This window comes from Pseudomonas sp. RIT-PI-a (genome assembly GCF_001187875.1).
Classification (GTDB): Bacteria; Pseudomonadota; Gammaproteobacteria; order Pseudomonadales; family Pseudomonadaceae; genus Aquipseudomonas; species Aquipseudomonas coleopterorum.
This window is the reverse complement of the sequence record NZ_LGIR01000028.1, coordinates 1-57,671: the sequence shown is the minus strand read 5'-3', so window position 1 is coordinate 57,671 and position 57,671 is coordinate 1. Positions and strand designations below refer to the sequence as shown.

Sequence of the window (57,671 nt, the reverse complement as noted above, 5' to 3'; positions counted from 1 at the left end):
AGGAATTGCTCGATGCGGCGTTGCAGCTGTTTTCCCTGGAAGGCTACAGCGGTGCATCGATCGCCCGGATCGCCGACCGGGTGGGGATCTCGGTGGCCGGCGTGCTGCACCACTTTCCCAACAAGGTTGCATTGCTGATGGGTGTGCTGGCGCGCCGGGACGAGGTCAATCAGAAGATCAGCGACGCCTTGCAGAGCGAGCTGACGCTGAGCAGTTTTCTGGGGGGTCTGCAGCAGATCAACCGTTCCAACGCGACTGCGCCGGGTGTGATCCGCGCCTTCAGCATGCTCAATGCCGAAAGCCTGGTGGACAGTCATCCGGGCTGGGAGTGGTTCCAGTCACGCTATGCGGCCATTCACGGACGCATGCGCACACGCCTCGATCATCTGGTGGCCATTGGCGAAGTGCGTGGGGATGTGGACCTGGATGCGCTGATTCACCAGTTGCTGGCGATGATGGATGGCTTGCAGTTGCAGTGGCTGCGGTTTCCGGAGGCTGTCGATCTGGTGGAACGGTTCGACAGTTATATAGCTCAGGTAGAACGTGATATCCGAGCCCGCCCGGCCTGACCCTGTAGCAGCGGCGCGAGCCGCGTCCAGATGTGTTGCGTTGAGTCAGGGATACTGCACGGAACGCTGACGCGGCTTGCGCCGCTGCTACAGGGGGGTTGCGATCCTCTGTGGCAGGGGTGCAAGCCGCGTCGGTTTCACTTAGTAAGCGGCGTTTTCGTACTCGCTGTTTCCGCTCGATTCGTTCTCGCTCTCGGTTTGCTCGAACACACCGCCGGTATTGTCGTGCGACTGGGATACCTTGGTCGACTTCAACGCCGAACGTGGCAGTGGGTTGCTGGTGGTGGTCGACAGTTCCTGACGGAACGGATTGACCAAGCGGCCCTTCAGACGAATGTCATCGGACGCTGCACCCAGGCTGATATCGAAGGTGTCGGCATCGACGACCCACTGCTTGCTCTTCTCGTCGAAGTACGCCAGCGAGCGATCGTTGAGCTCGATGGTGACACGACGGGTTTCACCCGGCCGCAGGAAGACCTTCTTGTAGCCCTTGAGCTCCTTGACGGCGCGCTCTACCTTCGGATGCTGCTGGCCGACGTACAGCTCGGCCACTTCGGCACCGGCGCGTTGGCCGCTGTTGGTCAGGTCGAAGGAGACCTTGATCGGCGTGTTGCCTACCGCCACACCCGGGGTCACCGAGATGTTGTTGTAGGTGAACTGGGTGTACGACAGGCCATGGCCGAAGGCGAACAGCGGCTTGGTGCCGGTCTTGTCGTAACCACGGTAACCGAGCATGGTCAGGTCGTTCTTGTAGCTCAGGTTCTTGAGCGTGCGGGTGTTGTCGAAGTTCGGGAAATCCGCATACAGCGGGTTGTCTTCGATGTTGCGCTCGATGCTGATCGGCAGTTTGCCCGATGGATTGACCTTGCCGAACAGGATCTCGGCCAGGGCCTGGCCGCCGTTCTGGCCTGGGTAGAAGGCATGCAGCGCGGCCGGGACCTGGTCGATCCAGTCGCTCATCTTCAGTGCGGTACCGCCGTGCATGGCCACCAGCGTGCGCGGGTTGACCTTGGCGATGTTCTGGATCAGCTCGTTCTGATACTCGGGCAGGTCGAAGCTGTGGTCGAACCCTTCGCCTTCGTATTCGCTGCTGTTGCCGACGGCAACCACCACGGCATCGTACTGGGACAGGTCTTGCGGCGCGGCCAGCGAGGCCCAGGCCATCTGCACGCCCACCAGGCCGCCCATGGTCGAAAGGTAGCCATCACGGCGCGAGTATTCGAGCTTCACGTCGTAGGTCTTGCCGGCTTCCAGGGTGATCTTGCCGGACTCGGGAATGGTCGGCGGAATGCTCTTGTTGGTGATGTTTTCACCGTCGCCGTTGTCGATGATTTTCTTGCCGTCGACCCACACGCGCACCGCGCCGTCGGCGCGGACCTTGAACACTTGCTCGCCGCTGATGGTCGGGGTGACCTGGCCAGTCCAGCGGATCGAGGTGTTGGCCGTATCACCGTTGCTAGGGATATCGTCGGTGGACCAGTCCATGTCGACGTGGCTGTCGATACGGGTGGCCGAGGGATCGCCGGACCAGTTGGCGTTGGTGAAGAACTCGGTCTTCATGCCCTTGACCGTATTGCCCTTGCTGTCGGTGGTGGTCCATTGCGACGCTGCCGGATCCAGGGACAGGCTGTCGAGGAACTCGACCTTGGCGTTCGGCGCCATCTGCTGCAGGCCGCTGAGCTCGCTGATGTAGTGCGTGGCGTCGACGTGGGCGCTGCCGAAACCGGTAGGCGGCGCGTACTTGGCCAAGTTGCCGACCACGGCGATGCGCTTGACCTTGGCCTTGTCCAGCGGCAATACGTCGTTCTGGTTCTTGAGCAGCACGATGCCTTCGCGGGCGATGTTCAGTGCGACCTTGTTGCTGGCAGCGCTGTTCATGTCGTGGGTGGTCTGCGGGTCGATCTTGTCGAACTTGTACAGGTAGATGTTCTTGAGGATGCGGCGGACCTTGTCGTCGATGGTCGCCATGTCCAGCTCGCCGCTGTCCAGGTACGGCTTGAGCACCGTGCTGTTCATCTGGCCGCCCATCATGTCGAGATCGGTACCGGCCTGGGCCGCTGGCAGGCCGTGCACCACGGCGTTGTAGTCGCTCTGCACCAGCCCCTTGTAGCGCCATTCCTTCTTCAGGATATCGGCGATCAGGTGCTTGCTTTCACAGGCGTACTCGCCGTTCACCTTCTGGAACGAGCACATCATCATGGCCACGGTGCTGTTCTTCACCGAGGACTCGAACGCCGGCAGCGTCAGCTCGCGCAGCACGCGCTCGGGCATCGCCTGGTCGAGGATGAAACGGTTGGTCTCCTGGTCGTTGCCTGCGTAGTGCTTGGCTTCGGCCCACACGCCACGCTGCTGGATACCGTTGACCACCGCCGGAGCCAGGCTCGCGCCCAGGAACGGGTCTTCACCGGAGAGGTATTCGAAGGCACGACCACTCCACGGCATGCGATAGAGGTTCATGCCCGGGCCGGTGACGAACTGGTAGCCGCCGGTGGCGGTGTCGTAGCCCAGGGCGCGACCGAAGTCGATGGCGCGCTGCGGGTTGAAGGTCGCCGCCAGGTTCGGTCCCGAAGGGTAGACCACGCCTGGATCGTTGCCTTCGCTGGTGTAGCGAATGCCTGCACCGCCGTCGGCACCGTGGATCTGCGGCACGCCGTACTGGGTCAGTGGCTTGACGTCCCAGCCGCCGATACCGCCGATGTAGGCCAGCTTCTCTTCCTGGGTCATCTTGGCCAGGGTTCGTTCGGCGGCCTTGTCGGCGCGCAGCTCATTGGCGGCGAGTTGTTTCGGACTGACGGTCGTCGATGCGTTGGCATGGCCGACGGCCAGGCTCAGCAGGGCCAGGGCCGAATGAGCACCCAAGGTTTTCCGATTTAGCATGTGAAGACGATCTCCAAGTATCAGGTACCCCCGCGCTCATTTGTCGCAGTCGATGTGCTGCACGCCTTTATTTCAGGCAATAGTGGGCCTATACCGCAACTTCACAGGAAGCACGGAAGATCACCGCTAGTGGCACTTCGACTTACGATAGTTCTGAGGCGATATTTCCCTGGATAACTAAGGTGAATGGCAAGTTGCCAGTAATTATCACGAGACGTGCCCGCGCCTTTAAATTAAGACAATTGTTTACAAACGAAGTCAAACGAAAAGGTGAACTTCCGCGGTTTTAGTGTTTTCTCGGTATTTTTTTGTTACACATGGGGAACCATCGCTAAACCTTCCGGTCTGTAGGTTTAGCATTTTTGTCGATAGACCCTCAAAAACGCTCGTACAGCGGCCATTTTGAGCGAAACTCGGCAAACGATCGCGAGCTTCAATCCGCTGAGGCGGACGGGCTCGATACAAACCTTGGAGATGCTTGAAATGAAATTGCCACTACTGGGCACTATTGCCGCGTTCACTCTTGTTGCTGCCGGCACCACTTTCGCAGCCGAATCCAGCACTGAACAAAACGCTCAAGGCGTCAGCGACTCCACGGTCATGACACAGGAAAAGAACGTCAAAGTGGAGCAGAAACAACAGAAGCAGCAAAAGCAGTCCGATGAAAACCAGCGTGGCCGCCCCACCGAGCAGAGCAAGCCTGCGGCAAACTAACGCAGCGCGCTTAGTTACTGTAGTCATTACACCTCAGGGGCCTCGAAAGTGGCCCCTGATCATTTGAAGTACACCACCGTGTCTTTATCCGTCGCCCCCATCGATAGCCATTACTTGCCGACACAGGGTGTCGAGCAGGTGTGTGCCTGGCTGTTGGACAATGGCCACCTCAAGGCCAGCGACCTGGAGCGGGCACGGTGGTTGGCGCAGGAATCGGAAGGCAGCACGCTGGTGGAATTGCTGACCCGCCTGGGGCTGGTGTCCGAACTGGACCTAGCCAAGGCATGGGCCGCGACCTTGCAGGCGCCTTTGCTGCTGGCCGACGCCGTGCAGCTTTGCGAAGAGCCCTTGCCCACCGTCAACGAGCGGTTTCTGCGTCATTACCGTCTGGTGCCGCTGGGTATTCACGGCGACGGCATTCATGTACTGGCCGCCAACCCGGGCGACGACTATGCCTTGCAGGCATTGCGCTACGCCTGTGAGAAGCCGGTGTATGTGTCGGTGGGAGCGGCCAGTGAAGTCGACGCCCTGATCGAGAAGCTCTATGGCCAGGGGCGGTCGGCCATGGGTTCGTTGATAGAAACCCTCGACGAGCACAGCGGCGCCGAAGACGATATCGAACACCTGCGCGACCTGGCGTCGGAAGCGCCGGTGATCCGCCTGGTCAACCTGATCCTGCAACGCGCAGTGGAGCAGCGGGCCTCGGACATTCACATCGAACCTTTCGAGAGCCAGCTCAAGGTGCGCTATCGCATCGACGGCGTGCTGCACGAGGCCGAGGCCCCGCCATCGACCTCGTCGGCGGCGATCATCTCGCGCCTCAAGATCATGGCGCGCCTGGATATCGCCGAACGCCGCCTGCCTCAGGACGGCCGCATCATGCTGCGCATCCAGGGCAAGGAGTTGGACCTGAGGGTCAGCACCGTGCCCACCAGCTTCGGCGAATCGGTGGTGATGCGCCTGCTCGATCGCCAGACCGTGAGCTTCGACTTTCCCAGCCTGGGCATGGATGGCGAGCGGCTGAGCACGTTCCTGGACGTGCTTGAGAATCCCCACGGCATTCTGCTGGTGACCGGCCCCACCGGTTCGGGCAAGACCACCACCTTGTACACCGCCCTGTCGCGGCTCAACACCGCCGAGCGCAAGATCATCACCGTCGAAGACCCGGTGGAGTATCAGCTCGAAGGGATCAACCAGATTCAGGTCAAACCCAGCATCGGTCTGGATTTCGCAGGGGCCCTGCGCTCCATCGTGCGCCAGGACCCGGACGTCATCATGATCGGTGAGATGCGCGACCTGGAAACCTGCCGCATCGCCATCCAGTCCTCGCTCACCGGCCACCTGGTGCTGTCGACGCTGCACACCAACAGCGCCGCGGCCAGCATCACCCGCCTGCTGGACATGGGCGTGGAAAGCTACCTGATCGCGTCCACCGTCAAGGGCATTCTGGCCCAGCGCCTGGTCCGCCGGCTCGACCCGCAGACCCGTGTGCCCTTCGAGGCACCGCCCGAACTGATCGCCGAGCATGGGCTGGAGCGCTTCACGACGCAGCGCCCGATCATGCTCTACCGACCCGCCAGCGATCTGCCCGGCGGCGGTTACCACGGCCGCAGCGCCATCACCGAGCTGCTGGTCATGAACGAAGAGCTGCGCTCGCTGCTCATGCGTCAGGCCGATGCCGCCACCCTCGAACAGGCCGCGCGCCGCGGTGGGCTGCGTACCTTGTATGAAGAAGGTTTACGCCAGGCGATGGCCGGTATCACCTCGCTCGAAGAGGTGCTGCGCGTCACGCGCGGCGACTGATCATGGCCCATTTCAAGTACCGGGCAGTGGACGCCGACGGCATCAGCCGTCAAGGCAGTCTCGAAGCCAGCGATCGCGATGCCGCCGCACGGGTACTGCAACAGCGTGGGCTGTTGCTGCTGAGTCTGGACAGCGATGTCCAGGCCAGCCTTGGCGGTACGCGCCAGCGCGGTGCCATGAATGCCGCCGCGCTGGTCGGCTTTACCCAGCAACTGGCAACGCTGCTCGGGGCGGGGCAACCGCTGGAGCGTTCGTTGGGCATCCTGTTGAAACAGGCTGGCGAACCTCGGCGCCGGGCCCTGCTGGAGCGCGTGCGCGAGCAGGTCAAGGCCGGCAAGCCGTTGAGCCAGGCGCTGGAAGAGGAACACGGGCAGTTCTCCAGCCTTTACCTGAGCATGGTCCGCGCCGGGGAAGCAGGCGGCTCGCTGGAGCACACCCTGCACCAGTTGGCCGACTACCTGGAGCGCAGCCAGAAAGTGCGTGGCGAAGTGATCAACGCGCTGATCTATCCGGTTTTCCTGGTGGTCGGCGTGCTCGGCTCGCTGGCCTTGCTGCTGGCCTATGTGGTGCCGCAGTTCGTGCCCATCTTCCGCGATCTGGGCGTGCCCATCCCCTTGATCACTCAGGCGATCCTTGGTCTGGGTGAATTTCTGAGCGGCTATGGGCTGCTCCTGCTCGCCGCCCTGGTGGCGCTGGTCTGGGGTGTTGCCGTGGCGCGACGCAATCCGCAGCGGCGCCAGCGACACGACCGTCGCGTGCTGTCGGTCAAGGTGCTGGGCCCGTTGCTGCAACGTATCGAAGTCGCGCGGCTGGCGCGAACCCTGGGCACCTTGCTGAACAACGGCGTGGCCTTGCTGCAAGCCATGACCATCGTACGCCAGGTGTGCGGCAACCATGCCCTGCGCGAACAGGTGGAACAGGCCACGCAATGGGTCAAGGGCGGCGGCACTTTGGCGCAGGCCTTCGGTGAACAGCCGCTGCTGCCGGAGCTGGCCTTGCAGATGATCGAGGTGGGCGAACAGTCCGGCAACCTCGACACCATGCTGCTCAAGGTGGCCGACGTATTCGACGTCGAGGCCAAACGTGGCATCGACCGCTTGCTGGCCGCCCTGGTGCCCAGCCTGACCGTGGTGATGGCGGTGATGGTGGCGGTGATCATGCTCGCCATCATGCTGCCGCTGATGAGTCTTACCAGTAACATTTGAGGAAACTGCGATGTCCCGATTCAACTCTGCCCGCGGCACCCGCCAGAGCGGTTTCACCCTGTTGGAAATGCTCGCGGTGATTGTCCTGCTGGGCATCGTCGCCACCATCGTGGTGCGCCAGGTCGGCGGCAATGTCGACAAGGGCAAGTACGGCGCCGGCAAGGCCCAACTCGCCAGCCTTGGAATGAAAATCGAGAGCTACGGCCTGGACGTCGGCTCGCCGCCGGCGAATCTGCAGCAGTTGGTGAGCAAGCCAGCCAACGCCGTCGGCTGGGCCGGTCCCTATGCCAAGCCGTCGGACCTCAAGGATCCGTTCGGCCACGCCTTCGCCTACCGCTACCCCGGCGAGCATGGCAGCTTCGACCTGATTTTCCTCGGCCAGGACGGCCAGCCCGGCGGTGACGGCTACAAGGCCGACATCGGCAACTGGCAGTAAGCATGAACCGCCCGCGTAGCCACCGTGGCTTCACCCTGTTCGAACTGCTGGTGGTGATCGTGCTGATCGGCATCGCCATCGGGCTGGTCGGCTTCGGCGTCGGCCGTGGCCTGCACGCGGCCAGCGAGCGGCGCGCGCTGAGTGAAGTGGTGCAGTCGCTGCGGGCCGCCAGGGTGCAGGCCATCGTCACCGGCCAGCCGGCGCGGACCCGCTTCGACCTGAACGCCGGGCGCTTCCAGGGGCCGCGCGAGCCGGTCCGGCAATTGCCCGGTGACATGCACGTGCAGTTGCAGACCGCCGACGGGCTAGGGCCGGCCTTCGAGTTCTACCCCGATGGCGGCGCCAGCGGTGGGCATCTGCTGCTGGCACGCGATGACAAACGCTGGCGCGTGGACATCAATTGGCTGACCGGCAACGTTCAGTTGCGCAGCCTCAATTGATCGGCCAGCGCGGTTTCACCCTGCTGGAAATGCTCGCGGCGCTGCTGATACTGGCGCTGTGCAGTACGGTGCTGGTGATGGCTTTCGGCAACAGCGCCCGCGCTCTGCAGCAGGTCCAGCGCAGCGATGAGCTGAGCCTGGCGGCGCGCTCGATTCTGGACGAAGCCAGCGCAGGCCAATTGCAGGCAGGCAGCACCGAAGGGCGCTGGGGTAGCCTGCATTGGCGGCTGGCGATCAGCACCCTGCCCGCCGGTGAGGCGCCGGTAGACGTCTGGCGCCTGGATCTACGGGTCGGTCAGGGTGCCCGCCAGGCTGAATACAGCACGCTGCAGGTGCGCAGCCGCGCCAGTGGCGCCAATCGATGAAAGCGCGCAGCCATGGTTTCACCCTGCTCGAAGTGCTGGTGGTATTGAGCCTGCTGGGCGTGCTGCTGAGCCTGATCGCAGGCGCCATCCTGGGCGCCAACCGCGCCATGGCCAAGGCCGAGCGCTACAGCATGGCCCTGGACGAAGTACGCGCCAGCCAGAACTTTCTGCGCGCGGCGCTGGGGCAGGCCCTGCCGCTGGCAGCGGGTGCCGGGCAGAGCGCGCTGGAAGGGCAGCCTGCCGAGGCGATTTTCGAGGGCGACGGACAGCACGTGCGTTTCTATGCACCGCTGTCGCCCAGCCTGGGAGGCGGCGTGTATCGCCACAGTCTGGAGCTGGTGGGCCAGCGCTTGCAGCTCACGCTGGCACGGTTGCAAGGGCAGGCCTTGCAACCTCACGGCGAGCCACAGGTGTTGCTGCATCGGGTGCAGGCGCTGCAGTTGAGCTATCGCGGCCTGACGCCGCAAGGCCAGCCCACCGGCTGGCTGGATCACTGGCCATGGCCCAGCCGCTTGCCGCGCGGGGTACGCATCGACGTCCGGCTGGCGGGGCCGGTGCCCTGGCCGCTGCAAAGCGTAAACCTGCGTCTGGACCTGTCCGGCGAGGCCGGTGCGCTGTGACGGCGCGACGTGGGATGCGTCGTCAGCGCGGCGTGGCATTGCTGCTGGTGCTGTGGGTGCTGGCATTGCTCAGCGCTCTGCTGGCCGGCCTGGTGGGCTGGGTGCACCTGCAGAACCGCCAGGCGCTGTGGCAACGCCAGCATACCCAGGCGTTGCTGGCCGCCGAAGCGGGTGTGGGCATGGCGGTGGTGGCGCAACTGCAGCGCGATCCGCAACGGCACTGGCTGGCCGATGGGCAAGCCCACGCCTTGAGCTTCAACGGTGCGCAACTGGCGGTCAGCCTGCGCAGCGAGCAAGGCAAGCTGGACCTCAACGCCGGTTCCGCCGAACAGATCGCGCGGCTGTTGCAGGCCGCCGGCGCCAGCGCCGAGCAGGCGCGCCAGCTGGCCCGAGCGCTGGAACAGCGCCGGGGCGATGGCCACGCACCGTTGCGCATGCTCGAAGAGCTGCGCGCGATACCGGGCATGGACCAGTCGCTGTACCGGCGCGCTGCGCCTTACCTGACCCTGTGGAGCGGCCTGCCGAGCCCCGAACCACGCCTGGCGGCGCCATGGCTGCGCCGCGCACTGGACCTGCCACAGGGCGGGCCGCTGGGCGAAGACGCCGGGCCGATCGTCACGATCCGCAGCCAGGCGACGCTGCCGGGTGGTTACACCACGACGCTGCGCGTCACCCTGTTACTCAACCCATCGAAGGAGGGGGCACGACCTTACCGGGTCCTGCGCTGGCAAGAGTGAAGCAACGCCCCACACACCGCCTGGCGCCGCCGCAGGCCCGCTGGCCCAGCCAGGGGCGCGCATCCCCCGCCCCTGGGCTGTGGCGGGCATGGCTGCACGAATTGCGCCAGTCGCTGCCCGCCCGCTGGCGCGATCGGCTGCTGCCGCAGGTGAACGAGCGCTCGATTCGCTGGCCCTTGTCAGAGCCTCTCGACAGCGCTCCGGGCGAGCGTCTGGTGCTGCTGCTGCCCGCCGACACGGTGATGGCCCAGACCCTGCAGTTGCCCTTGGCAGCCATTCGCGACCTGCACAGCGTGGTGGGTTTCGAGCTGGACAAGTACACGCCCTTCCCCCGCGAGCGCATGCACTACGTGGCGCGTCTGCAAAGCCGGGGCAAGACCCAGGCGCAGGTGTTGCTGGTGGCTATCGTGCAGGAGCGTCTGACGCAGATGCTGGATCAGTGTCGCGACCGTGGCCTGACGTTCGTGGCCGTGGACGGCCTGGACCGTGCCGGTCAGCCTCTGGGCGTCGACCTGTTGCCGGCGGATCGCCGCCCCCCTCGCTCCGGACATTACCGCCTGACCCGTTACCTGGCGCTGGGGTGCGTGGCCTTGACCCTGGCCTGCATGCTGCTGTGGCTGGACGCCCGCAGCGACCGCCTGGCCAGCATGCAGGACAGCGTGGCCGCCCAGCGCGAGCAGGTGCAGCACGTGCAGGCGTTGCGTCAGGAGCTGGCCAACACCCAGGGCGCTGCGCGCTATCTGGCGCAGCAGAAAGCCGCAAAGCCGACCCTGACCAGCGTGCTCGTGGACCTGACCGGTTGCCTGGGTGCCGATACCTGGATCGAGCAGTTGGAAGTCGCCGAAGACGGCACACTGTCCATCAGCGGGCAGAGCGCCAAGGCCAGTACCTTGATCACCCGGGTCAAGGCCTGCCAGACCCTGGTCGATGCGCGATTCCAGGGGATCATTCAACCCGACGAAAAAACCGCCAAGGAGCGTTTTTCGCTGCGCGCCCAGTTGCGCAAGGAGCCTGCCGATGCGCCGTGAATTCACGCCACGCGAACGCCGCGGCGCCGCCTGGATAGCCCTTGCCGCGGTGCTGTGGCTGGCCTGGTACCTGTTGGTGCAAAGCTGGTTCCTGGACCCCTTGGCCGCGATCGAAGAACAGGCCGATACCTTGCGCCAGCAGCAACAGCGCTACGCCGGCGTGCTGGCCCAGCGCGATGACCTGCAACAGCGCCTGCAGGCCGCGCGGCGCGATCCGTCCAGCCGCAGCAGCCTGCTGCCGGGCACCGACCCCAGCGCCGTGGCCGCCGATCTGATGCAACGCAGCCTCGACCTGGTCAAGGCCCATGCCGACCAAGGTCCGGGCTGCCAGGTGACCCAGCGCATGCCCATCACCCCGGAGCAGGACACGGCCGAGCCGTACCGCCAGGTGAAGGTCAGCCTCACCCTGGAGTGCGCGCTGGAACCCCTGACCCAGCTGTTGCGGGATCTGGAGTACGGCCAGCCCTTCCTGTTCGTCGACAACCTGAGCATTCGCCGCACCAGCACGGCGCCCTCGGTCGGCGGCGCGGGGCGTCTGCGCGTGCACCTGCTGCTGCGCGGCTATCTGCAACCGGCGCCGGTAACCCTGGCCAAGGAGCCTGCCACATGAAGCTGGGTAGCGTAGGCCTCACCCTGCTGGTGACTGCGGCGGTGCTGATCGGCGTGGCCAGCAGCCTGTTGCTGGGCGCCGGCCGGACCGTCGACTGGCTGCCCGCCAGCCATCCCCATGAACAACCGCCCGCCGCCAAGCCCGTCAGCCTGGCGGCGCTGCCTGAAAACGCCTTGGCCCTGACCTGGCAGCAATCGATGTTCAGCCCCGACCGCAAGCCCGATGCGGCCACCGGCAAGAGCCAGGCCACCTCCCTGGCCGGCATCCGCCTGAGCGGCGTGATCATCGACGGCCAGGCGCAGTGGGCGCTGCTGCGCCTGCCCAACCAGCGCACGCTCAAGCTGGCCGTGGGCAGCACGCTGGACAATGGCTGGACGCTGACCAGCGTCACGCCGCAAACCGCCACCTTCCTGCATCAGGGCCAGAGCCAACAGCTGAGCCTTCCCGTGCTACGCCTTCCGCCGCCATCGAAGGCCCCCGCCATCACCCTTCCAAACGTAACCACACCATGAACGATCGCTACCCTGAACTCTCCCGTCTGCGCAGCCCCTTGCTGTGCCTGGCCACCGCCGTCGCCCTTGCGGGCTGCGCCTCCACCCCCGAGCCTTTCGAAAACGACCCGGCGCTGATGCAGGAAGCATTGAACGGCACCGGTTCGCAACGCACGGCGATGGTCGATCCGCCTGCAGCCACCGCAAGCCCGACGACGCCAGCGGCCACTACTGCCGCGCGCCGTCAGATCACGCGGGGCAATCAGACGTTCGTCCGCGGCCCTGCGCCGGCGGCCAATACGCCCAAGGGGACCGCGCAAACCAGTGGCGACATCGTGTTCAACTTCACCGACCAGCCCATCGAGGCGGTGATCAACAGCGTGATGGGCGACCTGCTGCACGAGAACTACAGCATCGCCCAGGGTGTGAAGGGCAACGTCAGCTTTTCCACCTCACAACCGGTGAACAAGCAGCAAGCGCTGTCGATTCTGGAGACCCTGCTGTCCTGGACCGACAACGCCATGATTCGCCAGGGCGACCGCTACGTCATCCTGCCGTCGAACCAGGCCGTGGCCGGCAAGCTGGTGCCGCAGATGCCCGTGTCCAAGCCGTCCAGCGGGCTGTCGGCGCGTCTGTTCCCGCTGCGCTATATCTCGGCCACCGAGATGCAGAAACTGCTCAAGCCGTTCGCCCGCGACAACGCCTTCCTGCTGGTGGACCCGGCGCGCAACGTGCTGAGCCTGGCGGGTACCCCGGATGAGCTGGCCAATTACCAGGACACCATCGACACCTTCGATGTGGATTGGCTCAAGGGCATGTCCATCGGCGTCTATGGCCTGCAACGTGCCACCGTGGGCGAGCTGATGCCCGAACTGCAGAAGATGTTCGGCCCCGACAGCGGCATGCCGCTGGCAGGCATGGTGCGTTTCCTGCCCATCGAACGGACCAATTCGGTGGTGGCGATTTCCTCGCAGCCGCAGTACCTGAGCGAAGTCGGTGACTGGATTCACACCATCGACGAAGGCGGCGGTAACGAGCCGCAGATGTACGTCTACGACGTGCGCAACATGAAGGCCACGGACCTGGCCAAGTACCTGCGGCAGATCTACGGCAACGGCCAGATCAAGGACGACAGCGCCGCCAAGGTGGCGCCGGGGCTGCGCACGCGCTCGCTGTCCTCACTCAACGGCAACGGCGGCATGGGCGGCACTGCGTCCACCGGTATGGGCGGCATGGGTCAGGGCCAGGGCATGGGCAGCGGCAACCTGCAGAGCCAGATGCAGGACGGCGAGGAGGACAGCGGCGAAGAAGGTATGGACGAAACCACCGACGAGGGTGGTCTGGAAGGCGGCACCGCCGGGGCCGAATCGGGTACGGCCAAGAGCCTGGATGAAAGCACCCGTATCACCGCGCAGAAGAGCAGCAACCAGTTGCTGATCCGCACCCGTCCGGCGCAGTGGGCCGAGATCGAAGCGGCCATCAAACGCCTGGACAACGCGCCGATGCAGGTGCAGATCGAAACGCGCATCCTGGAAGTCAGCCTCAGCGGCGAGCTGGACCTGGGCGTGCAGTGGTACCTGGGCCGGCTGGCGGGCAACTCCGGCAGCACCACCGTGGCCAACACCGCAGGCAGCCAGGGCGCGCTGGGCGGCGGTGGTGCCGGGCTGGGCGCCGCCGATTCGCTGTTCTACTCGTTCGTTAGCAGCAACCTGCAGTTTGCCCTGCATGCCCTGGAAACCAGCGGCCGTACCCAGGTGCTGTCGGCGCCTTCGCTGGTGGTGATGAACAATCAGCAGGCGCAGATCCAGGTCGGCGACAACATCCCGATCAGCCAGACCACGGTCAATACCAACACCTCGGACACCACCCTGAGCAGCGTGGAATACATCCAGACCGGGGTGATTCTCGACGTGGTGCCGCGGATCAATCCCGGTGGCCTGGTGTACATGGACATCCAGCAGCAGGTCAGCGATGCCGACAACAACGGCAGTGCGGACAGCAATGGCAACCCGCGGATTTCCACGCGCTCGGTGTCCACCCAAGTCGCGGTGCAGAGCGGTCAGACGGTACTGCTCGGCGGGCTGATCAAGCAGGACAACAGCGATACCGTCTCGGCCGTGCCCTACCTGGGCCGGGTGCCGGGCTTGCGCTGGCTGTTCGGCAACACCAGCAAGAGCAAGAACCGCACGGAGCTGATCGTGCTGATCACGCCCAGGGTCGTCACCAGCAACAGTCAGGCACGCCAGGTGACCGACGATTACCGCCAGCAATTGCAGCTGATCAAACCGCTGTAGCAACAGAACCAGCCGGGTGGCGGCCCGGCTGGCGGGCGTCCTGCCACCGCGCTGCAGAATGTGCTGCGCGGCCCTGCGTTTTTGCAATAAAACGCTTCCCTGATGCCAATTTGTGACCGTTTGCAGTACAGCGTTACCGGTAAATTGGATACCCAAGGTCCTGCAGAGCGACCGCATGACAACCGTCTCGCGCCTCCAACCTGCCAACTTTCGGGAGTCCTGTACATGACATCGACGACGCTGCGCGCATTCAAACTGACCGGCCTGGCTTTGCTGGTCGGCGCCTTCGGGCAGGCCTGGGCCGAGGACATCACCTTCGTATCGCAGGGCGGCGCCTACCAGGAAGCCCAGAGCAAGGCGATCCTGGAGCCGGCGGCCAAGAAGCTGGGACTGACCCTCAAGCAGGACAGTTCGCCCAAGGCCTACCCGATCATCAAGACTCAGGTGGAAAGCGGCAAAGTCAGCTGGGACGTGGTCGACCTGCCCACCGGCGATTGCCTGCGCGGCGAAGCCGAAGGCCTGTTCGAAAAGCTCGACCCAGCGTTGATCCCCAATGCCGCGCAGCTTCCGGCGGAGCTAAAAGACGACTACACCGTGGGCTACATCAGCTACTCGACCGTGCTGGCCTACCGCACCGATGCCTTCAAGGGCGAAAACGTCCCCCAGACCTGGGCGGATTTCTGGGACACCAAGAAGTTTCCCGGACAACGCTCGCTGCGCAACCTGCCGCGCCCTACCCTCGAAATTGCCCTGATGGCTGACGGTGTGGCGCCCGACAAACTGTATCCGCTGGACGTGGAGCGCGCCTTCAAGAAACTCGAGGAAATCAAACCGCACATCGCCACTTGGTGGACCTCGGGCGGGCAATCGGCGCAGCTGATCAGCGACGGTGAAGTGGACATGATCCAGGCCTGGAATGGCCGCATCACGGCCGTGCAGGCCGACGGTGCGCCGGTGGCGTTCGACTACAACCAGGGCGTGCTGGAAACCAACTCGCTGTGCGTGCTCAAGGGCACACCGCACAAGGCGGCGGCGATGAAGTTCGTCAACGAGGCCATCGATGCCAAGTTGCAGGCAGCCCTGCCGATGATCATCGACTACGGTCCGCTGAACCCGGAAGCCTTCAAGACCGGCACTATTCCCGCCGAGCGCGCGGCCAAGCTGCCGTCGTCGCCGCAGAACATCTCCCGTCAGGCACTGCTGTCGGCGAAGTGGTGGGCGTCCCAGGAAGGGGTGAAGGCTGAAGAGCGCTGGCTCTCCTTTGTACAGAAGTAGTAGCGGTGCCAGGGCGGGTCTCTTCGCGGGCAGAGGGCTCGCCGCCCGCCCCGCTCCCACAGAATTTTTGTGGGAGCGGGTCTCTGCCCACGAAGGGGCCAACGCAGTTGCTGCTGTCGCCTGCCCTCAATACGAAACAAACCACTTGCGCGCGGGCCGTTTAAGCCCGCTTCGTTCTTTGGCTTGTCGGTACATTGAACCCTGAGGGTCGCCCTGACCGACCGACAACAAGCTGCTTGCGCTGGTCCACCGGCGCTCGGCCGTGAGGAATCGTTCCATGTCCAACGCCTATCTCGCCAAATCCCTGCCCGACGCCCACCGTGAGCCACCGGCAAGCAATGCCGATGCCCTGGCACGCGAAGAGCGTCGGGAAAACACCTCGATGTTGCTGCTGCTCGCCCCGGCGTTGTTCATGGTGGTGGTGCTGCTGATCCTGCCGATGTGCTGGCTGGCGTTCCAGTCGGTGCAGACCGAAGAAGGCTTCTCGCTGGCCAACTACGCGCGCATCTTCGAAGAACGCATCTACTGGGACACCTTCTACCTGACGTTCAAGATCAGCCTGATCGTGACCCTGTTGTCCATCGTCATGGGCTTTCCCATCGCCTACGCCGCCTCGCGCCTGCATGGCTTCTGGGCCAACCTGATTCTGATCTGCGTGATCCTGCCGTTCTGGACCAGCGTCCTGGTGCGCTCCTACGCCTGGCTGGTGTTGCTGCAACGGCGCGGCGTGGTCAATCAGACACTGCTGGACCTGGGCATCATCGACCAGCCGTTGAACATGATGCACAACACCACCGGCACGGTGATCGGCACCCTGCACGTGATGCTGCCGTTCATGGTGCTGCCGCTGTATTCGGTGATGAAGAAAATCCCGCAGGACCTGATGCAGGCCTCCGAGAGCCTGGGCGCGAAACCCTTCTACACCTTTCGCCGGGTGTTCCTGCCGATGGCCGCGCCCGGTGTGATGGCCGGTTCCATCCTGGTCTTCGTGATCTGCCTGGGCTTCTTCATCACCCCTGAACTGCTGGGCGGCGGCCGCACCATCCTGGTGTCGATGCTGGTGCAGCGCAACGTCGAGCTCTATCACGCCTGGGGCGCCGCGAGTGCGGTGGGCCTGGTGCTGTTGTTCGTGGTGTTCCTGATCTTCTGGGGCATCAACCGCTTCATCCCCATCGAACGCATCCTGGGAGCACGCTGATGAATACGCTTGCCTACCTGCGCCAGCTCCGCCTGTCGCACGTGCTGTTCACCGTGCTGGTCGCGGCGATTCTGCTGTACCTGATCGTGCCGGTGCTGATCGTGGTGCCGATGTCGTTCTCCGAGGCGCGCTTTCTGCAGTTCCCGCCCAAGGAATGGTCGCTGCGCTGGTATGAAGCCTTCTTCCAGAGCGCCGAGTGGATGTCGGCGGCGCGGGTCAGCCTGATCACGGCGGTGGTGACCACGGCGGTCAGCCTGCCGATCGGCATGGCCGCGGCCTACGCCATCAACAACTCGAGCCTGAAGGTGATTCGCACCCTGCAGATCGTGTTGCTGCTGCCCATGATGGTGCCAATTATCCTGATCGCGGCGGGGGTGTTTTTCGTCTACGCGCGGGTGGGGCTAATCAGTTCGCTGACCGGCCTGGTGCTGGCGCACATCATGCTGGCCCTGCCCTACGTGATCATCGCCCTGCTGGCCGGGCTGCGCAATTTCGACATGTCCCAGGAAATGGTCGCGCGCAGCCTGGGCATGAACCGCTTCCGCGCGTTCATGGCGGTGACCCTGCCACAGATCAAGCCCAGCGTGGTTTCGGCAACCCTGTTCGCGTTCATCACTTCGCTGGATGAAACGGTGGTGGCGCTGTTCATCTCCGGGGGCGACAACCAGACCCTGACCAAGCGCATGTTCACCGCGCTGCGCGACGAGATCGACCCGACGATCGCAGCGATCAGCTCGATCCTGATCCTGGCGTCGCTGATTCTGGTGGTGGTGGCTGGGCGGAACAAGCAGGGGTGACTGTTAGGGCCTCTTCGCGGGCAGAGCCCGCTCCCACAGTCATAGCCTTCGCATTTGAGATCCCCTGTAGGAGCGCCTTTTCGCGGGCAGAGGGCTCGCCGCCCGCCCCGCTCCCACATGGATCGCTCATGCAATGGAGATCCTTTGTGGGAGCGGGCTCTGCCCGCGAAGAGGCCAGCACTGACACCCCAGCACAGCCTGCCGCCACCCCACCGCAATTCAGCATCCACACCCCGCCGCGTGCCCCATCTCGGCATCGGCCACTGCGCGGACATTTCTACACTAGGTCCATCGTTCGGACTGCAAAGGCACCCTGATCATGTTGAAGCACTCACTGCGTGACCCTTCCCTGCTCGTCGAGCAGGCCTACGCCAACGGCCAGTGGATCAATGCCGATGACGGCTCCCCCCTGGCGGTGACCACCCCCGCCGATGGCAGCACCATCGCCCACGTTCCGGCCCTGCAGGGCGCCGAAACCCAACGCGCGATCGCCGCAGCCGAAGCCTGTTTCGCCACCTGGCGCGAAGTGCCGGCGGCCGAGCGCGCCAAGCTCCTGGAAAAGTGGTACCAGCTGATCATGGACAACCAGGAAGACCTGGCGCTGATCATGACCGCCGAACAGGGCAAGCCCCTGACCGAGTCGCGCGGCGAAATCGCCTACGGCGCCAGTTTCGTCAAATGGTTCGCCGAGGAAGCCCGGCGCATCTACGGCGACACCATTCCTTCACCCACCGCCGACCGCCGCATCCTGGTGCTCAAGCAACCGATCGGCGTGGTCGCGGCGATCACCCCGTGGAATTTCCCCAATGCCATGATCACCCGCAAGTGCGCCCCGGCCCTGGCCGCCGGCTGCCCGGTGCTGGTCAAGCCCTCGGAGATGACCCCGCTGTCGGCCCTGGCCCTGGCGGTACTGGCCGAGCGCGCGGGCATTCCGGCCGGGGTGTTCAACGTGCTCACCGGCCTGCCGGCCGGCGTGGGCGGTGAAATGACCCGCAACCCGGCCGTGCGCAAGCTGTCGTTCACCGGTTCCACCCGCGTGGGCCAACTGCTGATGAGCCAGTGCGCCTCGACCATCAAGCGCCTGAGCCTGGAACTGGGCGGCAACGCGCCGTTCATCGTGTTCGACGACGCCGACCTGGACCTGGCCATCGCCGGGGTCATGCAGAGCAAGTTTCGCAACGCCGGGCAGACCTGCGTGTGCGCCAATCGCATCCTGGTGCAGGACGGCATCTATGCCCGTTTCGCCGAACGCATGAAGGCGGCCGTGGCCGAGCTGAAAGTCGGCGATGGTCTGGCCGAAGGCGTGACCATCGGCCCATTGATCAATGCCGCGGCGGTGGACAAGGTGGCGCGCCACATCGGCGACGCGGTGGAAAAAGGCGCTACCGTGGCCATTGGCGGGTTGCCGCAAAACGATGGCCTGTACGTGCAGCCCACGGTGTTGCTGGACGCCAACGCCGACATGCTGCTGGCCGGTGAGGAAACCTTCGGCCCGGTGGCGCCGCTGTTCCGCTTCCACACCGAAGAAGAAGCCCTGGCACTGGCCAACGCCACCCCCTACGGCCTGGGCGCCTACTACTTCACCCAGGACATGCGCCGCGCCTGGCGCGTGGGCGAGCGCCTGGAGTTCGGCATGGTGGGCTTGAACACCGGGATCATTTCCATGGAGGTGGCGCCGTTCGGCGGCATGAAGCAATCAGGCACCGGCCGCGAGGGTTCCAAGTACGGCCTGGATGAATTCCTCGAAGTGAAGGCCTGGCACATCGGCGGGTTGGGGTGATGGTGGGGGTGGCAAGGAGGGCCTCTTCGCGGGCAGAGACCCGCTCCCACAGAGTTATGTGCACGTCTTGTGGGAGCGGGGCGGGCGGCGAGCCCTCTGCCCGCGAAGAGGCCGGCACTGACACCCTCCCGAAACGACATTCTTGATCTCTTGGAGCACCACAGATGAATTTCACTGAAGGTTTCGAATCGGTCAGCGTCAACCAGGTCAGCAAGCACTACGGCAGCCTCAAGGCGCTGGACAACGTCAACCTCAAGGTCGAAGCCGGCGAGTTCATGTCGTTGCTCGGCCCGTCCGGCTCGGGCAAGACCACCCTGCTGAGCATCCTGGGCGGCTTCATCCGGGTCAGCTCCGGCAACATCCTGTTCGGCGAGCGCAACGTCACCCTGATGCCACCGCACAAGCGCGAGATCGGCGTGGTGTTTCAGAACTACGCCCTGTTTCCGCACATGACCGTGGGCGAGAACGTGGCCTTCCCGTTGCGCGCCCGCGGCGAAAGCGCGAGCAAGAGCCGCGACCGGGTCAAGCAGGCGCTGGCCACGGTCGAACTGGGCGGCTACGAAGAGCGTTCGATCGCAGCGCTTTCCGGCGGCCAGCGCCAGCGCGTGGCCCTGGCCCGGGCCATCGTCTTCGAGCCCAAACTGATTTTGATGGACGAGCCGCTGTCGGCCCTGGACAAGCAGCTGCGCGAAACCATGCAGATCGAATTGCGCGCCCTGCACAAGCGCCTGGGCGCGACCATGATCTACGTGACCCACGATCAGCGTGAAGCGCTGACCATGAGCGACCGCATCGCCATCATGCGCGGCGGGCAACTGGTTCAGGTCGACACCCCTCGCCGCCTGCACGATCACCCTTCGGACGACTTCGTCGCCAGCTTCATCGGTGAAAGTACCCTGGTGCCGTTGCAACGCGGCGCGGACAACGGCTTGACCCTGGGTGCCACGCCGCTGCGCACCACCCGGCCGGTCCCGGCTTCGGGCGATGTGTTCCTGGCGCTGCAGTCGGAAAAACTGCTGCTGGACAGCGCCAGCGCCGGGCCTGAGTGGAATCGCTTGAGCGGGCGGGTCGCCGACATCGTCTTTCAGGGTGAGAGCCTGAAAGTCTTCGTCGACCTGGACGGCGGCCCGACGGTCAGCCTGCGCCAGCCCAGCCACCACGAAGGCAACCTGAGCCTGCCGCCGATCGGCTCGCCAATGCTGATGCGCCTGCACCCCGAAGACCCCATCGTGGTGCCCCGCGCCGGGGTTTGAGGAGGCCAGTGCTGGCCCCTTCGCGGGCATGTGCAGGTCTTTGTGGGAGCGGGCTCTGCCCGCGAAGGGGCCAGCACTGACACCACACCACCCAAACAACCCAAACAACCGAATCTACCGCCCCACCCGCAAAAAACAGGCAAACACCCCACCACAGCCCGCAACTTCGGTGCTTGTGATTTGCGCCACTCCTTATCCTGATCACATCACCCGCCACGCTCGGCGCTCACGGAGATCGAGATGAATTCTGCACTGACCGAAAATCAACGCCTGCTTGCCCTGCGTGAACAACACGTTCCCCGTGGCATCGCCACCGCCCACCCGGTAGTCGCCGCGCGCGCCCAGGGCGCCGAGCTGTGGGACGTGGACAACAAGCGCTTTCTGGATTTCGTCGGCGGCATCGGCGTGCTCAACGTCGGCCACAATCACCCGGCCGTGGTCGAGGCGGTGCGTCAGCAGGTGGGCAAGGTGTCCCATGTCAGCTTCCAGGTAGCAGCCTACGAGACCTACATCGACGTGGCGGCGCGGCTCAATGCCCTGATCGGCGGGGACGAGCACTACAAAACGGTGCTGTTCACGTCCGGCGCCGAAGCGGTGGAAAATGCCATCAAGATCGCCCGCAGCCATACCAACCGGCCGGCGGTGATTTCGTTCCGCGGGGGCTTCCACGGCCGCACCCTTCTGGGCGTGACCCTGACCGGCATGAGCCAACCCTACAAACAGAACTTCGGCCCGTTCCCGGCGGAGATCTATCACGCCAGTTACCCCAATGCCTACCGCGGCATCAGCAGCGAGGACGCCCTGGCGCAGTTGCACGAACTGTTCGCCAGCGACGTGGCACCGGCCCGCGTGGCGGCGATCCTGATCGAGCCGGTACAGGGCGACGGCGGTTTTCTGGCCGCGCCGGTCGAATTCCTCCAGGCGCTGCGCGCACTGTGCACGCAACACGGCATCGTCCTGATCGCCGATGAGATCCAGGCCGGTTTCGGTCGTACGGGGAAAATGTTCGGCTTCCAGCATGCCGGTATCCAGCCGGATCTGGTCACCGTGGCCAAGTCCCTGGCCGGTGGCATGCCGCTGTCGGGCGTGGTCGGTCGGGCCGAGATGATGGATGCACCGACTCCAGGCGGTTTGGGCGGGACCTATGGGGGTAACGCCGTGGCCTGCGCGGCGGCACTGGCGGTGCTGGACCTGTTCGAACGTGAGGACCTGCTGGCCCAGGGCGAGCAACGCGCGTTGCAATTGCGCAAGGGCCTGCTGGCATTGCAGACACGCTACCCCCGCATCGGTGAAGTGCGTGGCCTGGGCTTCATGCTGGCGATCGAGATGGTCAAGGACGATGCCGCGCATAGCCCGGATGTCGACCTTACCCAACGGGTCATCGACGAGGCGCGCCATGCGGGGCTGCTGGTGATCAAGTGTGGTTTGTACCGTAACGTGGTGCGTTTCCTGGCGCCGCTGGTGACCACCGAGGAGCAGGTGGCAGAGGCCTTGCAGATGCTCGACAAGGCATTGGCAAAAGCCGGCGCCTGACTGTGGGAGCGGGGCGGGCGGCGCGCTCTTCGCGGCCACGGACCGCTCCTACAGGGATCAGGGCCAAACGTAGGAGCGGTCAGCGGCCGCGAAGAATGCGCCGCGGTACACCTGGCACACTGCGGCGACCTCTTCGCGGCCACGGACCGCTCCTACGCCGGAGAAGCTGTAGAAGTCTGCAGGGAAGCCACTCATACCGTCGCTCGGGAGCCAATCATGAAAGTCACACAGTACAAGGCGCTGGGGTTCTCCTATGCCACCCTGGTCGACCGTGAACGGGGCATTCTCGAAGGCCTGCGACCCCTGTCGGTGCAGAGCCGAACGCCCAGCAGCGACGAGCAACTGCTGCACGCCTATCGCGAGATCGCCCAGGAGCTGGGCCAGGCGGGCGGCAACGCCAGTGCCAGCGCTTTCCACGGCCAGCTGTACCAACGCATGGCGCACCGATTGCATGTGATTCCCGGCTGGGATGAAAGTGTTGCCTTCGGTAGCTCGTCAGCCCATTGGCCGATCTTCGAAGACGCACCCGGCGCCCTGCAATACCTGAGCAAGTTCTACCGGTTGATACTGATCGCCCCACCCCAGGGCATCGATGTCGGCGCCCTGACCCAACGCTTGCCGGTGGCATTCGATGCGGTCATCGAGCCTTGCAACGACGCCTGGCACAGCAGCCTCGCCAGCGAGCTGCAGCGCCTGGACCTGGAGCGTTCGCAGTTGCTGCCGGTGCGCAGTACCGAAACGGATGACCCATGGAACCTGCGTGTGGATTTTCCGGTGTGTACCCTGCACCGCGATCATCGCCAGCCATGGAATCTTTCGCCCCAGGCTCTGGACGGCAAGCGCTGTGAGTACGCCAGCCTTGCGGACCTCGCCCATGCCCATCAAACGGCATTGCACGCCTGAGGCCCACGTTCATGTTCTGACTTGACGAGGTTCACCCCATGGATGCTGCAACGAAACTGGATCGCATCGACATCAATATCCTGGTGCAACTGCAGAAGGACGGGCGCATGACCAACGTCAGCCTCGCCGAAGCGGTGGGCCTGTCACCCAGCCCCTGCCTGCAACGGGTCAAGCGCCTGGAATCGGCGGGCTACATCAGTGGCTATGAAGCGCACGTCAATCTGGCCAAGTTCGCCAGCTCCGTCACGGTGTTCACCGAGGTGACCCTGTCGGACCACAAGCGCGCCGATTTCGTGAAGTTCGAATCCAGCATCCGCAACATCGACGAGGTGCTCGAATGCCATTTGATCAGCGGTGGGTATGACTACCTGGTGCGGTTCCTGTGCAGCAGCATCCAGCACTACCAGGAATTGATGGAGTCGATCCTCGACAAGAACATCGGCATCGACAAGTATTTCAGCTACATCGTCATCAAGAGCCCGGTGCTCAAGAGCGCCGTGCCGTTGCGCAGTCTGGTGCGGGCGGTTTGACAGCCGCACCGCCAGCCAGCACACCCATCCCCTGTAACAGCGGCGCAAGCCGCGTCCGCTGGTCACACGGTCTCAACTCAATATGCAAAACACCTTGCGCACCGTCTGCGTGCTGGCCCAGGCATTGGTCGCGCCTGCCGGCACCACCACGACCTCCCCTGCGCTCACCGTGCACGCCTCGCCCTGCTCGGGCGTGAGGGTCATGGCGCCTTCCAGGATGAACATCAGCTCGCTGTAGCCCGGCTGCACCTGCTTGCGCGCATAGGCCTCGCACTGCCACAGACCGATGCGCAGATTGGCCGCGCTGAACAGCGTTTCGCTCCAGGCCTTGGGGGTCGGCGTGAGCAGCACGGTGGGTGCCGGTGGATCGCTGGGCGACAGTGATTGGGTGAAGTCGATCTTCAGCGGCGCGTTCGGCATGTCGTTGCTCGGCGGCAAACCGGGAAAGGCCATGAACAGGCGGCGCAACTGCCCCCGATGCTGCCAGCGCACCGCCACGCCACGGGGCACCACGAAACAATCGCCGGCCTTCAACCGCAGATCGAAACCCTCGCCTTGCAGGGTCAGCTCGCCAGCTTCCACGATCCCCAACTCGACCCAGGGAAAGTCTTCGATCAAGAGGTTGGCGCCGACACTGGTCGAGGCACCCACGGCATAACCCGTGCGCGGATCATGAAAATGCATGGTACGCCCGGCCGCCAGTGGGTCGTCCTGCAAGGCAAAGGCTGCCAGGGGCAATTGGCGGTCCGCAGGAGGTTGTAAGTAATGCAGGATCGGGGGCATAAGGCTCGTCTTCGCAATGAGGTTCGCGGCTCAGCGGCCGATGGCATCCAGCAGTTGTTGCCAACCGGCGGCCAGGCGTACACCGGGCGCGCGGAAGGCGTGCAGGGGAATGGGTTTGAAGGTATCGCCCGCCAGCAGCCCCAGCTGCACCGGCTCGCCGGCAGTCATGGCCGCCAGTTGCTTGCCCATGTAAGTGGACATCGCCACCCCGCCGCCGTTGTAGCCGATGGCATAGAAGCTGCGCGGGTCCAGCTGACCGGCGTGGGGCAGGTAATCGAGGGTCATGGCCACCAGGCCCGACCAGCGAAACGTCACGGGCTGGTCACGCAGAATCGGGAACACCACGCCCATGCTGCGTTGCAGGGTGGCGAAGGCACTGTCCGAATCATTTTTGCCGAACGCGCCGCGGCCACCGAAGATCAGCCGGTCGCCGACCACCCGGAACCAGCGCAGCATGCGCTTGGTGTCGCCACAGACCTGACCGCCGGGCATGAGTCTGGCCAGTACATCGGCGGGCAGTGGTGCGGTGGCGATGATGGCGCTACGAAACGGGATCAGTCGTCGATGCAGGGTGTCGGTCGCGGCGCTCTGGTCGGAATAGCCATTGGTGGCATACACCACCTGTTTGGCACTGACCCGACCCTGAGGCGTTTGCACGATCACCCGGTCGGCCTCTTGGCGAACCTGCAACGCCGGGCTGTTGATGAACATCTTCACGCCCCGTTCGTACAGGCTGTTGGCCATGCCACGGGCGTAGTTGAGCGGGTGGATGCCGCCCGCCTTCGGCGTCAGCAGCCCACCGTGGAAAATGCTCGATCCGGTCATTTCCCGCACCTGGGCGGCATCGATCATCCGTGACGACTCGCCGCCGGTTTCGCGCTTGATCCACTCGGCGGTGTTGCGCAGGCCGGTCAGGGCGAGCTCGTTGTGGGCCGCGGCGATGTGCCCACCCATGTGCAGCTGGGCGTCTTCGATGCCCAGGCTATCGACCATTTCCACCAGGCTGTCCACAGCGGCATAGCCGGTGCGGTACATGTGCAACGCGGTGTCGCGGTCGAAGCGCTGCATCAGGGCGGGAAAGCCGACGCGAAACTTGGGCGATACCACGCCACCGTTCCGGCCGCTGGCCCCCCAGGCCAGGGTATTGGCTTCCAGAATCAACGGCTCGCGACCGCTCAGGGCAATGTGATGCGCCGCCGAGAGCCCGGTGTAGCCGGCACCGACGATCACCACGTCGCACTGCCGGTCGCCCTGCAGCGCTTGCAGTGCCGGCCCCGGTCGGGCGGTGGCCGCCCACAAACTCTTCACAGTCATAGCCGGTTTCCACGAGAGGCGGCGCTCCAGATGAGCGCCGCGGTTGTCAGCCCAGTTCCTGCTCGACCGCGTCGGCCAGTTGCGCCAGCGAGGTGAAGTGGTAATGCGGCTTGGTGTGCTCGGATTCCAGGGTGCCGCCGCTGCCTTTCTGCGCGTGGCGACGCTCGATCCAGCAGGTCTGGTAGCCCAGACGCATCGCCACGCCGATGTCGTGGTACTGGCTCTGGGCGACGTGAAGAATCTCTTCGAAGACGATGCCCTGCGTGGCCAGCACGCCACGGGTGTAGGCGAAGAACTGCGGATCGGGCTTCTCGAAGCGCACGTCGTCGACCGTCACCCGCACATCGAAGGGCTCGTCAAGGGTCTTGGCCATGTGGTTCAGCGCCCAGATCTGCGAATTGGTGGTGGCCACCAGCTTGAAGTGCTTGTGCAGACGCTTGAGCGCTTCGACCGAGTCCGGGAAGGCGGGGAAGTTTTCCACGGCCAGGGCCAGGCCGCGGGCATATTCGTCGTTGTCCGGCAGGCCGAGTTTGCCGGCGATCAGGTGGTAGCAGCGCTCCAGGTCGTCCGGCCACCAACCCGAATCGGGCATGGCACGGGCTTCGCGGTAGGCCTTGAGAATGTCGTCGTCGCTGCACGCCTTGCCCGCTTCACCGGCCACTTCGCGCACATGGTTGAGAATGCCGGCTTCGAAATCGATCAGGGTGCCGACAACATCGAACGTCAGGGCTTTGAACTGCTTGAATGACATAGGGCGCTCCGCAGGATGAACCAAGGGAAGATGCTGGGTGTGGTTCAATTATCAGCCGGGTGAATCGCCATATGTTCTGTTTTGTCCTTACCTGAGGGCATAACCTACCGTTTTTCCCGCGATCGCGGCATACCTGGGTTCAAGACGCCTCGGCGATCTTTCCGGCCAGGTCCAGCTGAGGGTAAAGCAGGTCGATTCGCGCGATGTCAGCCTGCATCTCTTCGATGATCCACTGGCGCACGCTGTCGACGATCGGCCGGCTGGGACGGTTGGCCGGGGTCACCAGGCAGCAGCGCCGGGCACTGACGGTCACCGCATCGCCCACCGGCAGCAATTGCCCGTTGGCCAGGCAGTGCGACACCACGTTGAGCCAACCCAGTGCCATACCCTGACCGAGCAAAGCCGCCTGCACGACCACGGCATAACCGGAAAACACCAGGGCACTGTCGATCCGCCCGCCGTGGTCGAAAGGCGCGGCCCAGGCGCGGTCCTGGTTGTCCATGTGGATCAGCGCCGGGGCGGCGCCCTTCCCCTTGCCGCCCGGCACTGCGGAGCGGTATTGAGGGCTGCACACCGGCAGGGTGCTTTCCGGCAGAACCAGGCTGTCTGCGGCTTTGACGCTGCCGACGTCGAGGTAGCGCATGCCCAGGTCGACATCCATCAACGGCCCGCCGATACGCCCGGACATCAGCTGGTAGCGCATGTCCACCGAAGGAAAACGCTCGCTGAAACGGCTCATGCGCGGCATCAGCCAGTGAGTGGTGAACGCAGTGGAAACGGACAGGGTAATGGTTTCCATACCCGTGGCGCGGGCGGAGATTTCGCTGATGGCCGATTCGATGGTGTCGAAGCCTTCCTGGACCCGGCGATAGAGAATGGTCCCGCTTTCAGTGAGCCGCGCGCCGCCACGAACACGCTCGAACAGCTGCACCCCGAGATGATCTTCCAGCCTCGACAGCATGCGGCTGACCGCAGGCTGGCTGACGCACAGCTCGTCGGCCGCCCGGGTAAAACTGCCGCAACGCGCCGCCGCCTCGAAAACGAACAAGGAGCCGGAACTGGGCAGTTTTCTACGAAGATTGGACATGACCTGAGTTTATGCCTGGGAAAACTATTAGTAAATTGCCGTGACACTGAAACCCTTCCTATCCTGACCACGAGCCCGACACGTCGGCAACACACGCGGTATGCCTGACACACCGCACAAACCCAACCACGTGCGCGGTCCCCTGTAGCAGCGGCGCAAGCCGCGTCGGCGGCACACACGGTATGCCTGACACACCGCACAACCCCGGACGCGGCTCGCGCCGCTGCTACAGGGGTGGCGCAAGCCGCGTCGGCGGCACACGCGGTGCGCCTGACAGACCGCACAACCCCGGACGCGGCTCGCGCCGCTGCTACGGGTACGCACGGGCATCGTTTTTTTTCATCATGGGTGGAGAGCGATTTTGGACAACGCGTTGAAGTTCTATATAGACGGTCGCTGGGTCGAGCCCACCGGCGCGCGGCGCCTGGCGGTGATCAACCCGGCCACCGAGCAGGCCTTTGCCGAAATCGCCTTGGGTGAACAGGCTGATGTCGATGCAGCCGTTGCGGCGGCGCGGCGGGCCTTTGCCGAGTTTGCCTTTACCACTCCAGCCGAGCGCAAGGCGCTGCTCGAACGGATTCTCGAGTCCTTCATGGCCCGCTACGACGACATCGCCGCCGCCATCATGCAGGAAGTCGGCGCGCCGCAGGCCCTGGCCCATGACTGGCAGGCCGGCATCGGCAAGCGGCACTTGGAGCAGATGCTGCGTACCCTGGACAGCTTCGAGTTTCGCAAGAGCCGCGGCACCACGCTGATCAACCAGGAACCCGTGGGCGTAGTGGCCTTGATCACCCCCTGGAACTGGCCGATCAACCAGATCGCCTGCAAAGTGGCACCCGCCCTGGCCGCCGGCTGTACCCTGGTCCTCAAGCCCAGCGAAATCGCGCCGATCAACGCGCTCATTTTCGCTGAAGTGATGCACGACGCCGGCGTGCCTGCGGGTGTGTTCAACCTGATCAACGGCGACGGCCCCACCGTGGGTGCCGCCATGGCGAGTCACCCGGATGTGGACATGGTCTCGTTCACCGGCTCGACCCGGGCCGGCGTGGAAGTGGCGCGCCTGGCCGCGCCGACGGTCAAGCGCGTGCATCAGGAACTGGGCGGCAAGTCAGCGAACATCCTGCTCGACGATGTGGACCTGCAGGCGGCCGTGACGGCGGGGGGCAACGGCTGTTTCGGCAACAGCGGCCAGTCCTGCAACGCACCGACACGCATGCTGGTGCCCGCCGCGCTGCACGATCAGGCCGTGGCCATCGCTCGCCAGGCGGCATCGACCCCCCGAGTCGGTGCGCCCGACGATCCTTCGACAACCCTGGGCCCGGTCATCAGTGAGCGGCAATACCGGGCGATCCAGCGGATGATCGCCATCGGCATCGACGAAGGCGCGCAGTTGGTCTGTGGCGGCCTGGGCCGGCCAGCCGGTCTGGGCACTGGCTACTACGTGCAGCCGACGATCTTCGCCAGGGTGGATGCGCAGATGACCATTGCCCGCGAAGAGATCTTCGGCCCGGTGCTGGTGATCCAGCCGTATGCCGATGAACAGGACGCGGTGCGCATGGCCAACGACAGCGTGTTCGGGCTGGCGGCGTACGTACAGTCAGCGAGCCTGGAGCGCGCTCGCCAGGTGGCCTTGCAGATGCGCGCCGGGAGTGTCTACATCAACTACCCAAGCTGGGATCCCGCAGCCCCGTTCGGGGGTTACAAGCAGTCCGGCAATGGCCGCGAATATGCCGAGTGGGGGCTGGAAGCGTTTCTTGAGGTGAAGGGAATCGTCGGCTGGGGGATCTGAAACACCGCGGCGTCCTTTTCGCGGCCACGGACCGCTCCTACGGTTCATTGCAAGCCAACTGTAGGAGCGGTCATCGGCCGCGAACCAGGCACCGCAAGCCATCTGAAGAAATGCGGTGTCACCCAGCCTTGATCAGATCCGCGATGCGCTCGGCGATCATGATGGTCGGCACGTTGGTGTTGGCGCACGGAATCGCCGGCATCAGCGACGCATCGCACACCCGCAATCCCGTCACGCCGATCACCCGCCCATCGTTCAAGGTCACGGCTTGGGGATCGTCCGCCCGGCCCATGCGGCAGGTACCCGACGGATGCCAGGTGCCACCCACGTTGGCTCGCACGAATTCGCTCAATGCTCGATCGTCGGCCAACAGCTTTTCCAGGGTGAACCCTTGGGTCACCAGGCCACGCACCACCCATCCGCGCAAGGGGCCGGCAATGTCCAGCAGCAGGCTCAACACCCCGCGCTGCAAGGCATTGAAGCGTCCCGGCATGGCCACCTTGGCCACCCTTGGCGAATAGCTCGATGGAAATACCACGGAGCGCAACGGGTCCAGGCCCGGTGCCGACAATGTCTCGGCGCCCATGCGCAGGGCCTGCTTCAAACGCTGCAGGTCGCGTGCTTCGGACAGCATCGAAAAACGGACATCCGGTTCCTGCAACGGATCCAGCGACGTCACCTGCACCCGTCCGCGCGAGTAGGATTTATTCACCCAGAAGAACATCGTGCCCAAACGGTAACCCACCGAATGCCAGCCGGAACGCGAGAGGATCGCCCCGTGCATGTCACCCGGCACGGTGCCCGGCAGCCCGGATGAAAAACGCACGATCGCCTGTTCGTGATGCTCGTCGACGTGCGGCGTGCGGCCCTGGGTGGTCAGCAGCGCCGACACGGCGATCGACGGATGCTCCATCAGATTGCCGCCCACGCCTGGCCGGTCGGCCACCAGCGGCACGCCCAGGTCCAACAATTGGTCCAGCGGTCCGACCCCGCTGCGGATCAACAGCGCCGGACTGTGGATGGCCCCGGCACAGACGATCACCTCTGCCGCGTGCAGCTCCTCGACCGCGCCAGCCCGATCCAGCACGCGGGCGCCGACGGCCTGCGTGCCCTTGAACAACACACGGTCCACCACACACTCGGTACGCAGCGTCAGGTTGGGCCGCGCACGAACCTCGTCGGTGAGGTAGCACACCGACACCGGAATCCGCTCGCCCTGCTCGCTCACCCCGATCGCGCCGACGTAGACGCCGTCCTGCCACTCTCCGTTCTGGTCCGCCCGAGTGGGCAAGCCACGGGACGCCAACACCCCCATGACCCCCTTGACGAAGGGCGACAGGAACGCCGGTGGCGTACGCCGGATGCGCACCGGCCCGGCATCACCGTGCAGGGGTCCGGTGAAATCACAGTCGCTTTCCAGTTTGCGAAAGTACGGCAGGCAGCTGTCCCAGCTCCAGCCCTCGGCGCCCAGCCGTCCCCACTCATCGTAGTCGTCCGGCGCACCGCGGTTGGTCATCAGCGCGTTGATCGCCGAGCCACCCCCGAGCAGGCGCGCCTGCTCGTAGCGACGGCTGCCCTGGGCGGCCATGCGCGCGGTCAGGCGCTGCCAGATGTTGCGTACATCCAGATAGGCACGACCGGGGTACCGGCTGGCAATGGCCGCAGGCATCTTGCCCGGCGCAATGTCACGCCCCGCTTCCACCAGGCACACACGCTTGTTCGGGTCTTCGGACAGCCGCGCGGCCAGCACGCAGCCCGCACTGCCGCCGCCGAGAATCAGATAGTCGATCACGCTTGCGGCCGCCTTACTGGACGAATTTCAACCAACGGTCCTTGGCGGCAATGCCTTCGGCCGACGACCACCACTCTTCGGACATCAGCGCCTGCTTGGCGGCGTTTTCCGGCGAGCTCGGCAGCTCCTTGCCCCGTTCGGCGCTGAGCTTGCCGGTGGCGAAGGCAGCCGGGTTGCCTGGCCCGTAGTCGATGTACTTGGGCAGGTCGGCCTGCAGCTCGGGCGACACGGCGGTGTCGACGAACTTGACCGCCTGGGCCAGGTTCGGCGCGTTCTTGAGGATGCACAGCTGGGTGTTCTGCAAAATGCCGTCGTTGTAGGTGAAGTCGACATCGGCGTTGTCTTTCTTCACCGCACCCACGCGGCCGTTCCAGATCATCAGCATGTCCACTTCACCGTCATTGAGCAGCTGCGCCGACTGCCCGCCCGAACTCCACCACACAGCAATGTCCGGCTTGATCTGGGCCAGGCGCTTGTAGGCGCGGTCGACGTCCAGCGGATAGAGCTTGTCGCGCGGCACACCGTCGGAGATCAGCGCCGCTTCGAGGGTGCCCATGGGGTCGTTGCGCAAGGCGCGGGTGCCGGGGAAGTCCTTGACGTTCCAGAAGTCGGCCCAGCTCTGTGGCACCTTCTTCAGGATCTTGGTGTTGTAGCCCAGTACCGAGGAATAGAACTCATAGGCCACCGAATACGGCGTGCGATAGGCTTCGGGCATGCCCTTTACGTTGGGCATCTTCGCCAAGTCCAGCGGTTCGATCAGGCCTTCGCGGCCGCCGCGGAGGCAGTTCGAAGGTGGGGTGTCGATCACGTCCCACACCGGCTTGCCGGTTTCGCCCTGGGCCTTGACCATGGGCCAGGCGTCCGGAACGCTGTCCTGCTTGATGGTGATACCCAGCAGTTTGGCGGCCGGGTCGAGGATGGCCTTGGTTTGCGCTTCCTGGTAGACGCCACCTTGGGAGACGAAGGTAATCTGCTCGGCCTGAGCGGTCGTTGCGCACGCCATGGCCACGTACAACAGGGATAGAACAGCACCGAAAGACAAGGTTTTCATGGCAAATCATCCTGTAGTTAGATTAATTCGGCAGCGACAAAAACCTCGACGGGTAACCCATGTTTGCACCGGTTCTGTATTTTTGTTCGACCGAGCGGGATCGCTGGAAGGTACAAGACGAAAACCCAGGACGACAATGCATCATTAGTCAGTATCACCATGATTTCAGGTTATGAATCCCAACCCCGGCACACCCCCTGTAGCAGCGGCGCAAGCCGCGTCACCAACACCGCGGTACACCTGACCCACCGCATACACCCCAAACGCAAAACGAGCCCCTGTAGCAGCGGCGCGAGCCGCGTCACCGACGCCGCGGTACACCTGACCCACCGCATGCAGGCCGGACGCGGCTCGCGCCGCTGCTACAGGACGCAGGTGCCGGTCAGCCGTGTTCCAGCATGGCGAACGGCAATCGTTGGCCAAGCGCCTCGCGCAGGTAATGCACGAAGGCGACGATGCGCTGGGGCGTGTGACGCCGTTGCTGGTACACCGCGTACACGTCGGCCTGCGGCGCCTGGTGGTCGGTCAGCAGCGCCTGCAACCGGCCACTCTCCAGATGCGCCTGCACATCCCAGCGCGAGCGCAGGATCACACCGTGACCGTCCAGCGCCCAGCCCAGCGCCACCTCGCCGTCATTGCTCGACAGCGTCCCAGTGACCTTGTGCGCATAGTCGCGGCCGTCCTTGTGAAAGCGCCAGATGGCGTAATCGCTGCCAAACTGGCGCAGCACGATGCAATTGTGCGCCGCCAGATCGGCCACCTGGGTCGGTGCAGGCATGTTCTCAAGGTATCCGGGCGCCGCGCACAGCACCCGCGGATTCTCCAGCAGACGGATGGCGATGAGCCGTGAATCGGGCGGCTCGCCCATGAACACACCCAGGTCGAACTGATCGTCGAGCAGACTCATCGGCTGGCTGCTCAGCTCCAGGGAAACCCCCAATTCAGGATGCAGGTGCGCAAATGCCGAGACCACCAGGGCCAGGTGCCTGCGGCCAAAGCCCAGGGTGGCATTGATCCGCAACCGGCCATGCAGCGTCGGCTGACGCGTACCCAGCGCACTTTCCAGTTCATCGAGCTGGCGCAAAATCGGCCGCCCGCCCTCCAGGTACAGCTCGCCTTCGGGGGTCAGCGACAAGCGTCGCGTCGTGCGTTGCAGTAACTGCACGCCCAGGCGCTGCTCCAGCTGGCTCAGACGCTTGCTCACCGCCGGCAGTGAAAGACCCAAGTGGCGCGCGACGTCGGTCAGGCTGGCGCGAGTCGCCACCTGCTGAAAGAAGCTCAGGTCATCGATCATGCTCATGGATTGTTTACCTGAATCTAAGAATGGCTTAACCGGCAGGCCAATTATTAATCCTTGAACACTGATTACACTGAGTCCACAGGTTCATCAACCCATGCATCAATGACATGCATCAATGACTGGAGTGCAGCATGAGCAAGTCCACTTACAAGATCGCGGTGATCCCCGGTGACGGCATCGGCAAGGAAGTCATGCCCGAAGGGGTTCGCGTGCTCGACGCCGTGGCCGCCCGCCACGACCTGCACTTGCAGTGGGACTGGTTCGACTTCGCCAGTGCCGATTACTATCTGGCCCACGGCAAGATGATGCCCGATGACTGGTTCGAGACGCTCAAGGGCTACGACGCGATCTACTTCGGCGCCGTGGGCTGGCCCGATGTGGTGCCCGACCATGTTTCGCTGTGGGATTCGCTGCTGCAATTCCGCCGCGAGTTCGACCAGTACGTCAACCTGCGTCCCTGCCGCTTGATGCCTGGGGTCAAGGCACCACTGGCCAATCGCAAGCCTGGCGACATCGATTTCTGGGTGGTGCGCGAGAACACCGAAGGCGAGTACTCCAGCGTAGGCGGCAAGATGTTCCCCGGCACCGACCGCGAGATCGTTCTCCAGGAAACGGTGATGACCCGCGTTGGCGTGGATCGCATTCTCAAGTTCGCCTACGACCTGGCGCAAAGCCGACCCAAGAAACACCTGACCTCGGCGACCAAATCCAACGGCATTGCCATCACCATGCCGTACTGGGACGAACGCGTGGCCGAAATGGGCAAGCAGTACCCGGACGTCAACGTCGACAAGTACCACATCGACATTCTCACGGCCAACTTCGTGCTGCATCCGGACTGGTTCGATGTGGTGGTGGCCAGCAACCTGTTCGGCGACATCCTCTCCGACCTGGGTCCGGCCTGCACCGGCACCATCGGTATTGCGCCGTCGGCCAACATCAACCCGGAGCGCACCTTCCCCAGCCTGTTCGAACCGGTGCACGGCTCGGCGCCGGACATCGCCGGCAAGGGCGTGGCCAATCCGATCGGGCAGATCTGGTGCGGCGCCATGATGCTCGAACACCTCGGCCATCCGGAGGCTGGTGCGGCGGTTCTGGCGGCCAACAAAAAGGTCCTGCCCTTGGGCCCTGAACAGGCGCCCCTCACCGCCGATATCGGCGGCACCGGTACCCCCCGCGCGTTGGGCGAGGCCATCGCCGCCGCCTGCTGACGCCGCAGTACCCCTGTGGGAGCGGGCTCTGCCCCCGAAACAAGCGCTGCGATACCTCTGACGCACCCCAGCCCCCCTGTGGGAGCGGGCTCTGCCCGCGAAACAGGCACCGCAGTGTTTCAGGTATACCGCAGTGAAGCCTTCGCGGGCAGAGCCCGCTCCCACAGAGCCCCCCTCCCACAGAGTCCTGCTCCCACACGGCACCGCTCTTACGGACGACTGTTCTGTTTGACCCGCTCGATTCGGGAGAATGTTGCGCCGCGATCTGGCATCGTCGGTGTAAACCCCGATGGTCCATGAGAGCCCGCCTTATGACGCTGCTGTTCAAAGTCCCCGACGAGCGTGCGTCGGCCTGGAAAGCCTTGTTCGCCGAGCACGCACCGGATATCCCCCTGCGCTTCTGGCCGGACATCGGCGACCCGGCGCAGGTGCGCTATTTCGCGGCCTGGCAGCCGCCTGCGGACCTGTATGAGCGGTTCCCGCACTTGCAGGTAGTCTTCGCCACCTCGGCGGGGGTCGACCAGTTCGACCTTGCCCATGTGCCTGCATCGGTCAGCGTGGTGCGCATGCTCGACCCCGGCATCGCCCAAGGCATCATCGAGTACGTCGGCTTCGCCGTGCTGGGCCTGCATCGACAGATGCCAACCTACCTGCAGCAACAGCGCCAAGGCGTATGGAAGACCCATCCACTGCAGGCCGCCAGCAAGCGTCGGGTGGGTGTGATGGGCCTGGGCAACCTGGGCCAGGCGGCATTGGAAGCGCTGCGTCCGTTCGGCTTCGCCTTGAGTGGCTGGTCACGCACACTCAAGACCCTCCCGGACGTGCGCTGCTACGGCGGCCGCGAACAGTTGCCGGAGTTCCTGGGCAACTGCGACATCCTGCTGTGCCTGTTGCCCCTGACCAGCGACACGGCCGGCATCCTCGATGCCCGGACATTCGCCGCGCTGCCCGCGGGCGCGAGCCTGATCAACCTGGGCCGTGGTGGTCATCTGGTGGAAGCCGACTTGTTGGCGGCGCTGGACTCGGACCATCTGGCCCATGCAATCGTCGATGTGCTGCAAGAAGAGCCGCCACCCAGCGATCACCCCTTCCTCGACCATCCGAAAATCTGGCTGACCCCGCACATCGGCGCCATGACCGATCCGCACTCAGCCTTCGAGGTGCTGCTGGAGAATATCCGCAGGCATCAACGAGGTGAGGTCATGGTCGGTCTGGTGGAACCGGGCGCCGGCTATTAGCGGCAAACCCGTGGCAGCCACATACCGGGCTGCCACAGGTCAAGCGCTTCAGTGCTTCTTCGGCGTGCTCGGATTGATCATCCGCGACAGGCCCAGATTCTTCAGGGCCAGCTGCAGCGAGCTGTGGATAACTTGCGGGTTGTCGATCTTGCTCAACTGGGCCAGCAGTTCCTTGGCCTTGCTCAGGTTGACCTGACGCAGCATCCACTTCACCTTCGGCAAGTTGGTGGCGTTCATCGACAAGCTGTCGAAACCCATCGCCATCAACAGTATCGCGGCAGCCGGGTCGCCGGCCATTTCGCCACAGATGCTCACCGGCTTGCCTTCGGCATGCGCCTCGGTGACCACATGCTGCAGAGCCTGCAGCACGGCCGGGTGCAGGTAGTCGTAGAGGTCGGCCACGCGTGGGTTGTTGCGGTCCACGGCCAGCAGGTATTGGGTCAGGTCGTTCGAGCCCACCGAAAGGAAGTCGACCTGGCGCGCCAGCTCCTTGGTCAGGTACACCGCCGCCGGAATCTCGATCATCACACCTACCGGGGGCATCGGCACGTCGGTGCCCTCGTCGCGCACCTCGCCCCAGGCCCGGTGAATCAGGTGCAGGGCCTCTTCCAGCTCGTGGGTACCGGAGATCATCGGCAACAGGATGCGCAGGTTGTTCAAACCCTCGCTGGCCTTGAGCATGGCACGGGCCTGCACCAGGAAGATTTCCGGGTGGTCGAGGGTCACGCGGATGCCGCGCCAGCCCAGGAACGGGTTCTCTTCCTTGATGGGGAAATACGACAGCGACTTGTCGCCGCCGATGTCCAGACTACGCATGGTCACCGGCAGCGGGTGGAAGGCGGCCAACTGTTCACGGTAGATGGCCAGCTGTTCCTTCTCGCTGGGGAAGCGCTGGTTGATCATGAACGGCACTTCGGTGCGGTACAGGCCCACGCCCTCGGCGCCGCGCTGCTGCGCACGGGCCACATCGGCCAGCAGACCGGTGTTGACCCACAGCGGCATGCGGTGGCCGTCGAGGGTCACGCAGGGCAATTCGCGCAGGGCGTCGAGGCCCAGCGCCAGTTGCCGCTCCTCCTCGACCACATCGGCGAACTGCTTGCTGAGGATGTCGCTGGGGTTGGTGTAGACCTCGCCGTGGTAGCCATCGACGATCATCTTGATGCCATCGACCTTGGAGTACGGCAGGTCGACCAGACCCATCACCGTCGGAATGCCCATGGCACGCGCGAGAATGGCGACGTGGGAGTTGCCCGAGCCCAGGACCGACACCAGGCCGACCAGCTTGCCTTCGGGCACCTCGCCGAGCATCGCCGGCGACAGTTCTTCGCTGATCAGGATGGTGTTGTCGGGGTAGACCAGGGTTTGCTGACGCGCCTCCTGCAGGTAGGCGAGCAGGCGCCGCCCCAGGTCCTTGACGTCGGAAGCGCGCTCGCGCAGGTAGGCGTCGTCCATCAATTCGAAACGGTTGACGTGCTCGGTGACGACGTGGCGCAGCGCACCCTGGGCCCATTGCCCGGTCTTGATCACGTTGGTCACTTCGCTGCCCAGCGAAGCGTCGTCGAGCATCATCAGGTACACGTCGAACAGCGCCCGCTCTTCGGGGCGCAGCTGGGTGGCCAGTTTCGCCGACAGGGTGCGCATGTCGTTGCGCACGCCTTCCAGCGCGTTCTGGAACAACGCCAGTTCGGCATCGATGTCACTGACACTCTTGTCGGGCACCACGTCCAGGTCGGCCGGCGGCAGCATGACCACCGCGGTCCCCACGGCCGCGCCGGGCGAGCCGGGCACGCCGACGAAGCGCGCTTCCTGGATGCCCTTGCCCTGACGTCCCAGGCCACGGATCGAACCGGTGGCTTCGGCGTGGGCGATCACCCCCGCCAATTGCGCGCTCATGGTGACCAGAAAGGCTTCTTCGCCCTCGTCGAACTGACGCCGCTCCTTTTGCTGGATCACCAGCACCCCCACCACGCGCCGGTGGTGAATGATCGGCGTACCCAAGAACGACGCGTAGCGTTCCTCGCCGGTTTCGGCAAAGTAGCGATAACGCGGGTGGCCGGCGGCGTTTTCCAGGTTGAGCGGCTCTTCGCGCGTGCCCACCAGGCCCACCAGGCCTTCGTTGGGGGCCATGCTGACCTTGCCGATGGAGCGCTTGTTGAGGCCTTCGGTGGCCATCAGCACGAAGCGATTGGTTTCCAGATCCAGCAGGTACACCGAGCAGACCTGGCTGCCCATGGCTTCCTTGACGCGTTGCACAATGATCCCCAGCGCCGACTTGAGATCCTTGGCGGAGTTGACTTCCTGGACGATCTTGCGCAGCGTATTGAGCATGGCTCGGGGTCGAACTCCGTCGTCAGTCGCGCGAGAGAAGGCGCGGGGCTAGCTCTTTGAGCGCGCGTCTGTAGACCTCGCGCTTGAATGTCACCACCTGGCCCAGCGGGTACCAATAGCTGACCCAGCGCCAGCCATCGAACTCGGGTTTGCCGGTCAGGTCCATGCGCACGCGCTGCTCGTTGGACACCAGGCGCAGCAGGAACCATTTCTGTTTCTGGCCGATGCACAACGGTTGGCTGTGCGTGCGCACCAGGCGTTGGGGTAGACGATAACGCAACCAGCCGCGGGTGCAGGCAAGTATTTCTACATCCTGGCGTTCCAGCCCGACTTCTTCATTCAGCTCGCGGTACAAGGCCTCTTCCGGCGTTTCCTGAGGGTTGATACCCCCTTGCGGAAATTGCCAGGCGTCCTGATTGATACGCCGAGCCCATAGCACCTGACCGGCGTCATTGGTGAGAATGATGCCAACGTTAGGGCGAAAACCATCGGGGTCGATCACGGCAACAACCTCGTAAACGCATGTTCTGGCATTGTTCCACAAAGCCTGTGAAGGCAGCAACGACGCCGCGTAGCTTATGTGCACGCATGTGAAAAGTCCGTATTCTGTGGGCCTTTTCCCCATTTAATGCGAGTCATTTCATGCGCCTGGCCCTATTCGACCTCGACAACACGCTGCTCGGCGGCGACAGCGACCATGCCTGGGGTGATTATCTGTGCGCCCGCGGCATTCTCGATGCCGACACCTACAAGGCACGCAACGACGAGTTCTATCAGGACTACCTGGCAGGCCGTCTGGACTTGAACGAGTACCTGAACTTCACCCTGGAAATCCTCGCGGCGACCGACGTGGCGCAACTGGATGAATGGCATCGCGATTTCATGCGTGACTGCATCGAGCCGATCATGCTGCCCAAGGCCGCCGCCTTGCTGCAACAGCATCGTGACGCGGGTGACAAGCTGGTGATCATCACTGCCACCAACCGCTTCGTCACCGGCCCGATCGCCGAGCGCCTGGGCGTGGAAACGCTGCTGGCCACCGAAGTGGAAAGGGTCGACGGCCGCTACACCGGTCGCAGCTTCGATGTGCCCTGCTTCAAGGAAGGCAAGGTCACGCGCCTGAACCGCTGGCTGGAAGAGAACGGCTACGACCTGCACGACAGTTATTTCTACAGCGACTCGATGAACGATCTGCCACTGCTGGAGCAGGTGACCCACCCGGTGGTCGTCGACCCGGACCCCCGCCTGCACGAAGAAGCCAAACGCCGCGGCTGGAAGGAAATCTCCCTGCGCTGATAACTGCTCACTGCTCGTTGCTCAATGCTCTCTGTGGGAGCGGGCTTGCCCGCGAAGAATCCGCCGCGGTCTGTCTGATCCACCGCGAGGTTCTCTTCGCGGGCAGAGCCCGCTCCCACAGGGATCGTGGCCAACCGTAGGAGCGGTCATCAGCCGCGAAGAATATGCCGCGGTCTGCCTGATACACCGCGGCGCTCTTTTCGCGGGCAGAGGGCTCAGCCGCCCGCCCCGCTCCTACAGGAATCAGGGCCAACCGTAGGAGCGGTCATCAGCCGGGAAGAATACGCCGCGGTCTGCCTGACTGCGCAGCCTCAGGCAGGCTTGGTCACCATCAGCCCGATGATCGACAGCAGCACCACCACTGCCACGGTCGCAATGATCAAGACATTGCGCCGTTTGGCCGCAACGACGACCTCATCGAGCCCTGTCGCCAGACGCAGGCGATTCACCCGGTTGATCAGCAGCAGCCAGACCCCACCGCCGATCACATACAACACCGCGGCAGTGAGAATCCAGGTTTGCCCCAAGGGCCAGCCGACTCGGTGCACCAGCCACCAGCCCGTCACTGGAAAACTCACCAGGCTCACGGCCATGACCACCCAGGCGTACACCCAGGGCCGTTGCAGGGTACTGGCGAAGGGCAGCCGGTCGCCGCCCTTCCAGCTGCGCCAGGCACGGTAGATGACGGCCGCCACGCTGCCCAGCAGCACGACCGTGGCAGCGACGTGAAATACTTTCAGAATCGCCAGGCTTTCCATGACGCGTGATCCCTATGGGCATTGACGATGCATCATCGACAAGCGTAGCAGCCGTCGAGTTCACCCTGTGGGAGCGCGGGGCGGGCGGCTGAGCCCTCTGCCCGCGAATGGCACACCACTGACTCAAGCCAGGCCCTGCATCACTACCCCAGAAACAACTGATAAGCCGGGTTATCCGTCTCGTCCCAGAACGGGTAGCCGATTTCGGCCAGCGCGCCGGCTACCAGATGGCGCTCCTCTTCAGGCACCTGCAGCCCCGCCACCACGCGACCATCGGCCGCGCCGTGGTTGCGGTAGTGGAACATCGAGATGTTCCAGCGCCCGCCCAGCTTGTCGAGGAAGTTGAACAGCGCACCCGGACGCTCCGGGAACTCGAAGCGCAGCACCATCTCGTCGCTGACCCGGACCGCATGGCCGCCGACCATATGGCGAATGTGCAGCTTGGCCAGCTCGTTGTCGGTCAGGTCCAGCACCGGGAAGCCATGGGATTGCAGCGTCTGCACCAGCACCGCCCGCGGATCCCGCTCGGGGTGGGTCTGCACGCCGACGAAAATGTGTGCTTCGTGACCGGTGTGGTAGCGGTAGTTGAACTCGGTGATCTGCCGTTTGCCGATGGCCTCGCAGAACGCCTTGAAGCTGCCCGGACGCTCGGGAATGGTCACAGCGATGATGGCTTCGCGCCCCTCACCCAGCTCGGCCCGTTCGGCCACGTGGCGCAGCCGGTCGAAATTGACGTTGGCGCCCGAATCGATCGCCACCAGAGTCTGCCCCGACACACCTCGTGCCTCGACGTACTTCTTGATCCCCGCCACCCCGAGCGCGCCGGCAGGTTCGGTGATCGAGCGGGTATCGTCGTAGATGTCCTTGATCGCCGCACAGATCTCGTCGGTGCTGACGGTGATCACTTCGTCCACGTGATCCTTGCAGATCTCGAAGGTGTACTGGCCGATCTGCGCCACCGCCACACCGTCGGCGAACAACCCGACCTGCGGCAGCACCACGCGCTCACCGGCACGCATGGCTTGCTGCAGGCAGTTGGAATCGTCCGGCTCGACGCCGATGACCTTGATGCCCGGACGCAGGTATTTGACGTACGCAGCGATGCCCGCGATCAGACCGCCGCCGCCCACCGGCACGAAGATCGCGTCGAGATCGCCCGGATGCTGACGCAGAATCTCCATCGCCACCGTGCCCTGGCCGGCAATGGTGTACGGGTCGTCGTAGGGATGGATGTAGACCATGCCCTGCTCGTCCACCAGCTTGAGCGAATGAGCCAGGGCCTCGGGAAACGAGTCGCCGTGCAGCACCACGATGCCACCGCGCGAACGTACGCCTTCGATCTTGATCTCGGGGGTGGTGTTGGGCATCACGATGGTGGCCTTGATCCCCAGCTCGCGCGCCGCCAGCGCCAGGCCCTGGGCATGGTTGCCGGCCGAGGCGGTGACCACGCCACGAGCCAGTTCCTCTGCGCTGAGCTGTGCCAATTTGTTATAGGCGCCGCGAATCTTGAACGAGAACACCGGCTGCAAGTCTTCGCGCTTGAGCAGAATCTTGTTGTTCAGGCGCTCGGACAGCTGCCCGGCGGGCTGCAAAGGGGTTTCCACCGCAACGTCGTAGACGCGCGAGGTGAGGATCATCTTTACGTACTGTTCGAGCATGGCGGACATCACTGACGATAACGGGCAGGGCCGACGAGTCTAAGCCAACGACCACGGCAAAACCAAGGTTTTGCCCTTATAATGCGCGCCTTCGGGGCCACAACCACTAGAGCCCCAACTGCCGCTGCGGAGCTTGCATGACCCAGGACCAACTCAAACAGGCCGTCGCCCAGGCTGCCGTGGATTTCATTCTGCCCAAGCTGGGCGAAAAGAGCGTCGTCGGCGTGGGCACCGGGTCCACCGCCAACTGCTTCATCGACGCGCTGGCGCAGCACAAGAGTGCCTTCGACGGCGCCGTGGCCAGCTCCGAAGCGACCGCGGCACGGCTCAAGGGCCATGGCATTCCGGTATACGAACTCAACAGCGTGGGCGACCTGGAGTTCTACGTCGACGGCGCGGATGAAAGCGACGAGCACCTGAACCTGATCAAGGGCGGCGGCGCTGCGTTGACCCGCGAGAAGATCGTCGCGGCCGTGGCCACCACGTTCATCTGTATCGCCGACGGCAGCAAGCTGGTGCCGGTGCTGGGCGAGTTTCCGCTGCCGGTGGAAGTCATCCCGATGGCCCGCAGCCATGTCGCGCGCCAGCTGGTGAAACTGGGCGGCGACCCGGTCTACCGCGAGGGCGTGGTGACCGACAACGGCAACATCATCATCGACGTGTACAACATGCAGATCACCGACCCGGTGGCGTTGGAAACACAGATCAACGCCATCGTCGGCGTGGTCACCAACGGCCTATTCGCCGCCCGCCCGGCCGATGTGCTGCTGCTGGGCACCACCGAAGGCGTCAAGACCCTCACCCGCCCCGCCTGAGCCTCGATTGTGGGAGCGGGCTCTGCCCGCGAAGGGCGCGCTGCGGCGTCCCTGACACACCTCAGATGTGGGAGCGGGGCTCCGCCCCGCTCCCACAGGGTCACTGTACAGCCATAAAAAACACATCTATTCATATTCCCAATCGTTAGTTCATTTAAATTTAACAAACGATTAGGGTATATGAACCGGACCACCGGACCTGCGTACATCCAAGCAAGGCGACATACGCCGTGCATGACGTGAGGACGGTATGGTCAACCACTCGATTTCCCGCGAACACCCCCAACCACAGACAACAACCGACAACGGTCCGGCGCTCTTGCCTGCGCAGATCCTGCGCAACGACGCCGACGCACTCGAAGCCGCGCAGGCGCTTGCCGCCAGTGCCCGCACCCACGCTGCCAGGCGAGACCAGCAACGTGAACTGCCCTGGCAAATGATCGAGCAATTCACCGCCAGCGGCCTGGGCAGCATCACCGTGCCACGCGCCTTCGGCGGCCCCGACGTCAGTTTCGTGACCCTGGCCGAGGTCTTCCGGCTCATCAGCGCCGCCGATCCAGCCCTGGGGCAGATCCCACAGAACCATTTCGGCATCTTGCAGATGCTGCGCGGCACCGCCACCGAAGCGCAGCAATACGCGCTATTCACCGCCGTGCTCGAAGGCGCGCGCATCGGCAACGGCGGCCCTGAACGCGGCGCCCGCAACACGTTGGAAATCAACACCCGCATCGTCCGCGACGGTGACGGCGGGCGAATCAGCGGGCAAAAGTTCTACTCCACCGGCGCGCTGTTCGCCCACTGGGTAGCAGTCAAGGCCGTGGACGATGAACAGCGTCTGGTCATGGCGTTCGTACGCCGCGGCACACCGGGCCTGCGCATCGTCGACGACTGGTCGGGCTTCGGCCAGCGCACCACCGCCAGCGGCACTGTCCTGCTCGAAAATGCGCACGTACCCGACACCCATGTGGTGCATATCTGGCGCCAGGCACAGCAACCGAACATTCAGGGCGCCGTGTCGCAACTGATGCAGGCCGCCATCGACGCCGGCATTGCCGAAGCAGCGATCGACGACACCATCGCCTTCGTCCGGGAAAAATCGCGCCCGTGGATCGATGCCGGGGTCGAGCGCGCCAGCGACGATCCGTTCGTGGTCGCCGACATCGGTCGCCTGAAGCTGGAACTGCACGCCGCGCAGGCACTGCTGCGCAAGGCCGCCCGCGTGCTCGACCAGATTGGCCAGGGGCCGGTGGACGCCGCCCTCGCCGGCCGGGCCTCGATCGCCGTGGCCGAGGCCAAGGTGATCACCACCGAAATCGCCTTGCAGGCCAGTGAAAAGCTTTTCGAGCTGGCCGGCAGCCGCGCCACCCTCGCCGAGTTCAACCTCGACCGTCACTGGCGCAACGCCCGCGTGCACACCCTGCACGATCCCGTGCGCTGGAAATATCACGCCGTCGGCGCCTATCACCTGAACGGCAGCCTGCCTGCACGCCATTCCTGGATTTGACCAGACCGCTGGAGATCAGCATGAGCTCATTGCCCCACCCCCTCGACGGCGTCGCACGCATCGCCAACGATCAGCAGGCGCTGGACGTCGCCCGGCAGCTGGCCCCCCAGTTGCAGCGCGACAGCGCCCTGCGCGACCGCGAGCGGCAGCTGCCCCACGCCGAACTGACGCTGTTCTCCCGCTCTGGCCTGGGCGGCATCAGCGTGCCCAAGGCGTTCGGCGGAGCCGGTGTGTCCAACGTGACCCTGGCCCAGGTCATTGCCCTGTTGGCGGCTGCCGACGGCTCGCTGGGACAGATCCCACAGAATCATTTCTATGCCCTGGAAGTGCTGCGCATCAACGGCAGCCCGGCGCAGCAGCAGCGCTTGTACAGCGATGTGCTGGCAGGCCAGCGGCTGGGCAACGCCCTGGCCGAACTCGGCACCCGCACCGCCCACGACCGCACGACTCGCCTGACCCGCGACGGCGACGGCTTCCGCATCAATGGCCGCAAGTTCTACGCCACCGGCGCGCTGTATGCCCAATGCATTCCCACTTCGGTGATCGATGAACAGGGCGTACAGCAACTGGCCTTCGTGCCCGCCGACAGTGCCGGGGTCCAGGTCATCGACGACTGGAGCGGCTTCGGCCAGCGCACCACGGGCAGCGGTTCGGTGGTGTTCGACAACGTCTGGGTCAGCGCCGACGCCATCGTGCCGTTTCAAAGCGCGTTCGAACGGCCCACCACGGTCGGCCCGTTCGCGCAGATTCTCCACGCCGCGATCGACACCGGCATTGCGCGCGGGGCGTTCGAGGACGCCTTGCAGTTCGTCCGCACCCGTACCCGGCCGTGGATCGACGCCACCAGCGACAAGGCTGTCGAAGATCCGCTGTCGCTGAAGAGCTTCGGCCATCTGGCGATCCGTCTGCATGCTGCCGAAGCGCTGCTGGAGCGGGCCGGCGAAATCCTCGACAAGGCCCAGGCCGAGCCCACCGCCGAACACGTCGGCGCCGCCTCGATTGCCGTGGCCGAAGCCCGCGCCCTCAGCACCGAGATTTCCCTGGCCGCCGGCAGCACCCTGTTCGAACTCGCCGGTAGCCAGGCCACCCTGGCCGAGCACGGCCTGGACCGGCACTGGCGCAACGCCCGCGTGCACACCCTGCACGACCCGGTGCGCTGGAAGTACCACGCCATCGGCAACTACTACCTCAACGACCAGTTGCCACCACGCCGGGGGACCATCTGATGAGCAAGAAGCAGATCCTGCTCAACGCCTTCAACATGAACTGCGTGGGCCACATCAACCACGGCCTGTGGACCCATCCGCGCGACACTTCGAGCCAGTACAAGACCTTGGAATACTGGACCGAGCTGGCCCAATTGCTGGAGCGCGGTCTGTTCGATGGCCTGTTCATCGCCGACATCGTCGGGGTCTACGACATCTATCAGGATTCGGTCGATGTGACCTTGAAGGAGTCGATCCAGCTACCGGTCAACGACCCGTTGCTGCTGGTATCGGCCATGGCCGCGGTCACCCGCCACTTGGGTTTCGGCCTGACCGCCAACCTCACCTACGAAGCGCCCTATCTGTTCGCCCGACGCCTGTCCACGCTCGATCACCTGACCCGCGGCCGGGTCGGCTGGAACATCGTCACCGGCTACCTGGACAGTGCGGCCAAGGCCATGGGCCTGACCCAACAGGTGGAGCACGACCGCCGTTACGATCAGGCCGACGAATACCTGGAGGTGCTCTACAAACTCTGGGAAGGCAGCTGGGAAGACGACGCCGTCGTCGAAGACCGCGAGCGGCGCATCTACGCCCAGCCGGAAAAGGTCCACAAGGTGCAGCATGAAGGCGAGTTCTACCGGGTCCAGGGTTACCACCTCTGTGAACCCTCGCCACAGCGCACACCGCTGCTGTTCCAGGCCGGCAGCTCGGCACGGGGCCTGCAGTTCGCTGGTCAGCATGCCGAATGCGTGTTCATCAGCGGACAGAACAAGCAGGCCACCCGCGCCCAGGTGGACAAGGTCCGCGACGCAGCCCGCGCAGCCGGCCGCGATCCGCAGGCCGTAAAGGTCTTCATGGGCATCACGGTCATCGTCGCTGCCACCGAGGCCCAGGCCTGGGCCAAGCATGATGAATACTTGAGCTACGCCAGCGCCGAGGCCGGCGTCGCCCACTTTGCTGCCTCCACCGCGATCGACTTTGCCCGCTACGAACTCGACGAGCCCATTCAGTACGTGAAGGGCAACGCCATCGAATCGGCCACCAAGACCCTGCAGAACAACGACTGGACCCGCCGCAAACTGCTCGACCAGCACGCTCTGGGCGGACGCTACATCACCTTGGTCGGCGACCCGGAACAGGTTGCCGACGAACTCGAAGCCTGGATCGCGGAGACCGGCCTGGACGGGTTCAACCTGACCCGCACGGTCACTCCGGAAAGCTACGTCGACTTCATCGATCTGGTGATCCCCGTGCTGCAGGCGCGCGGTTCGTACAAGACCGCCTATGCCCAGGGCACGTTGCGCGAAAAGGTCTTCGGCCAAGGCCCGGGGTTGCCCGAGGGACATGCCGGTTTCGGTTACAAGCGCGGTGCCTGACCGGGCCTCTTCGCGGGCAGAAGGCCCAGCCGCCCGCCCCGCTCCCACAATTAACGAGCGCACGCTCATGTGGGAGCGGGCTCTGCCCGCGAAGAGGCCCTCCCCAATCCCACAAAACCAATGGACCAACACCATGCTCAAACCCACCCTGCTACTCGCCCTCACCCTCCTCACCGGCCTGGCCCACGCCGCCGATGACAAGCCCCTGATCGTCGGCACCACCGCCGCCTTCGCCATTCCCCTGGAAACCGCCGTGGAGGAAGCCAAGAAAGAGGGCCTGACCGTCAAACTGGTGGAATTCACCGACTGGATCGCACCCAACGTCAGCCTCGCCGCCGGCGACATCGACGTGAACTACTTCCAGCACATCCCCTTTCTGGAAAACGCCAACACCCAGGCCGGCACCGACCTGGTGCCCTATGCACCGGGCATCATCAACAACGTCGGGCTGTACTCCAAACGCTATAAAAGCTTCGACGAGCTGCCCAAGGGCGCCAGCGTGGCCATCGCCAACGACCCGATCAATAGTGGTCGCGGCCTGCAACTGCTGGCCAAGGCCGGCTTGATCACCCTCAAGCCGGGGGTTGGCTACAAAGCCACCGAAGACGACATCCTCACCAACCCCAAGGGCATCAAGATTCTTCAGGTCGAAGCGGTGCAACTGGTGCGCGCCTACGACGACGCCGATCTGGTGCAGGGCTACCCGGCCTACATCCGCCTGGCCAAGACCTTCGATGCCGGCTCGGCCTTGCTGTTCGACGGCCTCGACCATCCCGAGTACGTGATCCAGTTCGTGATCAAGCCCGAGCGCAAGGATGATCCGCGCCTGGCCAAGTTCGTGGATATCTACCAACACTCGCCGGTCGTGCGCGCTTCGCTCGACAAGATCAACGGCAAGCTCTACCAAGTCGGCTGGAAGGAGTGAGTATGCCCACCACCAATGTCCAACGCCGGCTGGCCGATACCGCCGGCCTTGCCCGGCAGCCTGCCGAAACCCTGGAGCTGCACCCGCAACTGGCCAACAGCTTGGTGCGCTTCATCGGCGTCGGCAAGACCTATGAGGGCGCGCAGGGTCCGGTGCAGGCCCTGCAAGGTATCGACCTGACCATCGAGCGCGGTGAAGTGTTCGGCATCATCGGCCGCAGCGGCGCCGGCAAGTCGTCGCTGATCCGCACCATCAACCGGCTGGAACAGCCCAGCAGCGGGCGCGTACTGATCGATCAGGTGGACATCGGTGATTTCGACGAGGATCGCCTGGTGGCGCTGCGGCGACGCATCGGCATGATCTTCCAGCACTTCAATCTGATGTCGGCGAAAACCGTGTGGCAGAACGTCGAGCTGCCACTCAAGGTCGCCGGCGTGCCCCAGGCCGAGCGCTGGCGCAAGGTCGGTGAACTGCTGGAACTGGTCGGCCTGCAGGGCAAGCGCGACGCGTACCCGGCGCAGCTGTCCGGCGGGCAGAAGCAGCGCGTCGGCATTGCCCGCGCGCTGGTCCACGACCCGCAGATCCTGCTGTGCGATGAAGCCACTTCGGCGCTGGATCCGGAGACCACCGAATCGATCCTGGCGCTGCTGCGCGACATCAACCGGCGCCTGGGGCTGACGATTATTTTGATCACCCACGAAATGGCCGTGATCCGTGCCATCTGCGACCGCGTGGTGGTGCTCGAGGGCGGCCAGGTGGTCGAGCAGGGGCCGGTGTGGCAGGTCTTCGGCGACCCTCGGCATGAGGTCAGCCGCACTCTGCTGGCACCGTTGCAACACGGCCTGTCCGATGAGCTGCGAGCACGTCTGCGCAGTACGGCGCCGACACCCGAGGCCGCGCTGGTGTTGCGCCTGGGCGTGACCGGGGCACAGACGGGTGAAGCGGATCTGTCCTCGCTGTTCAACCTGCTGGGCGGGCAGGTCAGCCTGCTGCAGGGCGGGATCGAACGCATTCAAGGGCGGGCGCTGGGCAGCCTGGTCGTGGCGGTGAGCAATTCGCCCCATGACCGTGAGCATCTGCTGCAGCGCGCCCGGCAATGGGCGCAACAGGTAGAGGAGCTGGGCTATGTGGTTTGACCGTCTACTGCAGGGCGCCCTCGACACCTTGTTGATGGTGGGCGTTTCGTCGTTGATCGCGTTGCCGGTGGGAGTCGTGATGGCGGTGGTGCTGGTCACCAGCGACCGAGGCGGCATCTACCAGGCGCCGGCGCTGAACCGCGTGCTGGGCGCGTTCGTCAATCTGTTCAGGTCGGTGCCGTTCCTGATCCTGATGGTGGCGCTGATCCCGTTCACTCGGTTGATCGTAGGGACCACCTATGGGGTGTGGGCGGCGGTGGTGCCGTTGACCATCGCTGCGACGCCGTTCTTTGCGCGCATTGCCGAGGTCAGTTTGCGTGAGGTCGACCATGGCCTGATCGAGGCTGCGCAGGCCATGGGCTGCCGACGCTGGCATATCGTCTGGCATGTGCTGCTGCCCGAGGCAAGGCCCGGCATCGTCGCCGGTTTCACCATCACCGTGGTGACCATGATCAACTCATCGGCCATGGCCGGCGCCATCGGTGCCGGTGGACTGGGCGACATCGCCTACCGCTACGGCTACCAGCGTTTCGACAGCCAGATCATGCTGACGGTGATCGTGCTGCTGGTGGCCCTGGTGACCTTGATCCAGTTCAGCGGCGACCGGCTGGCGCGGGTGCTCAACAAGCGCTAGTCGCAAGACCGCAGCGCCCCCTTCGCGGGCAGAGCCCGCTCCCACATAACGCGTTCCTTGTGGGAGCGGACTCTGCCCGCGAAGAGGCCCTACCAGACACCTCAAATCATCAAGCCTCCTTCCCCTCGCCCTCACCTTCCTTGATCCGATACCAGGCCACATACAGCGCCGGCAGGAACAACAGGGTCAGCAAGGTCGCCACCACGATCCCGCCGATCATCGCGTAGGCCATCGGCCCCCAGAACACCTCACGAGCGATCGGGATCATGCCCAAACTGGCCGCCGCTGCGGTGAGCAGTATCGGCCGACGACGATGCTCGGTCGCCTCCAGCACCGCGTCCCACGGCTTGTAGCCATCACGCTCGTAGGCATCGATCTGGGTCACCAGAATCACCGAGTTGCGGATGATGATACCGATCAGGGCCAATATCCCCAGGATCGCCACGAAGCCCATGGGCGTCCCGGTCGGCACCAACGCCAACACCACGCCGATGATGCCCAGTGGCGCCACGCTGGCCACCAGGAACATCTTCTGCACACTGTGCAGCTGAATCATCAGGAAGGTCGCCATCAGGAACAGCATCAACGGCACCACCTTGGCGATCGGGCCCTGCGCCTTGCCGCTTTCCTCGACCGTACCGCCGGTAGCCACCTTGTAGCCCACCGGCAGGTCTGCGGCGAATTTTTCGATCTCGGGCTTGAGCTGGGCCACCAGGTCGGTCGGCTGGATATCGTCGCTGACCGCCGCCTTCAAGGTGATGGTCGGCAGGCGATCACGCCGCCACACCAGCGGCTGCTCCAGCTCGTAGCGCACGGTGGCGAACGCCAAGAGCGGAATCGACGTCCCGCTGGGCGTGACGATCTGCAGGTTCTGCAGGGTTTCCGGCGAGCCGCGCTCGGCATCGTTGGCCCGGCCCACCACGTTGACCAGGTAGATATCGTCGTTGACCTGAGTCACCGCCGAACCGCTGACGATGGTGTTCATCAGCTTCGCCACGTCCTCGGACGACAACCCCAACTGCCGGGCCTTGTCCTGGGCGATGTCGATGCGCAGCACTTTGCCTGGCTCGTTCCAGTCGTAGATCATTTCGCCGATGTGCGCGTTGTGGTCCAGCAGGGTGGCCAGCTCGATGGCGTGCTTGCGCACCTGATCGATGTCCTTGCCGCTGACCCGGTACTGGATCGGCCTCCCCACGGGTGGGCCCATTTCCAGCGCCTGAACATAGGTGCCGATGCCCACGAAGTCGTCACGCAGACGCTTTTTCAGACGCTCGGTCAAGGCCCCGCGCTCTTCCAGACCCTTGCTGACGATCACCAACTGGGCGTAGTACGGGTTCTCCAGTTGCTGGTCCAGGGGCAGATAGAAACGAATCGCGCCCTGACCGATGTAGGTGCTCCAGCGGACGATGTCCGGATCATCCTTGAGCGTCGCTTCCAGGCGATCGACCGCCTGGCGCGTCTCATTGATCGAGGCATTCTGCGGCAGGTTCAGGTCCACCAGAATTTCCGGCCGGTCGGACGAGGGGAAGAACTGGTTCTGCACAAAGCGCATGCAGAACAGCGCTGCGGCGAACAGCAGCAAGGTGCCGATGATCGTCAGCCAACGGTGGCGCATGCAGCCCAGCAGTCCGCTGTGGAACCAGCGCGCGACGCGCCCGGGCTGCTCCGGCTTGGGTTTGACGTTCTTGCTCAGGATATGCACGCCGATGACCGGCGCGAACAGCACCGCCACCACCCACGACACCAGCATGGCCACCGCAATCACGGCAAACAGGGTGAAGGTGTACTCACCTGCCGAGCTGGCGTTCAAACCGATCGGCACGAAGCCCGCCACGGTGACCAGCGTGCCGGTGAGCATCGGGAATGCAGTCGAGGTGTAGGCGAAGGTAGCCGCTTCCTCCTTGCTGTCACCTGCCTCCAGGCGGGTGACCATCATCTCCACGGTGATCATCGCATCGTCGACCAGCAGGCCCAGGGCGATGATCAACGCCCCCAGGGAAATACGCTGCATGGTGATGCCGCTGTACTCCATGAACACGAAGACCATGGCCAGCACCAGCGGAATCGAGCAGGCCACGACCAGACCGGCGCGCACGCCGAGGCTGACGAAGCTGACGATCAGCACGATCACCACGGCCTCGAACAGCGCGCTGGTGAACCCACCGACCGCCTTCTCGACCACCTCGGCCTGGTCCGACACCTTGTGCACGCCCACGCCCACGGGCAGCTGCGCGGTCAACTCGTCCATGCGCTTGTGCAGCGCGGTACCGAATTCCTGAATGTTGCCGCCGTCCTTCATGGCGATGGCCAGGCCGATGGCAGGTTGGCCGTTGTAGCGGAACATCGGCGCGGCCGGGTCCTTGTAGCCACGTTCGATGTCGGCGATGTCGGTCAGCCGATAGAAACGGTCGTTGAGCCTGAGATTGACCGTTTCCAGGTCCTTCTCCGACTTGAACTGCCCCGAGGTTCGCACCGAAATGCGCTCCGGTCCCGCCTCGATCACACCGGCCGGGGTCACCGCGTTCTGCGCCTGAAGCGCACCCACCACCTGTTGCTGATCCAGACCCAGTGCTGCGAGTTTGCGCGTGGAGAAATTCAGGTAAATGACTTCGTCCTGCTGACCTACCAGCTGCACCTTGCCCAGGTTGTCGACCTGGCGAATCTCGGCACGCACCTGCTCCACGTAATCGCGCAGCTGACGCATGCTCAGGCCGTCGGCGGTGAAGGCATAGATGGAGCCGAACACGTCACCGAATTCGTCGTTGAACGACGGCCCCTGCAAGCCTTGGGGAAAGGTCCCGCGAATGTCGTCGACCTTCTTGCGCACCTGGTACCAGATCTGCGGAATCGCCTTGGCATTGGTGGTATCGCGCAGGTACACGAACACAGTGGATTCGCCAGGGCGCGTGTAGCTCTTCACGTAGTCCAGCGAGTCCAGCTCTTCGAGCTTCTTCTCGATGCGGTCGGTGACCTGCTTGAGCGTTTCTTCTTGCGTCGCCCCGGGCCAGCGGCTCTGGATGACCATGGTCTTGATGGCGAACGCCGGGTCTTCTTCACGGCCCAGATTGAAATAGGAAAACACGCCCATCAGCAGGCCGACGAACATCAGGTACCAGACGAAGGACTGGTGCTTGAGCGCCCAGTCGGACAGGTTGAAACTTCCCTTCATTGCCGGCTCGCCTCGTCCAGTTTGATTTTCTGCCCAGGTTTCAGGCTATTGACGCCCGCGCTGACCACGCGCTCGCCCGCCTGCACACCGCTGCCCACCACCACGACGCCACGGTCGCGGCTGAGCACGGTGACCTGTTGCGGGTTCACGGTCTTGTTCTGGACGTCCACCCGCCACACCTGGGTCTTGCCGTCGATCTCCTGCACGGCGGTTTCCGGCAGCTCCAGGCGCCGCGCGATGCTTGAACTCAAGGTGACGCTGATCGCCGTCCCCAGGCGCAGGCCCGCAGGGCTCTCACGCAGGGTCAGGCGTGCGCGACGGGTACGCGTGGAGCTGTCGGGGCGTGGCTCCAGCTCGCGCAAGGTGCCCATGGCCGCAACGCTGGGGTCAAGCTGGGACTGCACGTGGAATTCCACGCCCTCAGGCAGGGTCTCGGCGAGCCCGGCGGGCAGGTCGATGACCGCCTCCTTGACGTCGGGACGAGCGAGAACCACCACTTCTTCACCGGCGCTGACCACCTGCCCGACTTCCACCTTCCACTGGTTGACCACCGCGGCATGGTCGGAACGCAGTTCGCTGTAGCTCAGCTGGTCCTTGGCCTGGCTGACGGCGGCCTTGGCCTGATCGAGCGAAGACTGCGCGGTTTTCAGGTCGGTCTGGGCGATGTCCAGCCCGGCCTGCGCACCGACGCCACGGTCGAACAGCTCCTGCTGGCGCCGCGCGTTGGCCTGGGCATTGATGAACTGCGCCTGGACGCGGGCCAGATCACCCTGGTTGGCGCGCAACTGATTCTGCTGGTCAGTCGGGTCGAGAGTGGCCAGCAACTGGTTTTTCTCCACCTGACTGCCGACATCCACCGCGCGGCGGGCAATGCGTCCGGACACGCGGAAACCCAAGGTGCTTTCATAGCGCGCCTGGATATTACCGGCGAAGCGACCCAGGCTTTGCTGGTCCAGGCCCTTGACCTCCACCGACAACACCGGACGGATCAGCTCGGGGGCCGGCTCTTCCTTCGAGCAGCCTGACAACAACAGCACGGCCGCAGACAACGCGATCACCGCTTTCATGGCTGACGCTCCTGGGCAATTTCCACCTGCATGTCGGGGTGCAACAACTGACCACCGGCCACCACCACGCGGTCGCCATTGTTCAAGCCGTTGGCGATCACCACCTTGGCGGTCAGGTAACGGCCCACCTCGACCTTGCGCAGGCTGACCTTGTCGCCTTCCCCGACCACCCACACGGCAGGCTCTTCAATGTCCTTGGTCAGCGCCGACCACGGCAGTTCGACGCTGGTCTTGCCCGGACCATCGAGCGAGGCGTTGACCACCGACCCCAGATCCATGCCCTTGGGCACGCCCTGCAGGGCAATCTTGACGCGCACCGTGCCGGTCTGCGCGGACACCGCCGGAGTGACTTCGCGCACGGTGCCGGTGGTCTTGATCGCCGGGTCGTCGAGCAGGCTGACGGTGATCGGCTGCTGTCCACCCGGCTGGGCGAACAGCGATTCATACACATCGAAGACCGCATCGCGGTCGCCATCGCGGGCCAGACCGAAGATCGGCGCGGTGGCTTGCACCACCTGGCCCACCTCGGCCTGGCGCGCGGTGATCACGCCCGGGGCATCGGCCACCAGGTCGGTGTAGCTCAACTGCTCGCGAGCGTTGGCCAACTGGGCACTGGCCGCTGCCAGTGAGCTCTGCGCACCGCGCAGCGCCGCCTGGGCGGAGTCGTATTCACTCTGGCTGGTATAGCCTTTGGGCAGCAGCTTCTGCTGACGCACGAAGGCCGCCGAGGTCTGCTTCACGCGGGCCTGTTCGGCGGCCACCGCAGCCTTGGCCGAGTCGACGTTGGTCTGCAGGTCCTTGGGATCGAGGCGGGCCAGGACTTGCCGCGCGCTGACGTGGTCGCCCACATCCACCATGCGCTGGATGATCTTGCCGCCAACGCGGAACGACAACTGGGTCTGGATGCGGGCCTGCACATCGCCAGTAAGATTGACGGCGGCGGCGAATTCGCCGCTCCGCACATTCTCCACGCGCACGCGTGGGTGCGTCGGCTCGATAGGCTTGTCTTCACCACAGCCGGTCAGCGCGATGAACAAGAGACCAACCCCTACAACCTTCCAACGAGGACCAGCCATGCAGGCTCCTTTGCGTGCGCTGTGATGCTAGGTGTGTATGCGACTGTGAGCCGAGTTCTAGGTTCATTTGCCGGGGAGGGCCCCGTCCGGACACAGCAAAACGCCGACACTGTACAAGCTGTCGGCGCTCAGGTGAACCGTCGTGACGCTCGGAATCAGAACGCTGGCAATACTGCGCCGCTGTACTTCTTCTCGATGAATGCCTTCACTTCCGGGCTGGTCAGCGCCTTGGCCAGCTTCTGCATGGCCGGGCTGTCCTTGTTGTCCGGACGGGCCACCAGGAAGTTCACGTAAGGCGAATCCGAACCTTCGATGACCAAGGCGTCCTTGGCCGGGTTCAGGCCCGCTTCCAGTGCATAGTTGGTGTTGATCATGTCCAGGTCAACCTGATCCAGCACGCGCGGCAGCATCGCCGATTCCAGTTCCTTGAACTTGAGGTTCTTGGGGTTGCTGGCGATGTCCTTCGGAGTGGCCAGAGCGTTGCTCGGATCCTTCAGGGTGATCAGGCCGGCTTTCTGCAGCAGGATCAATGCACGGCCGCTGTTGCTGCCCTCGTTGGGAATGGCCACGGTTGCGCCGTCCTTGAGTTCGCTCAGCGATTTGACCTTCTTGGAGTAACCGCCGAAGGGCTCGACGTGCACGCCGATCACGGTGACCAGGTTGGTGCCCTTGCCCTTGTTGAAGCTTTCCAGGTACGGCAGGGTCTGGAAGTAGTTGGCGTCCAGACGTTTCTCGTTGACCTGCACGTTGGGTTGCACGTAGTCGGTGAAGACCTTGATGTCCAGGTCAACGCCTTCCTTGGCCAGGGTCGGCTTGATCAGCTCGAGGATCTCGGCGTGGGGAACCGGTGTGGCCGCGACCACGAGTTTGTCTGCCGCGTTGGCCAGGCCGAAAGACAGGGAGGCCGCCAGAGCGGTGAACAGCAAAGCCTTCTTCATGCTAAGTCCTTGAAATTGGGTGCCGGCGGCAGCAAATGGCCAGCCTTGCGCGGACAATACCCGGAATTAATATTCCTACAAATACCTTTTAGTTCGCCTCTTATGCCTTTTTGTGCAAACGCTCTAGGTGGCGGGTCAGCACTGCAGCCAAGGCCGTCGGGTCGACGTGCTCGAGCGCCTGTGCCAGTTGCCGTTCGATATGCTCCAAGGTGTCTGCTGCCGAGGGCAGACTGAGATGCTCGGGAAGGATCTCGTCGCCGCTGCTCACCAGCAGGGCAAAATGGATGACGTTTTCCAGCTCGCGGGTGTTGCCGGGCCAGTCGTGTCGCTCCAGCACCTGCTGCGCCTGGGTGCTGATCAGCGGCACCGCCAGGTTCAGGCGATGGCTGTAGATGCCCAGGAAGTACTCGGCCAGGGCCAGAATATCGCCGATCCGCTCACGCAACGGCGGCAGCGTCAGGCGGCCTTCGCCCAGATAGGCATACAGGCGCTCGTTGAATTTGCCAGCCGCCACGGCCTGGGCCAGATCGATGCTCGACGCGGCCACCAGGCGCACGTCCACCGGATTGGGCTGGGCCGCGCCGACGCGCGTGACTTCGTGGGTTTCCAGTGCCGCGAGCAGCTTGGTCTGGATGGCCAGCGGCAGGTCGGCGATCTCGTCCAGGTACAGCGTGCCTCCGTTGGCCGAGCCGAACCAGCCGGCCCGGCTGCTGGCCGTACCGCTGTGGGCGCCTGCGCTGTAGCCGAACAGTTCGGCATCGGCGTAGGTCGGGCTGATCGCACCGCAGTTGACCGACACGAACAGCCCACCGCGATCACTGGCCCGGTGAATGTGCCGGGCGAGTAGCTCCTTGCCGGTCCCGCTCTCGCCATGGATCAGCACCGGCAACGCCTTGGGCGCCAGCCGTTCGAGCTCCTCGCGCAAGCGCCGCGAGCGCGGGTCGACGAACACCAGTGCCTTGGCACGAATGCTCAGCGGGCTCTTGTCGGCGTCGGGAAAGGTCAGCAGCGGCTGGCCGAAGGTGTCGTGGTATGCAGTCATGGGCAAAGCTCCCACCGGCCTGAACGCAGGCGGCGTACTCGGTTTTCAGGCAATCAGGCGCGCAGCTGGGTGTGCTGGTCCATGCGACTCTGCAGGCGGTACAGGTAGGCGAAACCCTGTTCCCAGCGCTGATGCCCGGACTTGACGTTGATATGTCCAGCACCCGCCAGGATGCCCGCTTCGGCCCCCCAGTCGCGGGCCAGTTGCAAGGCCCGTGGGGCGCTGGCGGCTGGGTCGTTGTCCGAGCCCACCACTTGGCTGGGGAACGGCAACAGGTGCTTGGGGATCGGTGCAAAGTTGCGCAGGGCCGGTGAGCAGGCTGGCCGCTCGACATCCGCTGGCGCCACCAGCAAAGCGCCACGGACCTTGCGCAGCGAAACCAGCGACGCGTCGGCCGACCAGTGTGCAACCGTCACGCAGCCCAGGCTGTGGGCAATGAGAATCACCGGATCGGCGCTGGCATTCACAGCCCGGTCCAACGCTGCCACCCAGTCTTCACACCGAGGCGTGAGCCAATCGTCCTGCTCGACCCGCGCGCTGTTGGGCAGGCTTCGTTGCCAGTGGCTTTGCCAATGGTCATCGGGCGAGCCCTGCCAGCCTGGCACGATCAGATAGCGGATCGACTCATTGCGCATGGGATGCGCCTCCTGCAAACGTTGCGTTGGAGGCCAGTATAGGGAAAGGAGTTATACGCGTTAAGGAATAAGAAGCTATTTGGTAATAACAAAATATTCCATTGATGCGCCACATCAAACCCAGACGCGGCTCGCGCCGCTGCTACAGGTGGGCGCGCTCTCCCCGCGGCGCGGCGCGCGGCCGGCCGGCGGGCCCAGCGGGACGTCTTGCCCGACCCCCGCCTCCTATACCCCACCGGCCCCCGCGGCCACAAAGGAGCGCCGGCTATTCGCGGCGGGGGTCAGCCCACGCACAACATGTCCGCGGCGCTGACCACGCATAGAGACGTCCG

Annotated in this window: 50 protein-coding genes (1 of these 50 running past the window's edge); 32 read left to right on the top strand and 18 right to left on the bottom strand. The window is 64.4% G+C overall.

Features of this window, described 5'->3' with window-relative positions:
- On the top strand, positions 1-569 hold the 3' portion of the coding sequence (locus AC788_RS16220; protein ID WP_049861607.1) for a TetR/AcrR family transcriptional regulator. It extends 76 nt beyond the left edge of the window; 569 of the gene's 645 nt are visible here — the last part of the coding sequence; its start codon lies off the left edge, out of view; the stop codon is at positions 567-569.
- A 141-nt stretch (positions 570-710) separates the two neighbouring features.
- Here the strand turns inward: AC788_RS16220 and AC788_RS16215 are convergent, their stop codons facing one another.
- Entirely contained in the window at positions 711-3,446 is a 2,736-nt protein-coding gene (locus AC788_RS16215; RefSeq protein ID WP_049861606.1) for a beta-glucosidase, read from the bottom strand.
- 468 nt (positions 3,447-3,914) lie between these two features.
- Between AC788_RS16215 and AC788_RS16210 the strand changes: the two genes are divergently transcribed.
- From AC788_RS16210 to AC788_RS16115, 20 genes are all read left to right on the top strand, one after another.
- On the top strand, positions 3,915-4,160 hold the full coding sequence (locus AC788_RS16210; protein ID WP_152965756.1) for a hypothetical protein: 246 nt from the start codon (positions 3,915-3,917) through the stop codon (positions 4,158-4,160).
- Positions 4,161-4,238: 78 nt separating this feature from the next.
- Positions 4,239-5,963, top strand: coding sequence for a type II secretion system ATPase GspE (gene gspE / locus AC788_RS16205; RefSeq protein ID WP_236690537.1), 1,725 nt, complete (start codon positions 4,239-4,241; stop codon positions 5,961-5,963).
- A 2-nt stretch (positions 5,964-5,965) separates the two neighbouring features.
- A complete protein-coding gene (gene gspF, locus AC788_RS16200) occupies positions 5,966-7,168 on the top strand; it encodes a type II secretion system inner membrane protein GspF (protein ID WP_049861604.1) in 1,203 nt (400 codons plus the stop codon).
- Between the two features lie 10 nt (positions 7,169-7,178).
- Positions 7,179-7,604: a type II secretion system major pseudopilin GspG gene (gspG, locus tag AC788_RS16195; protein WP_049861603.1), complete on the top strand. Its 426-nt coding sequence runs from the start codon at positions 7,179-7,181 to the stop codon at positions 7,602-7,604.
- 2 nt (positions 7,605-7,606) lie between these two features.
- Positions 7,607-8,044: a GspH/FimT family pseudopilin gene (locus AC788_RS16190; RefSeq protein ID WP_049861602.1), complete on the top strand. Its 438-nt coding sequence runs from the start codon at positions 7,607-7,609 to the stop codon at positions 8,042-8,044.
- The gene (locus AC788_RS16185) at positions 8,041-8,409 is read left to right on the top strand and encodes a prepilin-type N-terminal cleavage/methylation domain-containing protein (RefSeq protein WP_152965759.1); all 369 of its coding nucleotides are present in this window, start codon (positions 8,041-8,043) and stop codon (positions 8,407-8,409) included. Before AC788_RS16190 ends, AC788_RS16185 begins: the two co-directional genes overlap by 4 nt.
- The gene (locus AC788_RS16180; RefSeq protein ID WP_049861601.1) at positions 8,406-9,029 is read left to right on the top strand and encodes a prepilin-type N-terminal cleavage/methylation domain-containing protein; all 624 of its coding nucleotides are present in this window, start codon (positions 8,406-8,408) and stop codon (positions 9,027-9,029) included. The genes AC788_RS16185 and AC788_RS16180 overlap by 4 nt, the downstream gene beginning before the upstream one ends.
- A gap of 14 nt (positions 9,030-9,043) precedes the next feature.
- Positions 9,044-9,766 (top strand): type II secretion system protein GspK, encoded by a 723-nt coding sequence (locus AC788_RS16175; RefSeq protein WP_049861600.1) that lies wholly within the window; start codon positions 9,044-9,046, stop codon positions 9,764-9,766.
- Positions 9,763-10,794 carry a type II secretion system protein GspL gene (locus tag AC788_RS16170; RefSeq protein WP_049861599.1) on the top strand — a complete coding sequence of 344 codons (1,032 nt, stop codon included), beginning with the start codon at positions 9,763-9,765 and terminating at the stop codon, positions 10,792-10,794. The genes AC788_RS16175 and AC788_RS16170 overlap by 4 nt, the downstream gene beginning before the upstream one ends.
- Positions 10,784-11,404, top strand: a complete 621-nt coding sequence (gene gspM / locus AC788_RS16165; RefSeq protein ID WP_049861598.1) for a type II secretion system protein GspM — start codon at positions 10,784-10,786, stop codon at positions 11,402-11,404. The genes AC788_RS16170 and gspM overlap by 11 nt, the downstream gene beginning before the upstream one ends.
- Positions 11,401-11,916, top strand: coding sequence for a DNA utilization family protein (locus tag AC788_RS16160; RefSeq protein WP_049861597.1), 516 nt, complete (start codon positions 11,401-11,403; stop codon positions 11,914-11,916). The genes gspM and AC788_RS16160 overlap by 4 nt, the downstream gene beginning before the upstream one ends.
- The gene (gene gspD, locus AC788_RS16155) at positions 11,913-14,189 is read left to right on the top strand and encodes a type II secretion system secretin GspD (RefSeq protein WP_049861596.1); all 2,277 of its coding nucleotides are present in this window, start codon (positions 11,913-11,915) and stop codon (positions 14,187-14,189) included. Before AC788_RS16160 ends, gspD begins: the two co-directional genes overlap by 4 nt.
- A gap of 225 nt (positions 14,190-14,414) precedes the next feature.
- Positions 14,415-15,464: an ABC transporter substrate-binding protein gene (locus tag AC788_RS16150; protein ID WP_082223692.1), complete on the top strand. Its 1,050-nt coding sequence runs from the start codon at positions 14,415-14,417 to the stop codon at positions 15,462-15,464.
- 277 nt (positions 15,465-15,741) lie between these two features.
- Positions 15,742-16,662, top strand: a complete 921-nt coding sequence (locus AC788_RS16145) for an ABC transporter permease (RefSeq protein ID WP_049861595.1) — start codon at positions 15,742-15,744, stop codon at positions 16,660-16,662.
- Positions 16,662-17,459 carry an ABC transporter permease gene (locus tag AC788_RS16140; RefSeq protein WP_049861594.1) on the top strand — a complete coding sequence of 266 codons (798 nt, stop codon included), beginning with the start codon at positions 16,662-16,664 and terminating at the stop codon, positions 17,457-17,459. The genes AC788_RS16145 and AC788_RS16140 overlap by 1 nt, the downstream gene beginning before the upstream one ends.
- Before the next feature lie 319 nt (positions 17,460-17,778).
- The gene (locus AC788_RS16135; RefSeq protein WP_049861593.1) at positions 17,779-19,239 is read left to right on the top strand and encodes an NAD-dependent succinate-semialdehyde dehydrogenase; all 1,461 of its coding nucleotides are present in this window, start codon (positions 17,779-17,781) and stop codon (positions 19,237-19,239) included.
- Positions 19,240-19,403: 164 nt separating this feature from the next.
- Positions 19,404-20,492: an ABC transporter ATP-binding protein gene (locus AC788_RS16130; RefSeq protein ID WP_049861592.1), complete on the top strand. Its 1,089-nt coding sequence runs from the start codon at positions 19,404-19,406 to the stop codon at positions 20,490-20,492.
- A gap of 240 nt (positions 20,493-20,732) precedes the next feature.
- Positions 20,733-22,025 (top strand): 4-aminobutyrate--2-oxoglutarate transaminase, encoded by a 1,293-nt coding sequence (gene gabT, locus AC788_RS16125; RefSeq protein WP_049861591.1) that lies wholly within the window; start codon positions 20,733-20,735, stop codon positions 22,023-22,025.
- 216 nt (positions 22,026-22,241) lie between these two features.
- Complete coding sequence (locus tag AC788_RS16120) at positions 22,242-22,928, top strand: hypothetical protein (protein ID WP_049861590.1); 687 nt, start codon at positions 22,242-22,244, stop codon at positions 22,926-22,928.
- A 38-nt stretch (positions 22,929-22,966) separates the two neighbouring features.
- Positions 22,967-23,458, top strand: coding sequence for an Lrp/AsnC family transcriptional regulator (locus AC788_RS16115; RefSeq protein WP_043191751.1), 492 nt, complete (start codon positions 22,967-22,969; stop codon positions 23,456-23,458).
- Between the two features lie 72 nt (positions 23,459-23,530).
- Here the strand turns inward: AC788_RS16115 and AC788_RS16110 are convergent, their stop codons facing one another.
- The 4 genes from AC788_RS16110 to AC788_RS16095 all read right to left on the bottom strand — a co-directional run bounded on the left by AC788_RS16110 (position 23,531) and on the right by AC788_RS16095 (position 27,393).
- Positions 23,531-24,196 (bottom strand): cupin domain-containing protein, encoded by a 666-nt coding sequence (locus AC788_RS16110; RefSeq protein WP_236690535.1) that lies wholly within the window; start codon positions 24,194-24,196, stop codon positions 23,531-23,533.
- Between the two features lie 75 nt (positions 24,197-24,271).
- A complete protein-coding gene (locus AC788_RS16105) occupies positions 24,272-25,555 on the bottom strand; it encodes an NAD(P)/FAD-dependent oxidoreductase (RefSeq protein WP_049861588.1) in 1,284 nt (427 codons plus the stop codon).
- 46 nt (positions 25,556-25,601) lie between these two features.
- Positions 25,602-26,306: an HAD-IA family hydrolase gene (locus AC788_RS16100; protein WP_049861587.1), complete on the bottom strand. Its 705-nt coding sequence runs from the start codon at positions 26,304-26,306 to the stop codon at positions 25,602-25,604.
- A 139-nt stretch (positions 26,307-26,445) separates the two neighbouring features.
- Positions 26,446-27,393, bottom strand: a complete 948-nt coding sequence (locus AC788_RS16095; protein ID WP_049861586.1) for a LysR family transcriptional regulator — start codon at positions 27,391-27,393, stop codon at positions 26,446-26,448.
- 361 nt (positions 27,394-27,754) lie between these two features.
- On the opposite strand from AC788_RS16095, the gene AC788_RS16090 reads away from it, so the two are divergent.
- Entirely contained in the window at positions 27,755-29,182 is a 1,428-nt protein-coding gene (locus AC788_RS16090; RefSeq protein WP_049861585.1) for an aldehyde dehydrogenase family protein, read from the top strand.
- 118 nt (positions 29,183-29,300) lie between these two features.
- Here the strand turns inward: AC788_RS16090 and AC788_RS16085 are convergent, their stop codons facing one another.
- The 3 genes from AC788_RS16085 to AC788_RS16075 form a co-directional block, all read right to left on the bottom strand.
- Complete coding sequence (locus AC788_RS16085; protein WP_049861584.1) at positions 29,301-30,974, bottom strand: GMC family oxidoreductase; 1,674 nt, start codon at positions 30,972-30,974, stop codon at positions 29,301-29,303.
- A gap of 13 nt (positions 30,975-30,987) precedes the next feature.
- Entirely contained in the window at positions 30,988-32,025 is a 1,038-nt protein-coding gene (locus AC788_RS16080; RefSeq protein ID WP_049861583.1) for an ABC transporter substrate-binding protein, read from the bottom strand.
- A gap of 382 nt (positions 32,026-32,407) precedes the next feature.
- Positions 32,408-33,325 carry a LysR substrate-binding domain-containing protein gene (locus AC788_RS16075; RefSeq protein WP_049861582.1) on the bottom strand — a complete coding sequence of 306 codons (918 nt, stop codon included), beginning with the start codon at positions 33,323-33,325 and terminating at the stop codon, positions 32,408-32,410.
- Positions 33,326-33,456: 131 nt separating this feature from the next.
- Between AC788_RS16075 and AC788_RS16070 the strand changes: the two genes are divergently transcribed.
- Positions 33,457-34,536: a tartrate dehydrogenase gene (locus tag AC788_RS16070; RefSeq protein ID WP_049861581.1), complete on the top strand. Its 1,080-nt coding sequence runs from the start codon at positions 33,457-33,459 to the stop codon at positions 34,534-34,536.
- A gap of 311 nt (positions 34,537-34,847) precedes the next feature.
- Positions 34,848-35,774: a 2-hydroxyacid dehydrogenase gene (locus AC788_RS16065; protein WP_049861580.1), complete on the top strand. Its 927-nt coding sequence runs from the start codon at positions 34,848-34,850 to the stop codon at positions 35,772-35,774.
- A 48-nt stretch (positions 35,775-35,822) separates the two neighbouring features.
- On the opposite strand, the gene ptsP is transcribed toward AC788_RS16065, so the two are convergent.
- Positions 35,823-38,102, bottom strand: a complete 2,280-nt coding sequence (gene ptsP / locus AC788_RS16060) for a phosphoenolpyruvate--protein phosphotransferase (protein WP_049861579.1) — start codon at positions 38,100-38,102, stop codon at positions 35,823-35,825.
- 22 nt (positions 38,103-38,124) lie between these two features.
- On the bottom strand, positions 38,125-38,604 hold the full coding sequence (locus tag AC788_RS16055) for an RNA pyrophosphohydrolase (RefSeq protein WP_043191776.1): 480 nt from the start codon (positions 38,602-38,604) through the stop codon (positions 38,125-38,127).
- 140 nt (positions 38,605-38,744) lie between these two features.
- On the opposite strand from AC788_RS16055, the gene AC788_RS16050 reads away from it, so the two are divergent.
- Complete coding sequence (locus tag AC788_RS16050; protein WP_049861578.1) at positions 38,745-39,398, top strand: HAD family hydrolase; 654 nt, start codon at positions 38,745-38,747, stop codon at positions 39,396-39,398.
- Positions 39,399-39,709: 311 nt separating this feature from the next.
- Here the strand turns inward: AC788_RS16050 and AC788_RS16045 are convergent, their stop codons facing one another.
- Both AC788_RS16045 and ilvA read right to left on the bottom strand, forming a co-directional pair.
- Positions 39,710-40,156, bottom strand: a complete 447-nt coding sequence (locus tag AC788_RS16045) for a DUF2269 family protein (RefSeq protein WP_049861577.1) — start codon at positions 40,154-40,156, stop codon at positions 39,710-39,712.
- 143 nt (positions 40,157-40,299) lie between these two features.
- Complete coding sequence (gene ilvA / locus AC788_RS16040; RefSeq protein ID WP_049861576.1) at positions 40,300-41,814, bottom strand: threonine ammonia-lyase, biosynthetic; 1,515 nt, start codon at positions 41,812-41,814, stop codon at positions 40,300-40,302.
- Between the two features lie 137 nt (positions 41,815-41,951).
- On the opposite strand from ilvA, the gene rpiA reads away from it, so the two are divergent.
- From rpiA to AC788_RS16005, 7 genes are all read left to right on the top strand, one after another.
- Positions 41,952-42,629, top strand: a complete 678-nt coding sequence (gene rpiA / locus AC788_RS16035; protein ID WP_049861575.1) for a ribose-5-phosphate isomerase RpiA — start codon at positions 41,952-41,954, stop codon at positions 42,627-42,629.
- Positions 42,630-42,879: 250 nt separating this feature from the next.
- Positions 42,880-44,133 (top strand): SfnB family sulfur acquisition oxidoreductase, encoded by a 1,254-nt coding sequence (locus tag AC788_RS16030; RefSeq protein ID WP_049861574.1) that lies wholly within the window; start codon positions 42,880-42,882, stop codon positions 44,131-44,133.
- Between the two features lie 20 nt (positions 44,134-44,153).
- Positions 44,154-45,359, top strand: coding sequence for an SfnB family sulfur acquisition oxidoreductase (locus AC788_RS16025; RefSeq protein ID WP_049861573.1), 1,206 nt, complete (start codon positions 44,154-44,156; stop codon positions 45,357-45,359).
- The gene (locus tag AC788_RS16020; protein ID WP_049861572.1) at positions 45,359-46,717 is read left to right on the top strand and encodes an LLM class flavin-dependent oxidoreductase; all 1,359 of its coding nucleotides are present in this window, start codon (positions 45,359-45,361) and stop codon (positions 46,715-46,717) included. The genes AC788_RS16025 and AC788_RS16020 overlap by 1 nt, the downstream gene beginning before the upstream one ends.
- 133 nt (positions 46,718-46,850) lie before the next feature.
- On the top strand, positions 46,851-47,642 hold the full coding sequence (locus AC788_RS16015) for a MetQ/NlpA family ABC transporter substrate-binding protein (protein ID WP_049861571.1): 792 nt from the start codon (positions 46,851-46,853) through the stop codon (positions 47,640-47,642).
- Positions 47,643-47,644: 2 nt separating this feature from the next.
- Entirely contained in the window at positions 47,645-48,778 is a 1,134-nt protein-coding gene (locus AC788_RS16010; protein WP_049861570.1) for a methionine ABC transporter ATP-binding protein, read from the top strand.
- The gene (locus tag AC788_RS16005) at positions 48,768-49,412 is read left to right on the top strand and encodes a methionine ABC transporter permease (RefSeq protein WP_049861569.1); all 645 of its coding nucleotides are present in this window, start codon (positions 48,768-48,770) and stop codon (positions 49,410-49,412) included. Before AC788_RS16010 ends, AC788_RS16005 begins: the two co-directional genes overlap by 11 nt.
- 109 nt (positions 49,413-49,521) lie before the next feature.
- On the opposite strand, the gene AC788_RS16000 is transcribed toward AC788_RS16005, so the two are convergent.
- From AC788_RS16000 to AC788_RS15975, 6 genes are all read right to left on the bottom strand, one after another.
- Positions 49,522-52,581 (bottom strand): efflux RND transporter permease subunit, encoded by a 3,060-nt coding sequence (locus AC788_RS16000; RefSeq protein WP_049861568.1) that lies wholly within the window; start codon positions 52,579-52,581, stop codon positions 49,522-49,524.
- Complete coding sequence (locus AC788_RS15995; RefSeq protein ID WP_049861567.1) at positions 52,578-53,648, bottom strand: efflux RND transporter periplasmic adaptor subunit; 1,071 nt, start codon at positions 53,646-53,648, stop codon at positions 52,578-52,580. The genes AC788_RS16000 and AC788_RS15995 overlap by 4 nt, the downstream gene beginning before the upstream one ends.
- A complete protein-coding gene (locus AC788_RS15990; RefSeq protein ID WP_049861566.1) occupies positions 53,645-54,724 on the bottom strand; it encodes an efflux RND transporter periplasmic adaptor subunit in 1,080 nt (359 codons plus the stop codon). Before AC788_RS15990 ends, AC788_RS15995 begins: the two co-directional genes overlap by 4 nt.
- A gap of 155 nt (positions 54,725-54,879) precedes the next feature.
- Complete coding sequence (locus AC788_RS15985; protein WP_049861565.1) at positions 54,880-55,662, bottom strand: MetQ/NlpA family ABC transporter substrate-binding protein; 783 nt, start codon at positions 55,660-55,662, stop codon at positions 54,880-54,882.
- Positions 55,663-55,762: 100 nt separating this feature from the next.
- Positions 55,763-56,704, bottom strand: a complete 942-nt coding sequence (locus AC788_RS15980) for a sigma 54-interacting transcriptional regulator (RefSeq protein ID WP_049861564.1) — start codon at positions 56,702-56,704, stop codon at positions 55,763-55,765.
- Positions 56,705-56,757: 53 nt separating this feature from the next.
- A complete protein-coding gene (locus AC788_RS15975; RefSeq protein ID WP_049861563.1) occupies positions 56,758-57,339 on the bottom strand; it encodes an alpha/beta hydrolase in 582 nt (193 codons plus the stop codon).
- Positions 57,340-57,671 lie beyond the last annotated feature (332 nt).

Excerpts from the sequence above, each read along its gene's own strand:
- AC788_RS16215 (WP_049861606.1), bottom strand. The coding sequence starts at position 3,446 with ATGCTAAATCGGAAAACCTTGGGTGCTCATTCGGCCCTGGCCCTGCTG.
- gspF (WP_049861604.1), top strand. The coding sequence starts at position 5,966 with ATGGCCCATTTCAAGTACCGGGCAGTGGACGCCGACGGCATCAGCCGT.
- gspG (WP_049861603.1), top strand. The coding sequence starts at position 7,179 with ATGTCCCGATTCAACTCTGCCCGCGGCACCCGCCAGAGCGGTTTCACC.
- AC788_RS16190 (WP_049861602.1), top strand. The coding sequence starts at position 7,607 with ATGAACCGCCCGCGTAGCCACCGTGGCTTCACCCTGTTCGAACTGCTG.
- AC788_RS16180 (WP_049861601.1), top strand. The coding sequence starts at position 8,406 with ATGAAAGCGCGCAGCCATGGTTTCACCCTGCTCGAAGTGCTGGTGGTA.
- AC788_RS16175 (WP_049861600.1), top strand. The coding sequence starts at position 9,044 with ATGCGTCGTCAGCGCGGCGTGGCATTGCTGCTGGTGCTGTGGGTGCTG.
- gspM (WP_049861598.1), top strand. The coding sequence starts at position 10,784 with ATGCGCCGTGAATTCACGCCACGCGAACGCCGCGGCGCCGCCTGGATA.
- AC788_RS16160 (WP_049861597.1), top strand. The coding sequence starts at position 11,401 with ATGAAGCTGGGTAGCGTAGGCCTCACCCTGCTGGTGACTGCGGCGGTG.
- gspD (WP_049861596.1), top strand. The coding sequence starts at position 11,913 with ATGAACGATCGCTACCCTGAACTCTCCCGTCTGCGCAGCCCCTTGCTG.
- AC788_RS16150 (WP_082223692.1), top strand. The coding sequence starts at position 14,415 with ATGACATCGACGACGCTGCGCGCATTCAAACTGACCGGCCTGGCTTTG.
- AC788_RS16145 (WP_049861595.1), top strand. The coding sequence starts at position 15,742 with ATGTCCAACGCCTATCTCGCCAAATCCCTGCCCGACGCCCACCGTGAG.
- AC788_RS16140 (WP_049861594.1), top strand. The coding sequence starts at position 16,662 with ATGAATACGCTTGCCTACCTGCGCCAGCTCCGCCTGTCGCACGTGCTG.
- AC788_RS16135 (WP_049861593.1), top strand. The coding sequence starts at position 17,779 with ATGTTGAAGCACTCACTGCGTGACCCTTCCCTGCTCGTCGAGCAGGCC.
- AC788_RS16130 (WP_049861592.1), top strand. The coding sequence starts at position 19,404 with ATGAATTTCACTGAAGGTTTCGAATCGGTCAGCGTCAACCAGGTCAGC.
- gabT (WP_049861591.1), top strand. The coding sequence starts at position 20,733 with ATGAATTCTGCACTGACCGAAAATCAACGCCTGCTTGCCCTGCGTGAA.
- AC788_RS16120 (WP_049861590.1), top strand. The coding sequence starts at position 22,242 with ATGAAAGTCACACAGTACAAGGCGCTGGGGTTCTCCTATGCCACCCTG.
- AC788_RS16115 (WP_043191751.1), top strand. The coding sequence starts at position 22,967 with ATGGATGCTGCAACGAAACTGGATCGCATCGACATCAATATCCTGGTG.
- AC788_RS16105 (WP_049861588.1), bottom strand. The coding sequence starts at position 25,555 with ATGACTGTGAAGAGTTTGTGGGCGGCCACCGCCCGACCGGGGCCGGCA.
- AC788_RS16100 (WP_049861587.1), bottom strand. The coding sequence starts at position 26,306 with ATGTCATTCAAGCAGTTCAAAGCCCTGACGTTCGATGTTGTCGGCACC.
- AC788_RS16095 (WP_049861586.1), bottom strand. The coding sequence starts at position 27,393 with ATGTCCAATCTTCGTAGAAAACTGCCCAGTTCCGGCTCCTTGTTCGTT.
- AC788_RS16080 (WP_049861583.1), bottom strand. The coding sequence starts at position 32,025 with ATGAAAACCTTGTCTTTCGGTGCTGTTCTATCCCTGTTGTACGTGGCC.
- AC788_RS16075 (WP_049861582.1), bottom strand. The coding sequence starts at position 33,325 with ATGAGCATGATCGATGACCTGAGCTTCTTTCAGCAGGTGGCGACTCGC.
- AC788_RS16070 (WP_049861581.1), top strand. The coding sequence starts at position 33,457 with ATGAGCAAGTCCACTTACAAGATCGCGGTGATCCCCGGTGACGGCATC.
- AC788_RS16065 (WP_049861580.1), top strand. The coding sequence starts at position 34,848 with ATGACGCTGCTGTTCAAAGTCCCCGACGAGCGTGCGTCGGCCTGGAAA.
- ptsP (WP_049861579.1), bottom strand. The coding sequence starts at position 38,102 with ATGCTCAATACGCTGCGCAAGATCGTCCAGGAAGTCAACTCCGCCAAG.
- AC788_RS16050 (WP_049861578.1), top strand. The coding sequence starts at position 38,745 with ATGCGCCTGGCCCTATTCGACCTCGACAACACGCTGCTCGGCGGCGAC.
- AC788_RS16045 (WP_049861577.1), bottom strand. The coding sequence starts at position 40,156 with ATGGAAAGCCTGGCGATTCTGAAAGTATTTCACGTCGCTGCCACGGTC.
- ilvA (WP_049861576.1), bottom strand. The coding sequence starts at position 41,814 with ATGCTCGAACAGTACGTAAAGATGATCCTCACCTCGCGCGTCTACGAC.
- rpiA (WP_049861575.1), top strand. The coding sequence starts at position 41,952 with ATGACCCAGGACCAACTCAAACAGGCCGTCGCCCAGGCTGCCGTGGAT.
- AC788_RS16030 (WP_049861574.1), top strand. The coding sequence starts at position 42,880 with ATGGTCAACCACTCGATTTCCCGCGAACACCCCCAACCACAGACAACA.
- AC788_RS16025 (WP_049861573.1), top strand. The coding sequence starts at position 44,154 with ATGAGCTCATTGCCCCACCCCCTCGACGGCGTCGCACGCATCGCCAAC.
- AC788_RS16020 (WP_049861572.1), top strand. The coding sequence starts at position 45,359 with ATGAGCAAGAAGCAGATCCTGCTCAACGCCTTCAACATGAACTGCGTG.
- AC788_RS16015 (WP_049861571.1), top strand. The coding sequence starts at position 46,851 with ATGCTCAAACCCACCCTGCTACTCGCCCTCACCCTCCTCACCGGCCTG.
- AC788_RS16010 (WP_049861570.1), top strand. The coding sequence starts at position 47,645 with ATGCCCACCACCAATGTCCAACGCCGGCTGGCCGATACCGCCGGCCTT.
- AC788_RS16005 (WP_049861569.1), top strand. The coding sequence starts at position 48,768 with ATGTGGTTTGACCGTCTACTGCAGGGCGCCCTCGACACCTTGTTGATG.
- AC788_RS16000 (WP_049861568.1), bottom strand. The coding sequence starts at position 52,581 with ATGAAGGGAAGTTTCAACCTGTCCGACTGGGCGCTCAAGCACCAGTCC.
- AC788_RS15995 (WP_049861567.1), bottom strand. The coding sequence starts at position 53,648 with ATGAAAGCGGTGATCGCGTTGTCTGCGGCCGTGCTGTTGTTGTCAGGC.
- AC788_RS15990 (WP_049861566.1), bottom strand. The coding sequence starts at position 54,724 with ATGGCTGGTCCTCGTTGGAAGGTTGTAGGGGTTGGTCTCTTGTTCATC.
- AC788_RS15985 (WP_049861565.1), bottom strand. The coding sequence starts at position 55,662 with ATGAAGAAGGCTTTGCTGTTCACCGCTCTGGCGGCCTCCCTGTCTTTC.
- AC788_RS15980 (WP_049861564.1), bottom strand. The coding sequence starts at position 56,704 with ATGACTGCATACCACGACACCTTCGGCCAGCCGCTGCTGACCTTTCCC.
- AC788_RS15975 (WP_049861563.1), bottom strand. The coding sequence starts at position 57,339 with ATGCGCAATGAGTCGATCCGCTATCTGATCGTGCCAGGCTGGCAGGGC.